The 57,671-nt window shown below is 54.7% G+C and carries 52 protein-coding genes (1 of these 52 only partly in view); 46 read left to right on the top strand and 6 right to left on the bottom strand.

The features are described from left to right. Nucleotides 1–116: 116 nt before the first annotated feature. Complete coding sequence (locus tag BQ5462_RS02735) at nucleotides 117–1,163, bottom strand: sigma-54 interaction domain-containing protein (RefSeq protein ID WP_083378045.1); 1,047 nt, start codon at nucleotides 1,161–1,163, stop codon at nucleotides 117–119. Here BQ5462_RS02735 and BQ5462_RS11415 point away from each other — a divergent pair. Further along, nucleotides 1,154–2,482, top strand: coding sequence for an aromatic amino acid lyase (locus BQ5462_RS11415; protein ID WP_071141911.1), 1,329 nt, complete (start codon nucleotides 1,154–1,156; stop codon nucleotides 2,480–2,482). The genes BQ5462_RS02735 and BQ5462_RS11415 overlap by 10 nt on opposite strands. A gap of 375 nt (nucleotides 2,483–2,857) precedes the next feature. Here the strand turns inward: BQ5462_RS11415 and BQ5462_RS11610 are convergent, their stop codons facing one another. Next, nucleotides 2,858–3,730 (bottom strand): IS3 family transposase, encoded by an 873-nt coding sequence (locus BQ5462_RS11610; protein ID WP_407923321.1) that lies wholly within the window; start codon nucleotides 3,728–3,730, stop codon nucleotides 2,858–2,860. Then, nucleotides 3,700–4,278, bottom strand: coding sequence for a helix-turn-helix domain-containing protein (locus BQ5462_RS11605; RefSeq protein WP_071141679.1), 579 nt, complete (start codon nucleotides 4,276–4,278; stop codon nucleotides 3,700–3,702). Before BQ5462_RS11605 ends, BQ5462_RS11610 begins: the two co-directional genes overlap by 31 nt. Nucleotides 4,279–4,334: 56 nt before the next feature. Here BQ5462_RS11605 and BQ5462_RS02710 point away from each other — a divergent pair, with 56 nt between their 5' ends. From BQ5462_RS02710 to hgdB, 33 genes are all read left to right on the top strand, one after another. Next, nucleotides 4,335–5,633, top strand: a complete 1,299-nt coding sequence (locus BQ5462_RS02710) for a Na+/H+ antiporter family protein (RefSeq protein WP_071142126.1) — start codon at nucleotides 4,335–4,337, stop codon at nucleotides 5,631–5,633. Between the two features lie 84 nt (nucleotides 5,634–5,717). Beyond that, nucleotides 5,718–7,280, top strand: coding sequence for a histidine ammonia-lyase (hutH, locus tag BQ5462_RS02705; RefSeq protein ID WP_071141909.1), 1,563 nt, complete (start codon nucleotides 5,718–5,720; stop codon nucleotides 7,278–7,280). Nucleotides 7,281–7,554: 274 nt separating this feature from the next. Continuing rightward, nucleotides 7,555–9,603 (top strand): urocanate hydratase, encoded by a 2,049-nt coding sequence (locus BQ5462_RS02700; RefSeq protein ID WP_071141908.1) that lies wholly within the window; start codon nucleotides 7,555–7,557, stop codon nucleotides 9,601–9,603. 64 nt (nucleotides 9,604–9,667) lie between these two features. After that, nucleotides 9,668–10,909, top strand: coding sequence for an imidazolonepropionase (gene hutI / locus BQ5462_RS02695; protein WP_071141907.1), 1,242 nt, complete (start codon nucleotides 9,668–9,670; stop codon nucleotides 10,907–10,909). A 160-nt stretch (nucleotides 10,910–11,069) separates the two neighbouring features. After that, nucleotides 11,070–14,102 (top strand): ATP-binding protein, encoded by a 3,033-nt coding sequence (locus tag BQ5462_RS02690; protein WP_071141906.1) that lies wholly within the window; start codon nucleotides 11,070–11,072, stop codon nucleotides 14,100–14,102. Nucleotides 14,103–14,120: 18 nt separating this feature from the next. Next, entirely contained in the window at nucleotides 14,121–14,483 is a 363-nt protein-coding gene (locus BQ5462_RS02685; RefSeq protein WP_071141905.1) for a DRTGG domain-containing protein, read from the top strand. 3 nt (nucleotides 14,484–14,486) lie between these two features. Then, a complete protein-coding gene (locus tag BQ5462_RS02680) occupies nucleotides 14,487–14,903 on the top strand; it encodes an ATP-binding protein (RefSeq protein ID WP_071141904.1) in 417 nt (138 codons plus the stop codon). Nucleotides 14,904–14,932: 29 nt separating this feature from the next. Beyond that, nucleotides 14,933–16,228: a [Fe-Fe] hydrogenase large subunit C-terminal domain-containing protein gene (locus tag BQ5462_RS02675; protein ID WP_071141903.1), complete on the top strand. Its 1,296-nt coding sequence runs from the start codon at nucleotides 14,933–14,935 to the stop codon at nucleotides 16,226–16,228. A 182-nt stretch (nucleotides 16,229–16,410) separates the two neighbouring features. Next, entirely contained in the window at nucleotides 16,411–17,934 is a 1,524-nt protein-coding gene (locus tag BQ5462_RS02670; protein ID WP_071141902.1) for a succinate CoA transferase, read from the top strand. Between the two features lie 139 nt (nucleotides 17,935–18,073). Next, the gene (mmdA, locus tag BQ5462_RS02665) at nucleotides 18,074–19,573 is read left to right on the top strand and encodes a methylmalonyl-CoA decarboxylase subunit alpha (protein ID WP_071142125.1); all 1,500 of its coding nucleotides are present in this window, start codon (nucleotides 18,074–18,076) and stop codon (nucleotides 19,571–19,573) included. A 56-nt stretch (nucleotides 19,574–19,629) separates the two neighbouring features. Further along, nucleotides 19,630–19,956, top strand: coding sequence for a sodium ion-translocating glutaconyl-CoA decarboxylase subunit delta (gene gcdD, locus BQ5462_RS02660; protein ID WP_071141901.1), 327 nt, complete (start codon nucleotides 19,630–19,632; stop codon nucleotides 19,954–19,956). 73 nt (nucleotides 19,957–20,029) lie between these two features. Beyond that, complete coding sequence (gene gcdC, locus BQ5462_RS02655) at nucleotides 20,030–20,470, top strand: sodium ion-translocating glutaconyl-CoA decarboxylase subunit gamma (RefSeq protein ID WP_071141900.1); 441 nt, start codon at nucleotides 20,030–20,032, stop codon at nucleotides 20,468–20,470. A 33-nt stretch (nucleotides 20,471–20,503) separates the two neighbouring features. After that, nucleotides 20,504–21,631: a sodium ion-translocating glutaconyl-CoA decarboxylase subunit beta gene (gene gcdB / locus BQ5462_RS02650; protein WP_071141899.1), complete on the top strand. Its 1,128-nt coding sequence runs from the start codon at nucleotides 20,504–20,506 to the stop codon at nucleotides 21,629–21,631. A gap of 144 nt (nucleotides 21,632–21,775) precedes the next feature. After that, entirely contained in the window at nucleotides 21,776–22,273 is a 498-nt protein-coding gene (locus BQ5462_RS02645) for a hypothetical protein (protein ID WP_071141898.1), read from the top strand. A gap of 12 nt (nucleotides 22,274–22,285) precedes the next feature. Next, a complete protein-coding gene (locus tag BQ5462_RS02640) occupies nucleotides 22,286–22,723 on the top strand; it encodes a SoxR reducing system RseC family protein (protein WP_071141897.1) in 438 nt (145 codons plus the stop codon). 3 nt (nucleotides 22,724–22,726) lie between these two features. Next, on the top strand, nucleotides 22,727–22,990 hold the full coding sequence (locus BQ5462_RS02635; RefSeq protein ID WP_071141896.1) for a DUF4321 domain-containing protein: 264 nt from the start codon (nucleotides 22,727–22,729) through the stop codon (nucleotides 22,988–22,990). A 9-nt stretch (nucleotides 22,991–22,999) separates the two neighbouring features. Next, a complete protein-coding gene (locus tag BQ5462_RS02630; protein ID WP_071141895.1) occupies nucleotides 23,000–23,611 on the top strand; it encodes a Maf family protein in 612 nt (203 codons plus the stop codon). Next, nucleotides 23,586–24,248 (top strand): RadC family protein, encoded by a 663-nt coding sequence (gene radC / locus BQ5462_RS02625; RefSeq protein WP_076978283.1) that lies wholly within the window; start codon nucleotides 23,586–23,588, stop codon nucleotides 24,246–24,248. Before BQ5462_RS02630 ends, radC begins: the two co-directional genes overlap by 26 nt. Nucleotides 24,249–24,268: 20 nt before the next feature. Next, the gene (gene mreB / locus BQ5462_RS02620) at nucleotides 24,269–25,300 is read left to right on the top strand and encodes a rod shape-determining protein (RefSeq protein ID WP_071141893.1); all 1,032 of its coding nucleotides are present in this window, start codon (nucleotides 24,269–24,271) and stop codon (nucleotides 25,298–25,300) included. 18 nt (nucleotides 25,301–25,318) lie between these two features. After that, a complete protein-coding gene (mreC, locus tag BQ5462_RS02615) occupies nucleotides 25,319–26,206 on the top strand; it encodes a rod shape-determining protein MreC (protein WP_071141892.1) in 888 nt (295 codons plus the stop codon). Then, nucleotides 26,203–26,715 carry a rod shape-determining protein MreD gene (gene mreD / locus BQ5462_RS02610; RefSeq protein ID WP_071141891.1) on the top strand — a complete coding sequence of 171 codons (513 nt, stop codon included), beginning with the start codon at nucleotides 26,203–26,205 and terminating at the stop codon, nucleotides 26,713–26,715. The genes mreC and mreD overlap by 4 nt, the downstream gene beginning before the upstream one ends. Before the next feature lie 9 nt (nucleotides 26,716–26,724). Continuing rightward, on the top strand, nucleotides 26,725–28,518 hold the full coding sequence (mrdA, locus tag BQ5462_RS02605) for a penicillin-binding protein 2 (RefSeq protein ID WP_071141890.1): 1,794 nt from the start codon (nucleotides 26,725–26,727) through the stop codon (nucleotides 28,516–28,518). A 9-nt stretch (nucleotides 28,519–28,527) separates the two neighbouring features. Further along, a complete protein-coding gene (rodA, locus tag BQ5462_RS02600; RefSeq protein ID WP_071141889.1) occupies nucleotides 28,528–29,655 on the top strand; it encodes a rod shape-determining protein RodA in 1,128 nt (375 codons plus the stop codon). A 9-nt stretch (nucleotides 29,656–29,664) separates the two neighbouring features. Further along, a complete protein-coding gene (locus BQ5462_RS02595; RefSeq protein ID WP_071141888.1) occupies nucleotides 29,665–31,527 on the top strand; it encodes a TIGR03960 family B12-binding radical SAM protein in 1,863 nt (620 codons plus the stop codon). Further along, nucleotides 31,524–32,216 carry a TIGR03936 family radical SAM-associated protein gene (locus BQ5462_RS02590; RefSeq protein ID WP_071141887.1) on the top strand — a complete coding sequence of 231 codons (693 nt, stop codon included), beginning with the start codon at nucleotides 31,524–31,526 and terminating at the stop codon, nucleotides 32,214–32,216. The genes BQ5462_RS02595 and BQ5462_RS02590 overlap by 4 nt, the downstream gene beginning before the upstream one ends. Before the next feature lie 9 nt (nucleotides 32,217–32,225). Further along, a complete protein-coding gene (locus BQ5462_RS02585; protein ID WP_071141886.1) occupies nucleotides 32,226–33,626 on the top strand; it encodes an Rne/Rng family ribonuclease in 1,401 nt (466 codons plus the stop codon). A gap of 24 nt (nucleotides 33,627–33,650) precedes the next feature. Beyond that, nucleotides 33,651–35,096 carry a CCA tRNA nucleotidyltransferase gene (locus BQ5462_RS02580; protein ID WP_071141885.1) on the top strand — a complete coding sequence of 482 codons (1,446 nt, stop codon included), beginning with the start codon at nucleotides 33,651–33,653 and terminating at the stop codon, nucleotides 35,094–35,096. 326 nt (nucleotides 35,097–35,422) lie between these two features. After that, nucleotides 35,423–36,385 (top strand): glutaconate CoA-transferase subunit A, encoded by a 963-nt coding sequence (gctA, locus tag BQ5462_RS02575; RefSeq protein ID WP_071141884.1) that lies wholly within the window; start codon nucleotides 35,423–35,425, stop codon nucleotides 36,383–36,385. 2 nt (nucleotides 36,386–36,387) lie between these two features. Continuing rightward, complete coding sequence (gene gctB / locus BQ5462_RS02570; RefSeq protein WP_071141883.1) at nucleotides 36,388–37,191, top strand: glutaconate CoA-transferase subunit B; 804 nt, start codon at nucleotides 36,388–36,390, stop codon at nucleotides 37,189–37,191. A 23-nt stretch (nucleotides 37,192–37,214) separates the two neighbouring features. After that, nucleotides 37,215–38,978, top strand: coding sequence for a sodium ion-translocating glutaconyl-CoA decarboxylase subunit alpha (gene gcdA, locus BQ5462_RS02565; RefSeq protein ID WP_071141882.1), 1,764 nt, complete (start codon nucleotides 37,215–37,217; stop codon nucleotides 38,976–38,978). Nucleotides 38,979–39,000: 22 nt separating this feature from the next. Further along, nucleotides 39,001–39,798: a (R)-2-hydroxyglutaryl-CoA dehydratase activase HgdC gene (gene hgdC / locus BQ5462_RS02560; RefSeq protein ID WP_071141881.1), complete on the top strand. Its 798-nt coding sequence runs from the start codon at nucleotides 39,001–39,003 to the stop codon at nucleotides 39,796–39,798. Between the two features lie 28 nt (nucleotides 39,799–39,826). Next, nucleotides 39,827–41,260: a (R)-2-hydroxyglutaryl-CoA dehydratase subunit alpha gene (gene hgdA / locus BQ5462_RS02555; protein WP_071141880.1), complete on the top strand. Its 1,434-nt coding sequence runs from the start codon at nucleotides 39,827–39,829 to the stop codon at nucleotides 41,258–41,260. Between the two features lie 2 nt (nucleotides 41,261–41,262). Then, nucleotides 41,263–42,402 (top strand): (R)-2-hydroxyglutaryl-CoA dehydratase subunit beta, encoded by a 1,140-nt coding sequence (gene hgdB, locus BQ5462_RS02550; RefSeq protein ID WP_071141879.1) that lies wholly within the window; start codon nucleotides 41,263–41,265, stop codon nucleotides 42,400–42,402. 126 nt (nucleotides 42,403–42,528) lie between these two features. Here the strand turns inward: hgdB and BQ5462_RS02545 are convergent, their stop codons facing one another. Both BQ5462_RS02545 and BQ5462_RS02540 read right to left on the bottom strand, forming a co-directional pair. Next, nucleotides 42,529–43,863, bottom strand: coding sequence for an acetyl-CoA hydrolase/transferase family protein (locus BQ5462_RS02545; protein ID WP_083378043.1), 1,335 nt, complete (start codon nucleotides 43,861–43,863; stop codon nucleotides 42,529–42,531). Between the two features lie 12 nt (nucleotides 43,864–43,875). Next, nucleotides 43,876–44,799 (bottom strand): LysR family transcriptional regulator, encoded by a 924-nt coding sequence (locus BQ5462_RS02540; RefSeq protein ID WP_071141877.1) that lies wholly within the window; start codon nucleotides 44,797–44,799, stop codon nucleotides 43,876–43,878. A gap of 182 nt (nucleotides 44,800–44,981) precedes the next feature. Here BQ5462_RS02540 and BQ5462_RS02535 point away from each other — a divergent pair, with 182 nt between their 5' ends. From BQ5462_RS02535 to BQ5462_RS02480, 12 genes are all read left to right on the top strand, one after another. Then, a complete protein-coding gene (locus BQ5462_RS02535) occupies nucleotides 44,982–46,400 on the top strand; it encodes a YfcC family protein (protein WP_071141876.1) in 1,419 nt (472 codons plus the stop codon). A 41-nt stretch (nucleotides 46,401–46,441) separates the two neighbouring features. After that, nucleotides 46,442–47,632, top strand: coding sequence for a M20 family metallopeptidase (locus tag BQ5462_RS02530; protein WP_071141875.1), 1,191 nt, complete (start codon nucleotides 46,442–46,444; stop codon nucleotides 47,630–47,632). A 324-nt stretch (nucleotides 47,633–47,956) separates the two neighbouring features. Continuing rightward, the gene (gene nrdD, locus BQ5462_RS02525) at nucleotides 47,957–50,083 is read left to right on the top strand and encodes an anaerobic ribonucleoside-triphosphate reductase (RefSeq protein ID WP_071141874.1); all 2,127 of its coding nucleotides are present in this window, start codon (nucleotides 47,957–47,959) and stop codon (nucleotides 50,081–50,083) included. A 12-nt stretch (nucleotides 50,084–50,095) separates the two neighbouring features. After that, a complete protein-coding gene (gene nrdG / locus BQ5462_RS02520; RefSeq protein ID WP_071141873.1) occupies nucleotides 50,096–50,629 on the top strand; it encodes an anaerobic ribonucleoside-triphosphate reductase activating protein in 534 nt (177 codons plus the stop codon). A 208-nt stretch (nucleotides 50,630–50,837) separates the two neighbouring features. After that, complete coding sequence (locus tag BQ5462_RS02515) at nucleotides 50,838–52,046, top strand: M20 metallopeptidase family protein (protein WP_071141872.1); 1,209 nt, start codon at nucleotides 50,838–50,840, stop codon at nucleotides 52,044–52,046. A 13-nt stretch (nucleotides 52,047–52,059) separates the two neighbouring features. Next, nucleotides 52,060–52,653 (top strand): GDSL-type esterase/lipase family protein, encoded by a 594-nt coding sequence (locus BQ5462_RS02510; RefSeq protein ID WP_071141871.1) that lies wholly within the window; start codon nucleotides 52,060–52,062, stop codon nucleotides 52,651–52,653. Further along, nucleotides 52,650–53,036: an acyl-CoA thioesterase gene (locus BQ5462_RS02505; protein WP_071141870.1), complete on the top strand. Its 387-nt coding sequence runs from the start codon at nucleotides 52,650–52,652 to the stop codon at nucleotides 53,034–53,036. The genes BQ5462_RS02510 and BQ5462_RS02505 overlap by 4 nt, the downstream gene beginning before the upstream one ends. Before the next feature lie 156 nt (nucleotides 53,037–53,192). Further along, a complete protein-coding gene (locus tag BQ5462_RS02500) occupies nucleotides 53,193–53,810 on the top strand; it encodes a flavodoxin family protein (RefSeq protein WP_071141869.1) in 618 nt (205 codons plus the stop codon). A 14-nt stretch (nucleotides 53,811–53,824) separates the two neighbouring features. Further along, on the top strand, nucleotides 53,825–54,820 hold the full coding sequence (locus BQ5462_RS02495) for an aldo/keto reductase (protein ID WP_071141868.1): 996 nt from the start codon (nucleotides 53,825–53,827) through the stop codon (nucleotides 54,818–54,820). Between the two features lie 139 nt (nucleotides 54,821–54,959). Then, nucleotides 54,960–55,409, top strand: coding sequence for a flavodoxin family protein (locus BQ5462_RS02490; RefSeq protein WP_071141867.1), 450 nt, complete (start codon nucleotides 54,960–54,962; stop codon nucleotides 55,407–55,409). Between the two features lie 11 nt (nucleotides 55,410–55,420). Further along, entirely contained in the window at nucleotides 55,421–56,272 is an 852-nt protein-coding gene (locus tag BQ5462_RS02485) for an aldo/keto reductase (RefSeq protein WP_071141866.1), read from the top strand. A gap of 221 nt (nucleotides 56,273–56,493) precedes the next feature. Then, complete coding sequence (locus BQ5462_RS02480; RefSeq protein WP_235819556.1) at nucleotides 56,494–57,423, top strand: LysR family transcriptional regulator; 930 nt, start codon at nucleotides 56,494–56,496, stop codon at nucleotides 57,421–57,423. A gap of 74 nt (nucleotides 57,424–57,497) precedes the next feature. Here the strand turns inward: BQ5462_RS02480 and BQ5462_RS11600 are convergent, their stop codons facing one another. Continuing rightward, nucleotides 57,498–57,671, bottom strand: the final stretch of a protein-coding gene (locus tag BQ5462_RS11600) for an IS3 family transposase (protein ID WP_407923320.1). Its footprint extends 699 nt past the window's final position; 174 of the gene's 873 nt are visible here — the last part of the coding sequence; its start codon lies beyond the right edge, outside the window — the gene reads right to left on this strand; it ends in the stop codon at nucleotides 57,498–57,500.

Genomic DNA, 57,671 nt, shown 5'->3' with positions numbered 1-57,671 from the left:
TCGTGGTGGTTGAGGTGAAATGTAGCTTAGATATGTCTTTATTTTATCGTAAGACAAGGGGTCTTGTGAACAGGAGTGTCCACAAGACCCCAACATTTATTATAGAACCGATTTTTTTATGGGACAATATGATATTTGCGCAGGCGATACTGCAGATTCTGCCGCTGGAGGCCCAATTCTCTGGCACTTTGGGTGATATTGCCCTGGTTCCGCTGAAGAGTTTCCTCCAGGATACCGATTTCGTAAGAGGCCATCCGTTCGGCCAGGGTCTGTTTTTTTACGGGAGTCGTGGGTGCCGGAGCAGGGACAGGGGAACGGAAGGCTTCCGGCAAAAGGTCATCTGTCAGTTCATCCCCTTCAGAAAGATTCATGGCATAATCCAATACATGGTACAGCTCCCGCACATTGCCCGGCCAGTTGTATTGCTGCAGCTTCCAGAGCGCCCGGGGAGAGATCCGGGTCAGGGGATAGGCATGAAGACGGGCCGCCCGGTCCAGGTAGGTGGAACACAGCAGCCCCAGATCATCGATCCGTTCCCGCAAAGGCGGAATTCGCAGGACGATGGTGGCCAGCCGGTAGAACAGGTCTTCCCGCAAAGTCTTCTCCTGCAGCAGCTGGAAAGGTTCCTGGTTGCAGGTGGAAATTACCCGGATGTCGACTTCCCGTTCCCGGGTTTCCCCGACCCGGCGGAAGACCCCTTCCTGAAGCACACGAAGCAGTTTGGCCTGCATGGGCAGCGCCATGGAGTTCAGCTCATCCAGGAACAGGGTGCCTCCGTTGGCGGCTTCCAGAAGACCTTTGTGGTTGGTGGCACCTGTGTAGGCACCGGCTACGGTTCCGAAGAGGATGCTTTCCACCAGGCTTTCCGGCATGGCGGCACAGTTCAGGACGACCAGTGGTTTGTGCCGGCGCCGGCTGAGACCGTGGATGCTCTGGGCCAGGATTTCCTTGCCCGTCCCGGTTTCTCCATAAATCAGGATGTTGCTTTCCTGGGGTGCCAGTTTCTGGATATTTTTCTTCAACTCCAGGATGGCTGAATCAGCTCCGATAAAGTCATCCAGGGTATAAAGCCGTTTCTTATGGCACTGTTTTTGCTGAATATAAGGACAAAAGCACAACAATTGCGCAAAGACGCAAATGGGAGGGATTTTCGATGCAAGCAAAGACAGAAACCCAAAAGGGCATCCGGTGGGATGTGTTCATCCCCTGTTTTCTGGTCATCGGCGGAGCGGCCATCCTGGGGGTGGTGAACAATGCCTGGCTGACAAAGGTGACCCAGGCGATTTTCGGCTGGTCCCTGGAAACTTTCGGCTGGCTGTATCAGTGGGCAGCTCTGGGCACCCTGATCCTGATCACCCTGCTGGCCTTTTCTCCAGTGGGGAAGATCCGGTTCGGTGGTCCGCAGGCAAAGGCAAAATTTTCTTTTGGCGCCTGGTTCGCCATGACCCTCACCGGTGGTATCGCGACCGGACTGATTACCTACGGGGTCAATGAACCGCTGATCTATTACGGTAGCATCTACGGAGAACTGAAAGAGACCGGCGTGGCTCCCTTCAGCGTGGAGGCTTCGTTCTTTGCTATGGCCCGGTGCTTCTATAACTGGACTTTCATTCCCTATGCCATGTACGCCCTCAGCGGGGTCATCATCGCTTATATGTACTACAACCGGAAAAAGGAGCTGTCCGTGGCAGCTTCCCTGACGCCGCTGTTCGGGGAACGGGTGACCAAGGGGTTCTGGCGTTCCGCCATTGATACCCTGTCCGTCCTGGCCATTGCCCTGTCCCTGCGCTGCATCCCCCAGCTTCACGGAGCGGCCCGGAAGACACTGGAAGATGCCCGCCGGACCCTGGAAATCGAAATGAACTCCTGCTGCGACAACCCCATCCTCTGGCCGGAACCGGGCAACGAGGCGGAAATCTCCGCCTGCAATGCGGATTCCGCCTATGTGGGAATCGCCATGGACAGTGCCTGTCTGGCGGCCACCATGCTGGCCAAGATTTCGGAACGGCGGAACAACCGGCTCATAGACGAGAATCTGTCAGGGTATCCCTGGTTCCTGATCCAGAATCCGGGTCTGAATTCCGGGGTGATGATCCCTCAATATACCCAGGCAGGCCTGCTGAACCAGATGAGAATCCTGTGTACCTCATCGGTGATCGATAACACGCCCACCTGTGGAAATCAGGAAGATTATGTAGCCATGGGATACAATGCGGCCCTGAAGAGCCTTTCTGTTGTAGAAAAGCTGGAATACATCCTGGCCATCGAGCTGCTGTCCGTATACGAAGCCCAGCCCTTTGTGGATGCGTCCCTCCAGAGGAGCCCGGCCAGCCGGAAGGTGCTGGAGGCTGTGGGCCGGGAAGTCCCGAAACTGGAAGAAGATTTCTATCTGTATCCCCACATCGAATACCTGCGCCAGTGCATCCATGATGGGAAGATCATGGCCTGGGCGGAACAGGGAATGGACAGGAAACTGGTTTAAAATGATATGTTGCTTTCGGCTGGTTCCGGGTTTTTACCCTGCCGGACAACTGATGGAAGGGTGCTGCGCAGGCGGCACCCTTTTTTCAGTCCATAAAACGTCCCCTGCTTTAGCCAAATACTTCAATAAAAAACATCAAAGTATACTGTATATAATAGAGAGAAAATTCAAAATCAAATTAAAACATCATAGTTTTTGACTCTTTTCTGACATCTTTCAGATAGAATAAGGGCGTAAAAAGGCTGAGAGCGGTGCAGGCGCCTTCGGCCACGGAAAAGTGAATAAAGAAAAGGAGTGATCAACGTATGGAAATTGATGTGACCCCAAAAAGTTAGACCTTAGTAACGAGATGGTTTTTACTGTCTCGTTACTTTTTTATGCTGCCTGCAAGGAAAGCCTATATTGAACAGGACTTTTCCAGCATAGTTTTTCCTTGATCCTTTGCTCGTTATAGTATTTAATGTATCGTTCGATAGCGTTTTTTAGTTCTTCGTAGCTGTAGTAGATTACTCCATAATACATTTCCTGCTTCATTAAGCCGAAGAAATTCTCCATTACAGCGTTATCATGACAGTTGCCCTTTCGAGACATGCTTTGAAAAATTCGTCCTTTTTTTAGATTCCTGGCATAGGCCTTCATTTGGTATGCCCAACCCTGATCGGAGTGAAACGTTCTTCGATACGGACAATCAGCAGTAATTTCGATTGCTTCAGCTTGAGCTTCCAGTATGCTTTCAGCCGAAGGACGTTTTGCTATTCCATAGCTGATGATTTCATCATTGAACATGTCCAGGAAAGGATCCAGATAAAGCTTGTGCAGGGTCAGATGTCCCTGTGGATCTACTTCATAGTATTTGAATTCTGAAGTGTCGGTTGTAATCTTCTGATGTGGGATATTCGTCTCAAAACGACGATGTATTCTATTGGGAGCAATGGTTCCTACCTTACCCTTATAGGAGCTGTATTTACGGCTTTTCCGGGTAAAGGATGTTACCTGAAGGCTCAGTTCCTGCATGATACGTTGAACTTTCTTCTTGTTCACGCAAAGCCCTTGATTCTTCAGCTCACCGGTCATGCGCCGATATCCATAATCTTTATGCTGGCTGCGGATTTCCTGTATTTTGTCCTCTACTTCCTGGTCTGGATTCACGCGGTCAAACCGTTTCTGCCAGTACATATAGGTCGCTTTAGGCATTTGAGTATAGGAGAGAAGGTCTTTCAATTTGAATGATCTTCGGAGACTGGAGATGATTTTCGCAACTCTCTCATTTTTGCTTCGTCCTCTAAACGCAGTCTCCTCAGTTCTTTTAAAAAAGCATTCTCTATACGGAGTTTAAGGAGTTCATCCTCTAACTCCTGGACATGTTCCACACTGATGTCGACCATCGGCTGCTGAACCTGGGGATCTGTTTTTTTGGTTTGAGATTTGTTCAAAGTTCTCTTCCTGCCTTTTTTATGTGGCCGTAACGCTTCCGGCCCCGCAATTTTAAATTCATTGACCCATCTGGAAATCATGGATGGATTATTGATTCCTACTTGAATTGCCAATTCCTGATACGAGATTTCGTTTGTTAAGTAAGACTCTACCACAGAAAGTTTTTCTTTGAAAGAGTATATTTTTTGAGAGCGGGATCTCTTCAGTCCATTATCACCAAATGCCTTGTAAGCAGCAACCCACTTTAGCAGCTGGCTGCTACTTGCCATCCCATATTTACGTGAAATAGAAATACACCCTTCGTCACTGTTCAAGTATTCCAGTACTATTTTTTTCTTAAATTCATAGTTGTGTTTTGCCATAAAAAACTGACCCCCAATTGTTAGATTTTTGGTCTAACAATTGGGGGTCAGCTCAAATCTTAACCAACCCCATTGTCGTCTCGGTCATCGTCATGTCCGTGCTCTGCCTGCTGAAAATGAATGTGCTGTTTGCCATTCTGGCTGCGGCTATCGTAGCAGGTGTCACCGGTGGATTGGCCATCGATAAGACCGTCAGCGTCCTGATCGGCGGGATGGGTGGGAACTCGGAAACCGCACTGAGCTACATCCTGCTGGGGACCCTGGCCGTAGCCATCGGACAGTCCGGGCTGGCAGACATCGTCGCACGGAAAATCACCAAAGTGGTGGGAACGAAAAAAATTGCCTTTGTCTTTCTGATTGCCTTCGTTTCCTGCTTCTCCCAGAATCTGATCCCTGTCCACATCGCTTTCATCCCCATCCTGATTCCCCCGCTGCTGCTGGTGATGAACCACATGAAACTGGACCGGAGAGCCGTGGCCTGCGCACTGACCTTCGGATTGAAAGCTCCGTATGTTTCCCTGCCGGTAGGCTTCGGGCTGCTGTTCATGACCATTATCAAGGACCAGATGGTGGCCAACAACGTACAGGTTGCCATCAGTGACATCTCTTCTGTCATGTGGATCGGTGGTGCCTCCATGCTGGTGGGCCTGATCCTGGCCGTCATGTTCTACAGCCGGCCTCGTGAATATCAGGATCTGCCCATTATGGGCCAGGATGAACATGCTGACCAGACGGAAATGAATTCCGACTGCTGGAAGGCTCTGGCCGGTGCGGCTGTGGCCTTTGTGGCCCAGCTGTACTTCAAATCCCTGCCCATCGGGGCCATGTGCGGCCTGGCGGTCCTGCTGCTCACCGGCAGCATCAAATGGAACAAGATGGACAACGTGGTCAATGATGGCGTCAAGATGATGGGCTTCATCGCCTTCGTCATGCTGGTGGCTGCCGGCTATGCCAATGTGCTCCGGGAAACCCACTCTGTGGAATCCCTGGTCATGGCAACCACTTCTGTCATCAACACCAAGTTCGGCGGTGCCTTCCTGATGCTGGCCGTTGGCCTGCTGATCACCATGGGCATCGGGACTTCCTTCGGGACCATCCCTGTGGTGGCATCCATCTACATCCCCATGGGCCTGAAACTGGGCTTCGGGATCCCTGCCATCATCCTGCTGATCGGTGTGGCAGCGGCTCTGGGCGACGCCGGTTCTCCGGCCTCCGACTCCACGCTGGGACCCACTTCCGGGCTCAATGCGGACGGGCAGCATAACCACATCTGGGATACCTGCGTACCCACCTTCATCTTCTTCGATATCCCGCTGTTCATCGGCGGCCTGATCGGTGCCCTGATCCTGGGCTAACAGAATAACCAAAAAAAGGGGCTGCCAGGCGGCCCCTTTCCATGAACGATCAAAATGCAAGTTCAATATAAGGAGGATGCCATTATGTTACTGAAAGATGTCAAAGCCATTAAAGAAGTTGTCCTGACCGGGAATGACCTGACTCTGGAACAATTGATCGCTGTCAGCCGGTATGGTGCCAAATTGTCCTTTGATCCGGATGCAGTGGCCCGCATCAAAGCCTCCCGTGCCCTGATCGATGATATCGTCAACAGTGACCGGGTGGTCTACGGTGTGACCACCGGATTCGGCTCCCTGTGCCGGGTACATATTTCCAAAGAAGACTGCGCCCAACTCCAGGAAAACCTGATCCGGACCCATTCCTGTGGCTATGGCAAACCTCTCAGCAAAGAAGTGACACGGGCGGCCATGACCATCCGGGCCAACGCACTGGTCAAGGGGTATTCCGGAATCCGTCTTTCTACCCTGCAGACCCTGGTGGATATGATCAACAAAGGCGTCCATCCCTACATCCCTGAAAAAGGGTCCCTGGGGGCTTCCGGCGACCTGGCTCCGCTGGCCCATATGGTCCTGCCCATGCTGGGGCTGGGTGATGCCGAATACCAGGGGACGGTGATGCCTGGGAAGGAAGCCATGGAAAAGGCGGGTATCCCCATCATCCATCTGGAAGCCAAGGAAGGGCTGGCCCTGATCAACGGCACACCGATCCTGACGGCCATGGGCGTGTTCGCTTTGTGGGAAGGCATGAGCCTGCTGAAACAGAGCGATATCGCCGCCGCTCTCTCCATTGAAGCCCAGCGGGGGATCATTGATGCCTTCGATGAACGGCTCCACGTGATCCGTCCCCACAGAGGCCAGCTGGATACGGCCTACAACCTGCGCAGCCTGCTGAAGGGCAGTACCTATGTAACCCATCAGGGCCAGCTGAAGGTACAGGATGCCTATTGCCTGCGCTGCGTGCCCCAGATCCACGGCGCCAGCAAGGATGCCCTGGGCTTCGTGAAAGACAAAGTGGACATCGAAATCAACGCAGCTACGGATAACCCCATCGTGCTGCCGGATGGCGACGTGATCTCCGGTGGGAACTTCCACGGCGAACCCATGGCCCTGCCTTTCGACTTCCTGGGCATCGGGATCTCGGAAATCGCCAATGTATCCGAACGGCGCCTGGAACGGCTGATCAACAATTCCCTCAGCGGATTCCCGTCCTTCCTGGTGAAACATTCCGGCCTGAACTCCGGTTTCATGATCACCCAATACGCGGCTGCCGCACTGGTCAGCGAAAACAAAGTCCTGGCCCATCCTGCTTCTGTTGACTCCATTCCTTCCTGCGAAAACCAGGAAGATCTGGTCAGCATGGGCGCCCATGCTGCACGGAAAGCCGGAGAAATCGCTTTCAACGCCCGCCGGGTGGTGGCAACGGAAATCCTGGCCGCCTGCCAGGCCATCGATCTGCGGGAAGGCGAAGGCTTCAAACTGGGTGCCGGTACCCAGGCTGCCTATGACGCCGTACGGAAGACCAATGATTTCATCGCCTATGATAAAGACATCGAGATGTTCAAAGAACTGGAAAAGATCACCGATCTGGTCCAGAGCGGCGGCATCCTGGATGCTGTAGAAGACAAAGTCGACCTGAAATTCTTCTAAAACAGCAACCCCTTATCACCATCCCTTTACTCCGGAGCTGTGGACTATGCGTCCACAGCTCTTTCCTTTTGGCCAGTCTGCCGGAGGCTGTTTTGATTCTCTTTTGACGGAATCAGCTGAAAACGTCCAGAGAATGGACGGAAAATGACAGAATTTTTTCTGAGAAAAGAGATCCATTTGGACGTTTTTCCGATGAGGTTTCCGTACAATAAAGGCGTAATCAGAAAGGAAAACACGTTTCCTCTAGAAACTTGCTGAAAAGGAGTGGTTCAACATGAAAAATGAAGATATCGGAAAAGCCATGACCATCAAACTGGAGTTCCCCAACGGACTGCCGAAACCGAAACCGTTTCAGGAAGGCATTCGCCGGGCTCCGGATCGTGGCTTCCGTCTGACGCCTGCCCAGACTGAAATCGCTCTGAAGAACGCTCTGCGGTACATCCCTGAAGAATACCACGAAGAACTGATCCCGGAATTCCTGGAAGAGCTGACCACCCGGGGCCGGATCTATGGCTATCGGTTCCGTCCGGAAGGCCGGATCTACGGGAAACCCATTGACGAATACAAAGGGAAATGCACCGAAGGTAAGGCCTTCCAGGTGATGATCGACAACAACCTGGACTTCGAAGTGGCCCTGTATCCATACGAACTGGTCACCTACGGTGAAACCGGCAGTGTATGCCACGACTGGATGCAATACCTGCTGATCAAGAAATACCTGGAAAACATCACACCGGATCAGACTCTGGTCATGGAATCCGGTCATCCCCTGGGTCTGTTCCATTCCAAACCGGAGGCACCCCGGGTCATCATCACCAACGGCTTGATGATCGGTGAATATGACAACCAGAAAGACTGGGAAATCGCCGAAGAAATGGGCGTCGCCAACTATGGGCAGATGACCGCAGGCGGCTGGATGTACATCGGACCCCAGGGAATCGTCCATGGGACTTTCAACACCATCCTGAATGCCGGACGGATGAAACTGGGCATTCCGGAAGATGGGGATCTGGGCGGCAAACTGTTCATCACCTCCGGTCTGGGCGGTATGAGCGGTGCTCAGGGCAAGGCTGCTGAAATCGCCAACTGCACGGCCATCATTGCAGAAGTGGATGCTTCCCGGATCAAGACCCGTCTGGATCAGGGCTGGATTTCCGGCGTGTCTGACTCCCTGCCGGAAGTCTTCGACCTGGCGCATAAATCCATGGCCGAAAAGAAGGGCATGGCCTATGCCTACCATGGAAACATTGTGGATCTGCTGGAATACATTGTGGACCACGACATCCATGTGGACCTGGTTTCCGACCAGACTTCCTGCCACAACGCCTATAACGGTGGGTACTGCCCGCAGGGCCTGACTTTTGAACAGCGGACCCAGATGCTGGCTGACGATCCCAAGCATTTCCGTGAACTGGTGGACAAGACCCTCCATGCTCACTTCGCAGCTTTGAAGAAGATCACCGCCCGGGGCGTATACTTCTTCGACTATGGCAACTCCTTCATGAAGGCTGTGTTTGATTCCGGTGTGAAGGAAATCTCCAGGAACGGCGTGGACGACAAAGACGGATTCATCTGGCCGTCCTATGTAGAAGATATCATGGGACCCCAGCTGTTCGACTACGGCTATGGCCCGTTCCGGTGGGTATGCCTGTCCGGCAAACCGGAAGACCTGCATAAGACCGATATGGCAGCCATGAGCTGCATCGACGTGAACCGCCGGTACCAGGATCGGGACAACTACATCTGGATCCGGGATGCTGAAAAGAACAAACTGGTGGTGGGTACCCAGGCTCGTATCCTGTACCAGGATGAAGTGGGCCGTGTAAAGATTGCCCTGAAGTTCAATGAACTGGTCCGCAAGGGCGAAATCGGGCCTGTAATGATGGGCCGTGACCATCACGATGTATCCGGTACGGATTCTCCGTTCCGTGAAACCAGTAACATCAAAGACGGCTCCAATGTCATGGCGGATATGGCCGTACAGTGCTTTGCCGGGAACGCAGCCAGAGGCATGAGTCTGTGTGCCCTGCACAATGGCGGCGGTGTAGGCATTGGCAAGGCCATCAACGGTGGTTTCGGGCTGGTACTGGATGGCAGCCATCGGGTGGATGAAATCATTCGCAGCTCCCTGAGCTGGGATGTGATCAGCGGTGTGGCACGCCGGTCCTGGGCCCGTAACGAACACGCCATGGAAACGGCTGTGGAATTCAACAAGACCCGCCTGGGCGTTGGGCAGATCACCCTGCCGTACCTGACGGACGAAGCCAAAATCAAAGATGCAGTGGCCAAGGTATATCCCAAAGCCCATGTCATCAAAGACTGATACCATCTGCATAACCAATCAGATTGCCGCCTTTCGGGCGGCAATCTTTGTAAGGAGGAAACTTATGAACGATCGCCTGCTCATCAAGAATGCATCCCAAATCGTCACTCCCGAAGGAAAGACTGCCCGCCGGGGACGGGAAATGAAACAACTGAAGATTTACGAGAACCAGTCCATCCTGATCGAAAACGGCAAGATCCGCAGCATCGGCAATCAGCCGGACTGGGAAAAGCTGGTACCGGCGGACAAACAAATCGATGCCAGAGGCAAGGCCGTACTGCCCGGGTTCGTGGATTCCCATACCCATCTGGTATTTGGAGGCTACCGTCCGGATGAATTCCTGTGGCGTATGGAAGGCATGAGCTACATGGAAATTATGGAACGGGGCGGCGGTATCCTGAATACCATGAAGGCCACCCGGGAAGCCAGTGAGGAAGAGCTGGTGGACCACAGTATGGACTTTTTGCAGAAGATGCTGGCCATGGGGGTTACCACCGTGGAGGCCAAGAGCGGCTACGGCCAGGACCATGATACGGAAATCAAACAGATGAAGGTGGTGCAGGAATTGAACAGGCGCCAGCCTATCGAACTGGTCTCCACCTTCCTGGGGGCCCATGCAGTACCGCCGGAATTCAAGGACCGGGGCGACGATTTCATAGAGTTCCTGCTGAAAGAGGTGATGCCGGAAGTGGCCCGGGACCATCTGGCGGAATTCTGCGACGTGTTCTGCGAAAAAGGAGTATTCTCCATCCAGCAGAGCCGGCATCTGCTTCAGGAAGCCCGGAAAATGGGCTTTAAACTGAAAATCCATGCAGATGAGATCGTCAGCCTGGGGGGTGCTGAACTGGCGGCCGAACTCCATGCCACCAGTGCTGACCATCTGCTCCATGCCAGTGATGCAGGGATCAAAGCCATGGCCGAAAGCGGTGTGGTGTCCACCTTATTGCCTACCACGGCCTTCTGCCTGAAGGAACCCTTTGCCCGGGCCCGGGAAATGATCGATGCAGGGTGTGCAGTGGCCCTGGCCACGGATTTCAACCCCGGCAGCGGGTTCACCTTCTCGATCCCCCTGATGATCGGACTGGCTGTGATCTACATGAAGATGACCGCCGAAGAAGCCATTACGGCCCTGACCCTGAACGGGGCGGCGGCTGTAGACCGGGCCGATCGGATCGGTTCTCTGGAACCGGGCAAACAGGCCGATCTGGTCATCCTCCAGTATCCATCCTATAAATTCCTGCCCTATCACACGGGCATCAATATTGTGGAAACTGTGGTCAAAAACGGCAAAGTGGTGGTACGCTGAGCCGGACTGGACCCCGAGAGCGGGCGTGCGGAAACGCACGTCCCGCTTTTTTTTGCAGGGGTTTTATATTATAATGATAATAAAACTGAATTCTTATAATGTTTGAGGGGATTTCGCTGATCAACTGATTTCAGCTACTTTTCTTTATGAGGTGTAGGCCATGTCAAGTTTGATTGAAGCACGATTTCTGGGGGCTCCGGTCATCCGGAAAGATGGAAGGGAGATTTTCTTTCCTTATAATAAAGTCAATGCACTGGTTTACTATATCCTGGTCAAGGGGACGGTCCTGAGGGATGAGCTCAGTGGGATCCTGTGGGCGGATAAGTCCGATGCCATGGCCCGGAAAAATCTGCGGAATGCCCTGTATGAAACCAAAAAAATCTTGGGTACGGAAGTGTTCATTTCACCCCGGAAGGCCATCATCAAGGTCAATCCTGAAATCCAGGTGAAGGTGGATGTGAAAGAATTCGAGGCAGCTCCGGGGCGGCACCTGGAGCTGTACCAGGGATCTTTTCTCCAGGGCTTTTTCATCAAGGATGCAGAGGAATACGAAAACTGGTACCTGACAGAGCGGGACCGGCTGGAAAGCCTGTATATGGAGGCCCTGTTCCAGAAACTGAAGGATGCGGTGGCGGTGCGGAACCTGCCCCAGGTGACCCGGTATGGGCGGATGCTGCTGAAACACGATCCCTATGATGAATCCATCTATACCCTGCTGCTCCAGACGTATTGCGAGCAGGGGAATATGAAACAGGCCACCGAATTGTATGAAGAGATGAAGGCCCTGTTCCAGGAAGAACTCCAGACCAGTGTCCCTCCGGAAATCGAGAAGATGATGCGGGAGTATCTCCACCATGAGAAAGACAGGGAGACCACCGTCCCGCGAAAAATCCCGGGGACGGTACCGGGACGGGAAACGGAGCTGACCCAGCTCAGCGGACTGCTGGAGCAATTCCTGGCAGGCAGGCCCTGTAAGACCCTGCTGATCCAGGGGGATGCAGGAAGCGGCAAGACCGGGCTGAAAGATGCCCTGGTCCGGGAGCTGCCGCCGGATGTGGCAGTCATCCAGAGCAACTGCTTCAAACCGGAGCAGAACATCCCTCTGCGGCCCTGGACTGGGATCGTGGAAGGACTGGACAACCTGGTGCGCCGGGAGAAGATCAAGATCCCCAATGTGGAGCCGGGGAAGCTCAGTGATCTGTTTCCCCAGATGGATATGAGCGGCGATCGGGAAGCGGGCCTGGCCGAAATCAAGGATCTGCTGAAGTTCGATGCGGTGTTCCACACGTTGTATACGGTCCTGGAAAATGCAGCCCAGATGAAACGGATCCTGCTGGTCTTCGAAGATATCCACTGGATGGATTCTTTGAGCCTTTCCCTGCTCAGCAGCTTGATCCTCCACAAACGGTCTGACCGGTTCCTGTTCCTCCTGACGGCCCAACCGTCCCGGGAAAAGCCCTACCAGCAGTTCGAGACCTCCGTGACCATGTACCACAAACTGCAGATCTTGAAGTTGAAGGCGCTGGACAGGGAGGGCATCCGTCGCTATGCCACCCAGGCCGGACTCTCTGTCCCTGTGGATGACAAACTGGTCCAGCAGCTCTGGGAAGAGTCGGAAGGGAATCTGTTCCTGCTGCGGGAATGCCTCATGGCCCTGAAGACCACTGGCAGGCTGGACAATCTGACGGAAAACATGCGGAACATCTTTAAGGCCCGGTGTTTTGCCCTGACGGACAACCAGCAGAAAATCCTGGATTTTATTTCTCTGTTCTATGATGGAGCTCCGCTGGCCATGATCTCCGAATATATGCATATGAACAACCTGCAGACCTTGGAGAACATGGAGAGCCTGCGCAAAGCCAATTTCATCCGTCCGGTTCCCCAGCAGCCGGAGGTCATCTACAAGCTGGTCCATCAGAAGCTGAAAGATTACATCCAACAGCAGATTTCGGTGGACAAGCAGCGGATCCTCCACAGCTACATCGCCAGCCTGTGGGAGAAACGGCTGACCCATTCCTCCCAGGATATCCGGCTGTACCATCATCTGGAATACCATTACCAGGAGGCCGGCGATCTGGTGAATATGGGGCGGTACAAGCTGAAGATCCTCATGTATTATCTGAATTTCAGCAATGAACTGTTCCCGGTGCTCAACAGTACGGAAATGATGCCCGATGACAGGGAAAGCCGGTTCATCGAGACCAATCTGGATCAGTTCCTGGCCGAAGTGGATGAAATGATGCACACCATCAAGCGGACCTGCGGCGAAACGCCGGATGTGAAGGCCCTGGAGATGACCTATCTCCATCTTATGGGCCGCCATTACATCCGGGTGGGCGAATATGAAAAAGGGGTCCGGAATATCCTGAACCTGATTGAACAGGCAGCGGAAGTCCATAACCGGGACTATATGCTCATGGGCTATAAACAGATGATTTACTACGATATCCAGATCGGCAATACGGAAGAAATGAAAAATTATCTGGAAGTAGCCCTGAATCTGGCAGATGAATGCAACTACCATAAGGAAATGGGCATCCTGCTGCGACTGAAGGGCCTGAACATGATCATGCAGGGAAATTTCCCGGAGGCAGAGCGGCTGCTGAAAGAGTCAATCTCCACCTTTACTGTGACCCAGAATGTGCAGCACCGGTATGCCTTGAACATCGCTGGGGCGTATAATTATCTGGGGGAGATCCGCCGGGGCCAGGGAAAGTTCCAGGAGGCGCTGGACCAGTACAAAAAGGCCCTGGAATATGCCAGAGGACAGGAAGCCTACAGCAGCTGGGTGGTGTTCTCCTGTAACGCAGGAGTGGCCTGCTACAATATGGGCCGTTATCCGGAAGCCAGGAAGTATTTCCTGCAGGCTTATGAACTGTTTCCCCGGTATGTGTTCTACTGGCGCCATCCCATTGTGGAATCGTATCTGGCACTGCTCTCCATGCAGGACAATCAGGAAAAAGAAGCCATCAGCTACCTGGATGATGCCCTTCACAAACTGGGCAATATGAATAACCCACGGGAAGCTGGGTATGTATATATGGCCATTGCGCTGCTGAAACAGAAACATCCGGATGGCCGGCTTGCCGGTCATTATGAAGGAACGGTGGCCTCCTATGCCACTCGGGCCCTCCAGGTACTGGACCCTTATCGGGATTCCTGGGAACGGCAGCAATTGGAAGCATTGTTTTAAAAGAGGGAGGAAGAAGAAATGGTTACGTTGAAAAAAGTGGCAGAAGTTTTGGAAGCTCGGGTTATTTCCGGGCAGGAACTCCTGAACCGGACGGTCAGCTCTGCCTGTGGCAGCGATATGATGAGTGATGTGCTGGCCTATGCCAAAGATGATGCAGTACTGCTTACGGGCCTTCTGAATGTGCAGGTGGTGCGCACGGCAGATGTGAGCGACGCAGCGGCTCTGATCTTCGTCCGTGACAAACATCCGGAAAACGATGTGCTGCTGGCAGCCCGGGACAAGAACATCCCTGTGCTGTATACCCGCTGCACCATGTTCGAAGCCTGCGGCCGGCTGTATGGACTGGGCCTGCGGGGCTGCACCGCCAAGGACAGGAAGTAAGGGATGGAGGAGACCTATACCGTCATCCCCAATGACTTCGAACGGGCCGGGGCGGCGTCCACCTCCCTGAAGGGCACCCTGAAACAGCTGGGGCTGCCTCCGGAACTGATCCGCCGGATTGCCATCGGTACCTACGAAGGTGAGATGAATTGCCTGATCCACGGCGGTGGGGGTACTATCCGGGTGCAGCTGGCTCCCCAGGCCATCCAGGTCATCATCGAAGATCATGGACCCGGCATCCCCGATGTACAGAAAGCCATGCAGGAAGGCTGGTCCACCGCTTCGGAAAAAATCCGGGCCATGGGCTTTGGCGCAGGCATGGGGTTGCCCAACATGAAGAAGGTATCGGATGAGATGAAGATCGACACCCAGGTGGGGAAGGGGACGAAAGTCACCCTGACCTTCCATCTGACCCATTGAAGACCCTGTCAGGAAGGAGGTGATCCAGGGTGGTGGAACCCTATCTGAATTCGGTGCGGGTGAATCGGGAGCGCTGTACCGGGTGCCTGATCTGTGTGAAGGAGTGTCTGGTCCAGGCCATCCGTGTGCGCGGTGGCAAGGCAGAGATCCTGTCGGATCGATGCATCGACTGCGGGGAATGCATCCGCTGCTGTCCGGTGCGGGCCATGGAAGGATGGGCTGATTCCCTGGATGAACTGAAAAAGTACAAAGTGAACATCGCTCTGGCCACCCCTTCCTTCTACGCCCAGTTCGACGGCAACATCGCTGCTTCGGTGATCTGGGAAGGCCTGCGTGAGCTGGGATTTGATACGGTGTTCGACGTGGCCCTGGCCGGCGATTATGTGAGCCGGGAGATGGAAGGGTACATCGCCCATTACAAGGGGCCGTTCCCGCTGATTTCCTCGGCCTGCCCGGCTGTATTGCGGCTGATCCAGACCAAATACCCGGAACTGGTGAAGCAGGTACTGCCCATCCTGGCCCCGGCCGAGGCGGCGGCCATTTATACCCGGCGGGAAACCACCCGGCGGCTCAAGGTGGCGCCGGAGCAGGTGGGAATCTGGTTCATCTCTCCCTGCCCGGCTAAGGGGACCAATATCCACCAGTCCGTGGACGTGGCCCATACGGCTGTCACCGGTTCCTTCACCATTGCTTCCATCTACGGGCCGCTCACCAAGGCCATCAAGCATGTGCAGGAGACCCGGTACGAAGTGCCGGAGGCCATCCTGGGGTCCTCCTACAGTCTCAGCTGGGGCAGCTGGCAGGGAGAACTGGAATCCACCGGTGTGACCAATGCCGTGTGTGCCCAGGGTCCGGAGGAAGTGGATGAGCTGCTGGAGCAGATCAGCATGGCCAAACTGAATGATGTGCGGTATGCCTGCTGCTACAGCTGTGCCGGCGGCTGCGTGGGTGGTCCCTGCGTAGCCATCAATAAGTTTGTGGCCGAAAAGAACCTGCGGGTACGGGTGGAGCGGCGGCGCAGCCGGGAGGATCCCCACCGGCTGGAAGCCATGCAGAATTGCCGGATCCTGGAGGATTTTCCTGCATCCTGGCGCTATATCAAGCCCCTGGAACCCCACCCCCATCCGCCGCTGGCCGAAGATTTCGGTGAGGCTCTGGAAAAGATGCAGCAGCTGAAAGCCTTGGAACAGGAGTTCCCCCAGCTGGACTGCGGAGCCTGTGGGGCTCCCACCTGCAGGGCCTTTGCTGAAGATGTGGTCCGGGGGCTGGGGCAGAAGGAAGACTGTATCTTCCTGAAGAAAAAACAGCAAAAAAGAGAAAAATAGGGAGAAGGTGGGAGAAAAGACAGGAAAAATGCTGCTATTTCGACAACTTATGGCTGCGAAAAAGGGCTTTTTCCTTGCAAGTTTCCTAAAATATTGCTATTATTTATGACGAAGATTCCAAATTTAAATATTCAGACAGAAGAAAAAAACGCCTGGCAAACAGGCAACAGGAGGAAAAGCAAATGATCGATATTACGGATCGAGTCCATTGTGCGGCTGCGCTGAGCAAGATCATGCCGGCAGAAAAAGCAGCCGAATTCATTCAAGATGGTATGAACCTGGGCATGAGCGGCTTCACCCCGTCCGGCTATCCCAAGGCTGTACCTCTGGCACTGGCCGCAAGAGGGAAGGAACATCCTTTCAAAGTGAATGTATGGACAGTGCTTCCTGGACCTGAAGTAGATACGGAAATGGTCAAAGCCGGTATCGTAGGGAACCGGATGCCTTACCAGACGGATAGAAACTGCCGGAACGCCATCAACAATGGTCAGATCCGGTATCTGGACACTCATATCAGCACCTTTAACCAGATGGCCCGGTTCGGTTTCCTGCCGGATCATCGGGATGTGGATGTAGCCATCATCGAAGCCTGTGCCATCAAGGATCTGGGCAAGGGCAAGATCGGCATCATCCCTACCACCAGCCTGGGCGGAAGCTGCGGTTATGTGCAGAGTGCCAAAAAAGTGATCGTGGAAGTGAACACCACCCAGCCGGTAGGCCTGGAAGGTATGCACGACTGCTATGTACCGCTGGATCCTCCCAACCGGAAGATCATCCCCATTGAGCGGCCGGAAGACCGGATCGGTACCACCTACATTCCCTGTGACCTGGAAAAACTGGTGGCCATCGTTCCCTGCGACATCCCCGATACCCCCAGCAAACTGGCTCCCATCAGCGATATTGCCCGGGCCATGGGTGCCAACCTGGTGGACTTCCTGAAAAATGAAGTGAAACAGGGCCGTCTGCCCAAGAACCTGCTGCCTCTGCAGTCCGGGGTGGGCTCTGTAGCCAATGCTGTGATCAACGGGCTGGTCCATTCTGATTTCGAAGACCTGACGGTCTATACCGAAGTCATCCAGGACGGGATGTTCGATCTGATCGATGCCGGTAAGCTGCGGGTGGCTTCCGGTGCTTCCCTGACTATGTCCGCCGAAGTCCAGAAACGGTTCTACAGCAACCTGGACAAATACAAATCCCACCTGATCCTGCGTCCTCAGGAAATCTCCAATAACCCTGAAGTGGTACGGCGTCTGGGTGTCATCGGCATGAATACCGCCATCGAAGTGGACCTGTACGGCAATGTGAACTCTTCCCACATCAACGGGACCAACCTGATGAACGGCATCGGCGGCAGCGGTGACTTTGCCCGGAACGGCTATCTGTCCATCTTCTTTGCCGAATCCGAACGGAAGGACGGCAAGATCAGTTCCGTAGTTCCCTTCTGCTCCCATATCGACAACAACGAACACGATGTGGATGTGATCGTTTCCGAACGGGGCGTTGCTGACCTGCGTGGCCTGTCTCCCAAAGAAAGAGCTCCGATCATCATTGACAAGATTGCCAGCCCGCGGTACCAGCCCATCCTGAAAGATTACTTCGAACGGGCCTGCGTTGCCTGCCATAACAGCCAGACACCGCATATCCTCAAAGAAGCCTTCTCTTTCCACGAAAGAATGCTGGAAACCGGCACCATGGAGAAAAAATAATTCACAGTGCCACGAAATTTTCGGAAAACAGGTGGTAACAGGCTCGTATTTATGTTACAATTACCGTGTTTTCATTTCGTTGGAACCATGAAGTCCCAGGAGGTGCATATTTTTGACAACAAGAGAAAAAATCGATGATATGTTTGCACGCTACGAGAAGATCGAAGCGGGCGGCGGTGCCAAAAGAGTAGGGAAACAACACGATGCGGGTAAAATGACAGCCCGTGAACGTATAAACTCGTTCTTAGATGAGGGAAGTTTTGTAGAACTGGATAAATTTGTGGAACATCGGTGCTCCAACTTCGGCCAGGAAAAGAAGTATCTGGCCGGGGATGGGGTCGTCACCGGCTATGGTACAGTGAACGGCCGCACGGTGTTCGTATTTGCACAGGATTTCACGGTTGAAGGCGGTTCTCTGGGTGAAATGCATGCCAACAAGATCGCCAAGGTCCAGGCCATGGCACTGAAAACCGGTGCACCCATTGTGGGCATGGCCGATTCCGGCGGTGCCCGGATCCAGGAAGCCACCGATGCCCTGGCCGGCTTTGGCAAGATGTTCAAACAGAACACCCTGGCTTCCGGTGTGATCCCCCAGATTTCTGCCATCATGGGACCCTGCGCCGGCGGTGCTGTATACAGCCCGGCGCTGACCGATTTCATTTACATGGTAAAGCGGAATTCCAAGATGTTCATCACCGGGCCGGAAGTGGTCAAGACCGTGACCGGCGAAGAAGTGGGCCAGGAAGACCTGGGCGGCACCTTTACCCATTGTACCCGCAGCGGTGTGGCAGACTTTCCTGCTGAAAACGATGCGGACTGCCTGGAACAGATCCGGTACCTGCTGAGCTTCCTGCCCAGCAACAACCGGGAAAATCCTCCGGTCTATGACACGGGTGACAGCGCCTACCGGATGGATGAAGAACTGAATACCATCGTCCCCGACGATTCCCAGATGCCCTATGACATGTACAAAGTCATCCGCAGCATCGTGGATAACGGGGAATATGTTGAACCCCACCGGATGTACGCCCGGAACATCATCACCTGCCTGGCCCGTATGGATGGCTCCACGGTAGGGATCATTGCCAACCAGCCCCGGATCATGGCCGGCTGCCTGGACATCAATGCGTCCGACAAGGCTGCCCGGTTCATCCGTTTCTGTGATGCCTTCAAGATTCCCCTGATCAACATCGTGGATGTCCCGGGATTTTTGCCGGGCACGGACCAGGAATACGGCGGGATCATCCGTCACGGTGCCAAAATGCTGTACGCCTACTGCGAAGCCACGGTGCCCAAAATCACCCTGGTGACCCGGAAAGCCTACGGCGGTGCCTATCTGGCCATGTGCGCCCAGGATCTGGGGGCAGACCACGTCATTGCCTGGCCCACAGCGGAAATCGCTGTCATGGGACCCCAGGGGGCTGCCAAGATCATCTTCCGCCATGACCCGGATGTGGAACAGAAAACCCAGGAGTACATCACCAACTTCGCCACTCCGTATTATGCGGCGAAACACGGGATGGTGGAAATGGTCATCGAACCCAAGACCACCCGTCCCACGTTGATCAAAGCATTGCGTATGTTAAAATCAAAGCAGGAAGACCGGCCAACGAAAAAACACGGTAACATTCCTCTGTGATTTTGATATAAACCATTTTCAACCATTCAGGTACAGGAAAGAGAGGTGAAACGTTCATGACCAACAATCCTTGGCTGATTATGCTGATCAACATGACCATCGTATTCGGCGTGCTGATTGTTCTGGGTCTGCTGATGGTCCTGATCCATGCGGTCGACCCCACAAAGAACAAGGCAAAAGGGAAAAAAAAGCCTGTTGTAGCTAAACCGGCAGCTTCGGCTGCAGCCAGCAAACGGCAGGACGAGGAAAAGGTGGCAGCCATGGCTGCTGTCCTGGCAATGATCCAGGATGAGGACGACATGGTGGCCGCTGCTCTGACGGCAGCCATTGCCGAACACCAGAGGAAGATGGAGCCCATGGCTCTGCCTCATCATTTCTTCTAACCACACAGATTGTTGAGGGACGATCTGCCAATCAAAACGCTTGCGTTTTACACAATTTAAGGAGGGTATTCTCATGAGAAAATTCAATGTTAACGTTAACGGTACTGTTTACACTGTAGAAGTTGAAGAAGTCGGCGGCGCTGTAACCGCAGCTCCTGCAGCTCCTGCTGCTCCTGCCGCTGCTCCTGCTGCTGCTCCTGTAGCCGCTCCTGCTCCTGCCGCTGCTCCTGCTGCCGCTCCCGCTGCTGCTCCTGCTGCTGCTCCTGCTCCTGCTGCCAAACCGGCTGCTGCTGCCCCTGCCGGCGCTGTGACCGTGGCTGCTCCTATGCCTGGCAAGATCCTGTCCGTTAACGTAAAACCTGGCGACAAAGTTGAAGCTGGCGATGTACTGCTGATCCTGGAAGCTATGAAGATGCAGAACGAAATCATGGCTCCTGAAGATGGTACGGTTTCCGAAGTCCGCGTTAACGCTGGCGATACCGTAAGCACCGGCGACGTAATGGTAATTCTCTAATACGTCTCCGTATCTAAAGGAGGATTTTAGAACATGGATGCTTTTGTGGTAGCCCTGACTTCTGTCATCACTGACAGTGGTTTCGTGGCTTTTACCTGGGGCAATGCCGTCATGATGCTGGTAGGTTGCATCCTGCTGTATCTGGCTATTGCCAAGGGGTTCGAACCCCTGCTGCTGAGCCCGATTGCCTTTGGGTGCATTCTGGCCAACGTGCCCCGTACCGGTTTCGAAACCGATCCCGGTGTCATGCAGCTGATCCTGGGCGGGATCAAATACGAAATCTTCCCTCCGCTGATTTTCATGGGCGTAGGGGCCATGACCGACTTCGGACCGCTGCTTGCCAACCCGAAGACCCTGCTGCTGGGTGCTGCTGCTCAGGTCGGCGTGTTCGTCGCTCTGCTGGGCGCTATGTTGCTGGGGTTCAACGTACAGGAAGCTTCCGCTATCGGCATCATCGGTGGTGCTGACGGCCCGACTTCCATCTATCTGGCTTCCAAGATGGCTCCCCATCTGCTGGGCGCCATCGCTGTGGCTGCTTACTCCTACATGTCTCTGGTGCCTCTGATCCAGCCGCCTGTGATGAAGCTGTTCACCTCTCAAAAAGAACGGCGCATCAGAATGGCCCAGCTGCGTACGGTAACCCACTTCGAAAAAGTGGTGTTCCCGATTGTGACCACCATTTTCATCTCCCTGCTGCTGCCCTCCGTATGCTCTCTGATCGGGATGCTGATGCTGGGCAACCTGTTCACCGAATCCGGCTGTATGGATCGTCTGTCTGACACGGCACAAAATGCCCTGATGAACAGCGTGACCATCATGCTGGCTACCGGTACCGGCCTGACCATGAAGGCCGAAAGCTTCCTGACCCTGCAGACCATCGAAATCATCTGCCTGGGGCTGGTTGCCTTCATCGGTGGCACGGCCGGCGGTGTGCTGTTCGGCAAGCTGATGAGTCACCTGGATGGCGGCAAGACCAACCCGCTGATTGGTTCTGCCGGTGTATCCGCTGTGCCTATGGCTGCCCGTGTGTCCCAGGTTGTGGGGCAGCAGGCTGACCCGGGCAACTTCCTGCTGATGCACGCCATGGGCCCCAACGTGGCCGGCGTTATCGGTACGGCTGTTGCTGCTGGTACCATGCTGGCAATGGTTGGCCCGAAATAATGAACCTGTACTGAATGGTTAAGAGAGCTGTTGCTTCGGCAACAGCTCTTTTTTTATGGAAAAACGCCTTTCTATTGGGGGAAATTTTGTTATAATAAAAGGGATATTGCTTTTCATGATGGAAATGGAACAAAGGAGTCGAATTTGGAAGAGTACAAAGAATATTCAACGGTGAGCACCAGCCGGAAGCTGTTGCAATGGACCACCCTGGGCCTCATTGCTCTGTCTTGGATCTATGAGGCCTACCATACTTTTGCCCTGGGACAGTTCAGCCTGATGGGCTGGGGATACAATGTGCTTTTTGTGATCCTCTGGGGCTGGCGCTGCCTGTTCCGGTACAGCTACGAACTGACGGACCGGGAACTGGTCATCGAAATGCTGGGACTGGGGTTGCATCGCACCCTGTGCATCCCTCTGGACCAGATGGAAAGCTTCACCAACCATTACAAGCGGAGCTTTTTCCGCAAAACCGCCATCAAAAAGTATGTCCGCCGGTATTCCTCTCTCGATCCCCAGCCGGATCGTCTGCTGGTGTATCAGGATCAGGGAACGTTGTGCGGGCTTCTGTTCAAATGCAGTGACCGGATGATCGATCTTTTGGCCCGGCGGTATCCCAATCAGTTTTTAGATTTTCCAGAATAAAGGAGTAGAACCATGAGCAACAACAGTGTGTATGTAGGGAAAGTCATCGCTGTCAATAAACAGCGTGCCAAAGTCAAGATCGAACAGCGTCCGGGGGAACAGCGTCCCAAGATGCTGGACTGCTGGAATGCCTGTGAAGCCAAGCGGGGCACCCGGGTCATCGTGGGGAAACAGTCCCTGGATGAAAAACGGGCCAGGATGATCGTTTATGGGATCCCTGTGCTGACCACCCTGGCCGGGCTGGCCTTCGGCAAGGCCATCGCCCATTTCTTTGCCGCCGACAGCTGGCTGGTGATCCTGAGCAGCGTGATCGTATGGCTGGCCCTGGGTCTGTACTATGCCCGGAACTTCAAGAAGAGCGTCAAGACGAAAGTGGAACAGTGGACCATCACCGGATATTTCAGTGATGGAGAAATCTATGATGCCAAGGGGAAAAAAGTGGAGGTCTGATCCATGCTGGGGAAAAACAACCTGACCCTTTTCCTGGTCCTGGCAGCGGGAGCCATCATGGGTGGACTGGCCGGGGATAGTCTCCAGGCGGCTCAGCCCTTCGGCTCGGCTACGGACTTCCTGGTGCGGAAATACCAGGTGCTGCAGATTCCGCCCACGGAGCTGGATCTGTATGTGTTCAAACTGACCCTGGGACTGGTGTTTTCTCCTAATCTGGTGGCCATCCTGGGCATGCTCCTGGCTGGCTTCCTGTTCCATAAACTGTAAGGAGGGACCATGGAGCTGATTTTGGCTTCCGGTTCGCCCCGCCGTCTGGAACTGCTCCGGCAGATCGGAGTGGAACCGAAGGTGGTGGTGAGCCACAGCGAAGAAGAGAAAACGGCTGTATCACCGGCTGCGCTGGTACAGGACAATGCATTGGCGAAGGGACGGGATGTGGTCCAAAAGGTGGGCGACAGGGTGCCGGTTCTGGCTGCCGATACGGTGGTGGCCCTGGAAGGGCATATCCTGGGCAAACCGGGAACGCCGGAAAAAGCCCGGGCCATGCTGCATCAGCTCAGTGGGAGGACCCATCAGGTGCTTACCGGACTGGCTCTGTTTTATCGGGGAAAGGTCTGGCAGCATGTGGAAGTCACGGAGGTGACTTTTGCTCGGCTTACGGATCGGGAAATCGAACAGTATACAGCCACCGGAGAACCCCTGGACAAGGCAGGCGCCTATGGGATCCAGGGGCGGGCGGCTCTTTTCATTCCCTCCATCAGAGGGTCTTACAGCAATGTGGTGGGTCTTCCGCTGGCCCCGTTACGCACAATATTCGCAGAATTGGATGTGACACCCAATGACACACTACCTGATACGAGAAATGATACCGGAGGAACGGCCTCGTGAACGGCTGTTGAGCCGGGGACCGGCAGCCCTCAGCATCACGGAGCTGCTGGCCATTTTGATCGGCACCGGACGGAGGGACCATTCGGCCCTGGACATTGCCCGGGAACTGACAGGGGATTTCCTGAAGGACGCCAGGCTGGCCCGGACCCAGGATCCCCGGGAACTGACCCGGATCCCGGGAATCGGACCGGCCAAGGCCACCGTGATCATGGCGGCTCTGGAGCTGGGGCGCCGTCTGGCCGGGGCGGAGGGACAGCCCCGGAAGACCATCCACTGTCCCGAAGATGGGGCCATGCTGGTGATGCCCCGGCTGCGCTATGAGACCCACGAGCATTTCTGGGTGATCCTGCTGAACAGCAAGGGGAAGGTGACCGGCATCGAGCCCATTTCCGAAGGTTCGCTGAACGCTTCGGTGGTCCATCCCCGGGAAGCATTTGCTCCGGCACTGCTGCACCATGCAGCAGCCATCCTGGCGGTGCACAACCATCCCTCTGGAGATCCTGCGCCCAGCCGGGAGGATCGGGAACTGACCCGGACCCTGTGGGATACGGGAAAAGTCATGGGGATTCCCCTGGTGGATCATCTGATCATCGGCGATGGCGTCTATTACAGTTTTAAAGAACATGGGTTGTTATAACGAAAGAGAGGAAAATCGGGATGTTTGAGCTTTTTGGATCTTTCAGTACGGACCTGGGAGTGGATCTGGGAACGGACCATACCCGGATCCTGCTGAAGGAGGAAGGCATCGTCCTGGATGAACCCTCCGTGGTGGCCGTGGAAGAGCGGCGTGGCAGGATCCTGGCTGTGGGAAAGGAAGCACGGCAGATGCTGGGCCGGACTCCGGAGGGGATCCGGGTGGTCCGGCCCCTGCAAGACGGCGTCATTGCCGACTTCGACCTGACTCGGGACATGCTGAAACGGTTCCTGCGCCAGGCCCTGGGCAAACGACCGCTGCTGCGACCCCGGCTGGTCCTCAGTGTACCCTGCGGGGTGAACAGCGTGGAACGGCGTGCCGTGCTGGATGCAGCCATGGAAGCAGGGGCTGGGGAGGCCTATCTGCTGGAGGGTCCTCTGGCGGCAGCCCTGGGTGCAGGACTGGACGTGAAGGAGGCCCGGGGACAGCTGATCGTGGACCTGGGAGCAGGTTGTACGGAAGCAGCTGTGCTGACCCAGGGAAAAATCACCCTGTCCCGGATCCTGCGTTGCGGCGGTCGGGATCTGGACCAGGCCCTTGTCCAGTACTGTAAGAAAAAGTATAATCTTCTTATCGGGCTGCTCCAGGCGGAGCAGGCCAAAATCGAAATCGGTACGGTGCGGGAGACGGCACCTCCGGCTTATATGGACATCCGGGGCCGGGATCTTGTGACCGGGCTGCCCCGCAGCTTGACCGTGGATCAGAACCAGATGCGGGAAGCGTTCTGGGAACCGGTCCACCGCATGGTGGAATGTGTCCGTGGACTGCTGGAAGCCCTGCCGGACCTGCTGGCCCGGGATGTGATCGAGGGCGGCATCGTCCTCACCGGTGGCAGTTCCCTGCTGCGGAATTTCGACTGGCTCCTGGCCCGGGAAACGGGCCTGCGGGTCCGGGTGGCGGAAAATACCCTGTCCTGTGTAGTGAAGGGGACGGGAGTGGCCGCTGAGCATATGAATTTATTCCGGAAAGGGCCTCGGCCCCGGCGGAATGGGTAACGGAGAGATCGAAGAAATATGAGAAAGGAACAGAAAGCGAGACTGGGAGCACTCCTGGTGGTACTCCTCCTGATCGGGGGTGTGCTGTGGGATGCGTTCCACCGGTTCCCGGCCGTGAATACGGTATTATCCACTTTGACCCGGCCCATCAGCTTCGTGGTGGGCGGCATTGGCGGCGGTTTCAAGGGAACAGGGAATTATTTTGCCTCCAAGTCGGCGCTGGAAAAAGAGAATGCGGCCCTGAAAGCTGAAAATGAGGAGCTGCGCCAGAGCAATGTGGAACTGATCGGGATGAAGGCCGAGAACCAGCGGCTGGCCAAGCTGCTGAAATTCAGCAATCTCCATCCCCAGTGGAAAATGGTGTCCACCAAAGTCATCAGCCGGGATCTGGGGGATTTCCGGGACGTGATCCTCATCGATAAGGGCAGGGACGACGGGCTGGAAGTGAATATGCCCGTGGTCAATGCCTCCGGACTGATCGGCATTGTGGACGGGGTGTATCCCCACATGGCCAAAGTGCTGCTGATCTCCAGTCCCCGCAGCCGGATCGGTGGCCTGAACCTGCGCGGGGATTCCCGGGCAGCAGGCATCGTGAACGGTGTGGCCGGTCCGGATCAGCTGCTGGAAATGCGCAACCTGAGCCGGAATGCAGACATCCTGCCCGGTGATACCATCGTGACCAGTGGGTACAGCGGGTACCATCCGGAAGGCCTGGTCATCGGGACCATCGAGGATGTGCAGATGGACGCCGGCGGTCTGACCAAGACAGCGACCATTGCGCCTTCTGTGGATTACGGACATCTGGAAGAGGCCCGGGTCATCACCAATTATCAGGGCTTTGCGGATTTCCTGCGCCGGGAAGGCAAGGATCCGGATACCCAGTCGGGTAAAGGAGGCAAAGGATGATCCTTCTTGCATTGGCCTGGCTGCTTTTTACCCTGTTCCTTTTTACCCTGGAAAATCATTGGTTCCTATTCTTCAACACCACCCAGTCTCCTGACCTGCTGCTGTTGTTCCTCCTGCTCTATGCTCTGGATCAGGGGGAACGCAGAGGCGCATGGTACGGACTGGGTATTGGTGCTTTATTGGATATTGTCACGTTCAGTTATTTTGGCTGGCATATGGTGAGCCGGGCTGCCCTGGGTTACCTGGTGGGACGCAACCGGATGAACATGTTCGCTGACCGGCTGCCCACCTATTTGATCCTGACCGGGCTGGTGACCCTGCTGCTGCAGGTGGCCCGGGGACTGTTCCTGTGTGTGGCGTTGGGACGCTGGCTGCCCCTGCTGCCCTTTGTGTTCCTGACCTTGAAGAGTCTGGCCTGGAACCTGGTGGCGGCTCCGGTGATGTGGTTTCTGTACCACAAGCTGAAGAAACGGGTCCGCAGCCGCATGGATTATTACTATCATCTGTAGGAGTCTGCCGTGCTGAATAAGAAATATGCATACCGTCTGGAGTTCATGATGGTGACCGGGTTCCTGGTCATCCTGATCCTGATTGGACGGATGTTCTATCTGCAAATCATCAAAGGGAGCACCTATCGCCGTCAGGCGGAAGGGAACCGGACCCGCTATACCCGGATCCTGGCCCCCCGGGGCATTATCTATGACTGCAACGGGGAGGAACTGGCCAACAACAAGCCCGGGGTCATGGTGTCCCTGGTGCGCCAGACCGGGGCCTACAAGGAAGAGACGCTGGAACGGCTGAGCCAGCTGCTGAATATTCCGGTGGCGGAGATCAAGGAAACCATCCGGCTGTCCGGAGGCAGTTCGGAACCCATCCGGCTGGTGCGCAATGCGTCCCCGGAAGTGGTGGACAAGGTAGAGGAGAATCTGCGCTATCTGCCCGGTGTCATGCTGGAAGTGCAGCCGGTGCGGAATTATCCCAACAAACAGCTGGCTGTCCACGCTCTGGGCTATGTGGGGGAAATCAGCGACTATGAAATCGAACAGGGTGCCTACAGCGACCTGAAGGCCGGAGATATCATCGGCAAATTCGGCCTGGAGAACTACTATGATTCCTATCTGCGGGGCGAGGATGGCAGCTACCGGGAAGAAGTGGATGTGGCCGGACGGGTGGTCCAGATCATGGACAAAGTGGAACCGAAACCGGGGCAGGGCCTGGTGCTGACCATCGATGCCAAGCTGCAGCGGGTGGCAGAGGAAGCCGTGGACCGGCAACTGCGGGCCATCGGGGCCCGGGGCGCAGCGGTAGTGGCCATCGATCCCAACAACGGAGAAGTGAAGGCGCTGGTCTCCCGGCCCGGATTCGACCCCAACTGGTTCGTGAACGGAATCAGCGAGAAGAACTGGAAATACCTGAATACGGACCCGTTCCACCCCATGACGGACAAGGTCATTGCCGGGGAATATCCGCCCGGCTCCACTTTCAAGATCGTCACCGGTTCTGCGGCTCTGGAAGAAAAGAAAGTGACGCCGGATGAACTGATCTACGACTCCGGCCGCCACTGGCTGATCGATATGCGGAACGCCGGCGGCGAAGCCCTTGGGTACATCAACTTCAAGCGGGCCCTGGCGGCTTCCGATAACGTGTACTTCTATGAAATGGGCAACCGGGTGGGCATCGAGGCCCTGGATAAATATGCCAGAGAGTTCGGCTTCGGCCAGACCACCGGCATCGACCTCCATGGAGAGGCCCAGGGCCTGATTGCCACGCCGGAATACAAAAAGAAGGTCTTCGATGATGAATGGTATCTGGGGGACACCTTCAACACGGCCATCGGTCAGGGCTTTACCCTGGCCACGCCCATCCAGGTGGCGGAGATGCTCAGTGCAGTGGCTACCGATGGAAAGCGGTACAAGCCCCATCTGGTCAGCAAGATCCTGAATGATGACGGCAGTGTGGCCAAGACCTTCGACCCGGAGGAAGAGGGCCGCCTGCCCATTTCCGAATCCACCCTGAAACTGATCCAGGAAGGACTGGAAGCCGTCACGGAAAGTGGCGGTACTGCTTCCTTCCTGAAGAGCCTGCCGGTGCCTGTGGCCGGCAAGACCGGTACGGCAGAAAACCCCCATGGCCTGGAACATGGCTGGTTTATCGCCTATGCCCCTACCACCAGACCCCAGCTGGTGGTGGTCTGCATCGTGGAACAGGGCAGCTTCGGGACCATTTCCGCAGCCCCCATCGTCAAGAGCATCCTGGAATACGTATTCACCGATCCCCGGGTACGGCGGCAGGGAAAGGCCACGCCCAAGTAAGGAGAAACCATGCGTCTGCATTTCCAATTTTCGCTAAAAAAATATTTTCGGAACATCGATAAGCCCCTGCTGATCAGCGTCCTGCTGCTGATCACCATCGGCATCCTGCTCATCGGCAGCGCCACCCATGCCAATATCCCTGGGCCCAAACGCTACAGCTTCGTGCTGCGGCAGTTGAGTTTCGCAGCCATCAATCTGGTGCTGGGGGCCTTCCTCATGCGCTTTGATTACCGGGTGCTGAAAAGCCTGGCACGGCCGCTCTACCTCTTCAACATCCTGATGCTGCTGGCCGTCATGCTGGTGGGGAAGAGTGCCCTGGGTGCCCAGCGCTGGCTGCAGCTGGGACCCATCAGCATCCAGCCCAGTGAATTCGCCAAGGCCATCATGATCATCAGCCTGTCCTCTTTCGTGGATGACCGGCTGCCCCTGCTGACGGATTTTCGGAGCTGGCTGCCGGTATTCGGGTATGTGCTGATTCCCTTTCTGTTTGTTATGAAACAGCCTGATTTGGGGACTTCCCTGGTATTCCTGGCCATTTTGCTGGGAATCATGATCTGCTGCGGATTCCGCATCCGATACTTTCTGGTCATGGGAGGGCTGGGGCTGGCTTCGGCCCCCCTGGTGTGGAAATTCCTCCACGAATACCAGCGGAACCGGATCCGTGTGTTCCTGAACCCGGGCCTGGAACCCTACGGCAGCGGGTACCACGTGATCCAGTCCATGATCGCCATCGGCTCCGGGATGTTCACGGGCAAGGGGCTGTTTGCCGGGACCCAGAGCCAGTTGAACTTCCTGCCGGAAAACCATACGGATTTCATTTTTGCCGTTGCCGGAGAAGAATTCGGCTTTATCGGAACCGTTGTAATCCTGCTGTTGTACGGCATCGTGATCTACCGGGGCCTTTCCATCGCCCTTCATGCAGCAGATGATTTTGGCACCCTGCTTTCCGTGGGCATCGTTTCCATGTTCCTGTTCCATATCCTGGTCAATGTGGGAATGACCAGCGGCATCATGCCGGTGACCGGTGTGCCGCTGCCCTTCATGAGCTACGGGGTCAGTTCCCTGACCACCAACATGCTCATGGTGGCTCTGCTGCTCAACATCAACGCCCATCATCAGACCCTGCGTTTTCATTAAGGAGAGACTATGCATAAAGATTTTCCCATCGACATCCTCAGTGCTGTGGAGAAACCGGCCCGGTATACGGGTATGGAATTCGGCAGCATTGTGAAGCCCGAGGCGGAGACGGAAGTGTCCTTCTGCCTGGCATTCCCTGACACCTACGAAATCGGGATGAGCTATCTGGGCTATAAGATCCTGTACGAAATCCTGAATAAATTGCCGAAAGTGGCGGCGGAGCGGGCGTTTGCTCCCTGGGTGGATATGGAGAAGAAAATGCGTGAGCGGAAGCTTCCCCTGGCCAGCCTGGAAAATTCCAGGAAACTGGACGATTTCGACCTTCTGGGTTTCACCCTGCTGTACGAAATGTCCTATTCCAACATCCTGAACATGCTGGATATGGGCGGCGTACCCGTCCTGGCGAAAGACCGGACCCTGGATGATCCCTTTGTGTGTGCAGGGGGCTGCTGTGTGTTTAACAGCGAACCGCTGGCGGATTTCCTGGATTTCTGCATGCTGGGCGACGGTGAACGGATCATCCAGGAAGTGACCCTGCTGTACCGGGACTGGAAGCGGGAAGGCAAGCCCGGCGGCCGGCTGGAATTCCTGCGCCGGGTGTCAAAGATCCAGGGGGTGTACGTTCCCAGCTTCTATGAAGTGACCTATGGGCCGGAGGGTACCATCATCGGCAGGAAACCGCTGGAACCCACGGCTCCTCCTGTAGTGTACAAGCGGGCGGAACCGGATCTGGAGACACTGGATTTCCCCACCCATCCCATCGTGCCCTACAGCGATACGGTCCATGACCGGATCATGCTGGAATTGTTCCGGGGCTGCAGCCGGGGATGCCGGTTCTGCAATGCCGGCATCATCTATCGACCGGTGCGGGAGCGGAAACCCCGGACGGTGCTGGAACTGGCACGGAAGCTGGTGCCGGCCACCGGATACAACGAAATCTCCCTGTTCTCTCTGAGCACAGCGGATTACTCCCATCTGGAACCCCTGATCCGGGAGCTGCTGAAGGAATTCAGGGACGAAAAGGTTAGCGTATCCCTTCCTTCCCTGCGGATTGACAGCTTTTCGGTGAAACTGGCCCAGGAAGTGCAGCAGGTGCGCAAGAGCGGCCTGACCTTCGCTCCGGAGGCGGGCAGCCAGCGCATGCGGGACGTGATCAACAAGGGTGTGACGGAAGAGAACCTGATGAATGCAGTGGGAGCTGCCTTCGAGAACGGCTGGACCAAGGTGAAGCTGTACTTCATGATCGGCCTGCCCACGGAAACGGATGAGGATGTGCTGGCCATTGCCAGGCTGGCCCAGAAGGTCCAGTGGAAATACAAAGAGATCACCGGTCACATGGGGGCCCAGGTCACGGTCAGTGTGTCCAACTTCGTGCCCAAACCCTATACGCCTTTTCAGTGGGTGGGGCAGAATACCAAAGAGGAATTCGACCGGAAACACATGCTGCTGAAACATGCTTTCGCCAGTCTGAAGAACATCCACTATCAGTACCACGATTCCCGTACCAGCCTGATGGAAGGAGTGCTGGCCCGGGGCGACCGGCGGCTGGGGAAAGCCATCTACCTGGCCTGGCAGCGGGGCGCCAAGTTCGACAGCTGGGGCGAATTCTTCGATTATGACCGGTGGAAACAGGCTATCGAGGACTGCGGGCTGACCACTGATTTCTACAACAGCCGGGCCCGGGGCAAGGATGAGATCTTCCCCTGGGAATATACCAGCTGCGGGGTGAGCCGGAAGTTCCTGTGGAGCGAATACGAAAAGGCCCAGCAGGCGGCCCTGACCCATGATTGCCGGCGGGATACCTGTACCGGCTGCGGCGTATGCCAGCAATTGGGCATCAAGATCATCGACTGGAAGGGGAAAAACGTATGAAATTGAGGCTGCAGATCACCAAGGAACCGGGGATCCGGTTCATTTCCCACCTGGAATACCAGCGGAGCATCGAAAAAGCCCTGCGTCGGGCCGGCACGCCCGTAGCCTATTCCGAGGGATTCAACCCCCATATGCGGTTTTCTCTGGCCTCCGCTCTTAGTGTGGGCGTGACCAGTTCCTGTGAATTCGTGGAAATCAGGCTCCAGGAGGAGCGGCCCCTGGAGGAGCTGGTGGAACCCATCCGCCGGGCCCTGCCCATGGGAATCCATATTGTGAAAGCGGACCTGGCAGACGACAAGGTGCCTAAGCTGATGGCTGTGGCCCAGGGGGCCCGCTACCAAGTCACCGTCCCCTGCAGCGAAGATCCTGCAGCCGGGCTGGCAGCCTTCGCGGATGCGGAAACAGTCCCGTATACCAAGACCCATAAAAAAGGGAAGGGGAAGCCCAAGACCATCGACGTGAAGGAATTCATCCCTGCTGTGGAGAGTGACTGGAGGGACGGAGAATTGAAACTGGCCTTCGACTGCAAGATCACCCCCACAGGAAGCATGAAGGCTTCTGAATTTCTTCAGGTGCTCCAGGACCAGTTCCAGGTGCCCCTGTCCTTTGAACAGGCAGATATCCGCCGGGTGGATCTGTACACCCGGGACGAGGCTGGCCGCAAAAGACCCCTGATCGGGGAAGTCTGAGGAGGCACCATGGATACCATCTATGTAAGCGTCCGGCCGGAAGAGACCCGTATGGGACTGGTAGAGGATGACCGGCTCCAGGAATATGCAGTGGAACGGCGCCATTCTGACAACCTGGTAGGCAATGTGTACCGGGGCCGGGTGTCTAACGTGGTTCCCGGTATCCAGGCCGCTTTTATCGATCTGAACGTGGGAAAGAACGGCTTTCTGACGCTGCGGAAGGGAGAAAAACTGGCAGAAGGCCAGATGCTCCTGGTGCAGGTGGTAAAGGACGCCCGGGGCAACAAGGGACCGGCCGTGACCCGGGACATCACCCTGCCGGGCCGTTATGTGGTGCTGGAACCCTATGGCAGCCGGATCAGTCTGTCCCGGAAGATCACCTGCAAGACCCAGCGGAAGGTGCTGCGGGAATGGGCGGAAAAGCTGCTGCCGGAGAATATGGGACTGGTGATCCGTACGGCGGCTTCCCATGCGGAGGAGGAGGAGATCCGGGCCGACCTGGAACAGATGCTCCACAGCTGGGACGTGCTGCTGCGCCGGAGCAGAGTGGGGCGGGGCCCCCAACTGCTGTACCGGGAACTGGACCTGGCCATCCGGCTGATCAGGGATTACGCGACTCCCAGGATCCAGCGTATCATCGTGGACGAGGAAAACACCTGTCGGCGGCTGGAGGAGATGCTGGGAGAAATGGGGCTTTCCCAAATCCAGGTGAAGTGGTACAGGGGGAAGGAAGACCTGTTTTCCTTCTATCACCTGGAGGAAGATATCGAGAGCCTTTCCGACCGGGTGGTATGGCTGCCGGGAGGCGGTTATCTGGTGTTCGACTACACGGAAGCCATGACCGTCATCGATGTGAACAGCGGCAAGTTCGCTTCGGCGGCGGACCGGGATTCCACCAGCATGGTAACGAACCGGGAAGCAGCCCGGGAAATCGCCCGGCAGCTTCGGCTGCGGGATATCGGCGGCATCATTGTGGCCGATTTCATCGATATGGATAACCGGGAGGAGCAGGAGGAGATCCTGCAAATATTGAAGCATGCCTTCGCCACTGATAAGATGAAACCCAAGGTCATCGATATCACCCACTTGAATCTGGTGGAAATGACCCGGATGAAGGCCCGGAAGAACCTGTCCAGCATTTTGTACAGCACCTGCCCCCTGTGCGGGGGCAGCGGCCGGGTGGAATCTCCGGAAAGCGTATATGTGGAAATCCGGCGTCGGCTGCGCAGCAGTTTCAGCGAGGGAAATATGAGCCATACCCTGCTGCTGACGGTCCATCCCACGGTATACAGCTGGCTGCGGGAACAGGGTGTGAAGGATATGGAACGGGAGTTCCACTGCACGCTGAAACTGGCCAGTGATCCGGCCCTGGAAGTGGGCGTCTTTATGCTGCTGGCAGTGGATCACTGAACGGGAGGAGAAAGGGGAACCATCATGGAACTGCGGATTCCTTCTTATGTGAATAGAGTACTGGGCGTGCTGCTGGACGCCGGCTATGAGGCCCATGTGGTGGGTGGTGCGGTCCGGGATCTTTTACTGGGACGGACGCCCGATGACTATGATGTGGTCACGAATGCACGCCCGGAGGAAATCAAACGTGTGGCGGCAGGAGCCGGCATCCCGGTGGTCAGCGAGCTGGGCCAGAATTTCGGCGTGGTCATCCTGCGGGTGGAGAGACACGGCGTGGAAGTGGCTGCGTATCGGAACGAAGCCTACGGGGTGGAGGATTCCCACCGGCCGGCAGCGGTCTGGTACTGTGAGACGCTGGAGGAAGACCTGGCCCGCCGGGATTTTACCATCAATGCCCTGGCCCTGGGGCAGGACGGCCGGATCATCGATTGTTTCCACGGGCTGGAGGACCTTCACGGCCGGGTGCTGCGGACTGTGGGGGATGCGGACCAGCGGTTCCGGGAAGATGCCCTGCGCATGTTTCGGGCCTGTCGGTTCATCGGACAGCTGGGGTTTACGCCGGATGCCTCCATCCTGCCGGCCATCCGGAATAACCTGGAACGGGTCCGGGGGCTTTCTCTGGAGCGGGTACGCACGGAGCTGAACAAGCTGCTGATGGGGGCCTGGGCCGGAGAGGGCATGGATCTTATGGTGCGCAGCGGCCTGGCGGCGGAAAGCTGCCGGGTGAAGAAGCAGGGAACGTACGAAGCAGTTCCCATCCTGCCGGAATTGCAGCACCTGGTGGGGCTGCCACAGAATCCCCATTTCCACCGGTATGATGGCTGGCAGCATACGGCGGTGGCACTGGATAAAGGGGACCGGAGCCTGGAAGTGGGCTGGGCCCTGCTGCTCCATGATGTGGCCAAGGGCCTGGAAGGGGTCCGGGGTGTAAACAGAGAAGGCCTGCCCAGTGACCATGGTCACGAGGTGGTGGGCGCTGCTCTGGCCCGGCAGATCCTGACCCGGCTGCGGATGCCCCGGGAAATGGTGGATCGGGTGGCCTGGCTGGTGAAAAACCACATGCATTTCGGCTTCATCAGCGCCCAGGAGGACGATAAGACGTGGCACTGGCTGCGGAAAGAGGCCCGCAGCGGCCATTTTCGGGTGAACAAGGAGATGGCGGAGGCCTTTAAGCAGCTGACGGCAGTGTGTATTGCCGATGTGGCTGCCACCAATGCGGACAAGAATGATGTGATCCACGCACAGATGTATGGCAAGCGGCTGGTGAAGATGGCCTATCTGATGCCTGTCCATACATCGGATCTGGATCTTTCCGGCCGGGATGCTCTGGCCCTGGGGGCCCGTCCGCCCCAGCTGAAGGTGCTTATGCCCGTATTGCTCCAGAGGGTCCAGGACGGTACCCTGAAAAATGACCCGGTGGAACTGGGAGAGGCTGTGAAGCGATGGCTGAAACGGCAGGGACAGGCGTAATGACAATGGATTTGGAACCATAAATAAGGTGTTTCCCTGGAAACACCTTATTTTTTATGTACAATATTAGAGAAAAGAACTGAAAAAAAACGCAATTTTGCAAGAAGTTATTAGAATTCTTATATATTTACAAAAAAATCAACAAATGACGTCAAGAAAGATTTAAAAAAAAAATTATTTGTGTTATAATCAACTCGTACACTGAATACAGTCGGTCCAACCGGAATGCGAATGTAAAAAATACTCATAAAGGGGGATGGATTATTTCTTAGAGGAGGATTCCGGTTGTTACAGAAACTGGTTTGGATCTTAAGGAGGTTTTTGCTTTGAGTAAAGTAATGACGTTAAAAGACGCAATCGCAAAGTACGTGCACAGCGGTGATCACATTGCTCTGGGTGGCTTTACGACTGACCGCAAACCTTACGCAGCTGTATATGAAATCCTGAGACAGGGTATCACCGATCTGACAGGTCTGGGCGGCGCCGCCGGCGGCGACTGGGATATGCTGATCGGCAATGGCCGGGTCAAGGCCTACATCAACTGCTATACCGCCAATTCCGGTGTAACCAACGTTTCCAGACGGTTCAGAAAATGGTTTGAAGCTGGCAAGCTGACCATGGAAGATTACTCCCAGGATGTCATCTACATGATGTGGCATGCAGCTGCTCTGGGTCTGCCGTTCCTGCCTGTAACCCTGATGCAGGGCTCCGGCCTGACCGATGAATGGGGCATCAGCAAGGAAGTCCGCAAGACTCTGGACAAAGTGCCTGATGACAAATTCAAATACATCGACAACCCCTTCAAACCGGGTGAAAAAGTCGTGGCTGTACCGGTTCCGCAGATCGATGTGGCCATCATCCATGCGCAGCAGGCTTCTCCGGATGGCACCGTTCGCATCTGGGGCGGCAAATTCCAGGATGTGGATATTGCCGAAGCTGCTAAATACACCATTGTTACCTGCGAAGAAATCGTCAGCAATGAAGAAATCCGCAGAGATCCCACGAAAAACGATATTCCCGGCATGTGCGTAGATGCTGTGGTACTGGCTCCTTACGGTGCTCATCCTTCTCAGTGCTATGGCCTGTATGACTACGATAACCCGTTCCTGAAAGTCTATGACGTAGTCAGCAAGACCCAGGAAGACTTCGATGCATTCTGCAAAGAATGGGTGTTTGACCTGAAAGATCATGACGAATACCTGAACAAACTGGGTGCTACCCGTCTGATCAACCTGAAGGTTGTTCCTGGTCTGGGCTATCATATCGACATGACGAAGGAGGACAAATAACAATGGCTGATTACACGAATTATACCAATAAAGAAATGCAGGCTGTGACCATTGCCAAGCAGATCAAAAATGGTCAGGTCGTAACTGTTGGTACCGGCCTGCCTCTGATCGGCGCCAGCGTGGCAAAGAGAGTCTATGCCCCTGACTGCCACATCATCGTGGAAAGTGGTCTGATGGACTGCTCCCCTGTAGAAGTGCCCCGTTCCGTAGGTGATCTGCGGTTCATGGCTCACTGCGGCTGCATCTGGCCGAACGTCCGGTTCGTTGGCTTTGAAATCAACGAATACCTGCACAAGGCCAACCGCCTGATCGCTTTCATCGGCGGTGCTCAGATCGACCCGTACGGCAACGTGAACTCCACGTCCATCGGTGACTACCATCATCCGAAAACCCGTTTCACCGGTTCCGGCGGTGCCAACGGAATTGCCACCTATTCCAACACCATCATCATGATGCAGCATGAAAAACGCAGATTCATGAATAAGATCGACTATGTGACCAGCCCGGGCTGGATCGACGGCCCTGGCGGACGTGAAAGACTGGGTCTGCCCGGCGATGTAGGTCCGCAACTGGTCGTAACCGATAAAGGCATCCTGAAATTCGATGCCAAGACCAAACGGATGTACCTGGCTGCCTACTATCCTTCTTCTTCTCCGGAAGATGTACTGGAAAACACGGGCTTCGATCTGGACGTTTCCCAGGCTGTGGAACTGGAACCGCCTGATCCCGCCGTCATCAAACTGATCCGTGAAGAAATCGACCCGGGCCAGGCTTTCATCAAAGTCCCGGCTCCGGAAGCAAAATAAACCATTCGGGAGGAAGAATTTAAATGGGTTTCTACTCTATGCCTAGATATTTCCAACACCTGCCTCAAGTAGGCAAACCGCTGAAAAAAGCAGATGCTGACAATACCGAGAAGCTGAAAAAAATCGAAGACGAGATCCATGCGCTGATCAAACAAGCGCAGGATGCCGGCAAGGCTGACGCTGACGTCAACAAGAGAGGCGAACTGACCGCCCGCCAGAGACTGGAAAAACTGGTGGAACCGGGTACCTGGAGACCGCTGAACAGCCTGTACAATCCCCAGGGCAACAAGAACGGTTCCGTGGGCGTGCTGAAAGGCCTGGGCCGTGTCAACGGCAAATGGTGCGTGGTCATTGCTTCCGATAACAAGAAGCTGGCCGGTGCCTGGGTCCCCGGCCAGGCTGAATGCCTGCTGCGGGCTTCTGATACCGCCAAGACCCTGCACATTCCTCTGGTGTATGTGCTGAACTGCTCCGGTGTGAAGTTCGATGAACAGGAAAAGGTATATCCCAACCGTCGTGGCGGCGGTACTCCTTTCTTCCGCAACGCTGAACTGAACCAGCTGGGTGTTCCCGTCATCGTAGGGATCTACGGGACGAACCCTGCAGGCGGCGGCTACCATTCCATCAGCCCCACTGTGATCATTGCCCATGAAAAAGCCAACATGGCTGTCGGCGGTGCCGGTATCATGGGTGGTATGAACCCCAAAGGCCATGTGGATCTGGAATATGCCAACGAAATCGCCGATATGGTAGATCGTACCGGCAAAACGGAACCTCCGGGAGCTGTCGACATCCATTACACCGAGACCGGCTTCATCCGCGAAGTGTACGCTTCTGAAGAAGGCGTCCTGGAAGGCATCAAGAAGTATGTAGGCATGCTGCCGAAATACGATCCTGAATTCTTCCGTGTGGACGATCCGAAAGAACCGGCCTTCCCGGCTGACGATCTGTACAGCATGGTTCCGCTGAACGACAAACGGGCCTATGATATCTACAATGTCATCGGTCGTCTGTTCGATAACAGCGAATTCAAAGAATATAAGAAAGGCTATGGCCCTGAAATGGTTACGGGCCTGGCCAAAGTCAACGGCCTGCTGGTCGGCGTCGTAGCTAACGTCCAGGGCCTGCTGATGAACTACCCTGAATACAAGGCTGCCGGCTCCGTAGGGATCGGTGGCAAGCTGTACCGTCAGGGCCTGGTGAAGATGAACGAATTCGTCGCTCTGTGCACCAGAGATCGTCTGCCCATCGTCTGGATCCAGGACACCACCGGTATCGACGTAGGCAACGATGCAGAAAAAGCGGAACTGCTGGGTCTGGGCCAATCCCTGATTTACTCCATCCAGAGCTCCAGGATCCCGCAATTCGAAATCACCCTGAGAAAAGGTACTGCTGCTGCCCATTATGTACTGGGTGGTCCGCAGGGCAACGACACCAACGCCTTCTCCATCGGTACGGCTGCTACGGAAATCGCCGTTATGAACGGTGAAACCGCTGCTACGGCCATGTACTCCCGGAGACTGGCCAAAGACCGGAAAGCCGGTAAGGATCTGCAGCCGACCATCGATAAGATGAACGCCCTGATCCAGGCTTTCTACACCAAATCTCGTCCGAAAGTTTGCGCCGAACTGGGTCTGGTGGACGAAATCGTGGATATGAACAAACTGCGTGACTATGTAGTTGCCTTCACGGAAGCTGCTTATCAGAATCCGGAAAGCATCTGCCCGTTCCATCAAATGCTGTTGCCGCGTGCCATCAGAGAGTTCGACACTTTCGTAAAGAAATAATCCTTACGGAGGCAATTCATTTATGAGTATCTATACCTTGGGAATCGATGTTGGATCTACGGCGTCCAAGTGCGTTATCCTGAAAGACGGAAAAGACATCGTGGCAAAATCCCTGGTAGACGTGGGGACCGGTACATCCGGTCCCGCACGTTCTATTAAGGAAGTCCTGGACAATGCCCACATGACGCGGGAAGATATGGCGTTTACCCTGGCTACCGGCTACGGACGCAATTCGCTGGAAGGCATTGCCGACAAACAGATGAGCGAACTGAGCTGTCATGCCATGGGTGCCAGTTTCCTGTGGCCCAACGTCCATACGGTCATCGATATCGGTGGCCAGGATGTGAAGGTCATCCATGTGGAAAACGGAGCCATGACCAATTTCCAGATGAACGATAAATGCGCTGCCGGGACAGGCCGCTTTTTGGATGTGATGGCGAATATTCTGGAAGTGAAAGTTTCTCAACTGGCTGAGCTGGGTGCCCAGTCCAAGAAACGGATCTCCATCAGCTCCACTTGCACGGTTTTTGCCGAAAGTGAAGTCATCAGCCAGCTGTCCAAGGGCGCGAATAAGGTCGACATCATTGCCGGGATCCATCGTTCCGTAGCCAGCCGTGTCATCGGCCTTGCCAACCGGGTGGGGGTTGTGAAGGACGTAGTGATGACAGGCGGTGTGGCCCAGAACTATGGCGTGAGACAGGCCTTGGAAGAAGGTCTTGGTGTGGAAATCAAGACGTCTCCGCTGGCACAGTACAATGGTGCCCTGGGTGCTGCCCTGTATGCGTATAAAAAAGCGTTAAAAAATCAAGCGCAAGCATGATTTCATTTCGAGAGAAGGAAGGATCATTATGCCAAAGAAAGTAAGCCCTGGCGTTCAGGCATTGAGAGATGTAGTTGAAAAGGTTTACAGAGAACTGCGGGAAGCCAAAGAAAGAGGAGAAAAAGTAGGCTGGTCCTCTTCCAAGTTCCCCTGCGAATTGGCTGAATCTTTCGGTCTGCACGTAGGTTATCCTGAAAACCAGGCTGCTGGTATCGCTGCCAACCGTGACGGCGAAGTGATGTGCCAGGCTGCTGAAGACATGGGATACGACAACGATATCTGCGGGTATGCCCGGATTTCCCTGGCTTATTCCGCCGGCTATCGGGGTGCCAACAAGATGGATAAAGATGGCAATTATGTCATCAATCCCAACAGCGGCAAACAGATGAAAGATGAAAACGGCAAGAAGGTCTTCGATGAAAACGGCAAACCCGTAATCGACCCCAAGACCCTGAAACCGTATCCGACCGTTGATAACATCTACGAAATCGCAGCCCTGCCCGAAGGGGAAGAAAAGACCCGCCGGCAGAATGCCCTGCATAAATATCGTCAGATGACCATGCCTCAGCCGGACTTCCTGCTGTGCTGCAACAACATCTGCAACTGCATGACCAAATGGTATGAAGACATTGCCCGTCGTCATAACATTCCCCTGATCATGATCGATGTTCCCTACAACGAATTCGACCATGTAAACGAATCCAACGTGAAATACATCCGTGCCCAGCTGGATACGGCCATCCATCAAATGGAAGAAATCTCCGGCAAGAAGTTCGATGAAGACAAATTCGAACAATGCTGCCAGAACGCCAACCGTACGGCCAAGGCATGGTTGAAGGTCTGCGATTACCTGCAATACAAACCGGCTCCGTTCAACGGATTCGATCTGTTCAACCATATGGCCGATGTAGTAACCGCTCGTGGCCGTGTAGAAGCTGCTGAAGCTTTCGAACTGCTGGCCAGCGAACTGGAACAGCACGTCAAAGAAGGCACCACCACGGCTCCGTTCAAAGAACAGCATCGTATCATGTTCGAAGGTATCCCCTGCTGGCCGAAACTGCCGAACCTGTTCAAACCGCTGAAAGCCAACGGCCTGAACATTACCGGTGTTGTGTATGCGCCTGCTTTCGGATTTGTATACGACAACCTGGATGGTCTGGTGAAAGCATACTGCAAAGCGCCTAACTCCGTCAGCATCGAACAGGGTGTTGCATGGCGTGAAGGCCTGATCCGCGATAACAAGGTAGATGGCGTACTGGTCCACTACAACCGGTCCTGCAAACCCTGGAGCGGATATATGCCTGAAATGCAGCGTCGGTTCACCAAAGACATGGGTATCCCCACTGCCGGGTTCGATGGTGACCAGGCTGACCCGAGAAACTTCAACGCGGCTCAGTATGAGACCCGTGTTCAGGGCTTGGTCGAAGCCATGGAAGCAAATGATGAAAAGAAGGGGAAATAACAATGGCTATCAGTGCACTGCTTGATGAATTCAAACAAATCTCTGCCAGCCCGAAAACCATGCTGGCAAAATACAAAGCCCAGGGTAAAAAAGCCATCGGCTGCCTGCCTTACTATAGCCCGGAAGAACTGGTCTATGCTGCAGGTATGGTTCCCATGGGTGTATGGGGCTGCAACGGCAAACAGGAAGTCCGTTCCAAAGAATACTGTGCTTCCTTCTATTGCACCGTTGCCCAGCAATCCCTGGAAATGCTGCTGGACGGTACCCTGGATGGCCTGGACGGGATCATCACGACCGTACTGTGCGATACCCTGCGTCCTATGAGCCAGAACTTCAAAGTCGCCATGGCCGGCAAGATGCCGGTTATCTTCCTGGCCCATCCGCAGGTCCGTCAAACCGCTGCCGGCCGTCAATTCACCTATGACGCCTACAACGAAGTGAAAGGTCATCTGGAAGAAATCTGCGGTCACGAAATCACCAATGATGCCATCCTTGATGCCATCAAAGTGTACAACAAGAGCCGTCAGGCCCGTCGTGAATTCTGCAAACTGGCCAACGAACATCCGGATCTGATTCCGGCTTCTGCCCGTGCTGCCGTTCTGCGTGCTGCTTACTTCATGCTGAAGGATGAATACACGGCCAAACTGGAAGAACTGAACAAAGAACTGGCTGCTGCTCCTGCCGGCAAGTTCGATGGCCACAAAGTGGTTGTTTCCGGTATCATCTACAACATGCCCGGCCTGCTGAAAGCCATGGACGATAACAAGCTGGTAGTCGCTGCTGATGACTGCGCTTACGAAAGCCGCAGCTTCGCAGTAGATGCTCCGGAAGACCTGGATAACGGGCTGCAGGCACTGGCTGTACAGTTCTCCAAACAAAAGAACGACGTACTGCTGTATGACCCCTCCTATCTGCAGAACACCCGTTCTGAACATGTGTGCCAGCTGGTCAAAGACAGCGGCGCTGAAGGTGTTGTGGTCTTCATGATGCAGTTCTGCGATCCGGAAGAAATGGAATATCCTGACCTGAAGAAGGCTCTGGATGCCCATCACATTCCTCATGTGAAGATCGGTGTGGATCAACAGACCCGTGACTTCGGGCAAGCCCAGACCGCTCTGGAAGCTTTCGCAGAAAGCCTGTAAGCCGATACGAAGAAGGAGCTGTGCAAGCGCAGCTCCTTCTTTTTTTTGAGTCTCTAGTCACTAGTCTCGAGTCTCCAGCGAATGGAAAGGACCTGTCCTATAAGAGACAGGTCCTTTTTATGTGTATTAAAAAATCAGTCCATATTTTTTGGCGTCGGCTGTCAGCTGGTCCCGAAAGGACGGGTGGGCAATGGCAATCAGGGCTTTAGCCCGTTTGTCCAGGGGCTGTCCCCGGAGCCAGGCTGTGCCATATTCTGTAACAACGTAATCCACATCGTTCCGGGAGGTGGAGACGATGGTGCCCGGCCGGAAGGAAAGTACGATCTTGGAGCGAAGGACCTTTTCTCCGGTCCGGCTCCGGGCCGTATAGCAGGAGGGCAGGGCCAGGATGGATTTTCCGCCGGGAGACAGCTGGGCCCCTTCCACGGTTTCTGTCTGGGCTCCCGTAGCACTCCACTGGGTAAACCCCATGGATTCAGCGGCACACTGGCCGGTCAGATCGATTTCCAGGGCGGTGTTCAGGGAGACCATGTTGCGGTTTTGGGCAATGACAGCTGGAGCGTTGGTATAATATCCGCCTTTGATCAGGATGTCCCTGTTTTCGTGGAGGAATTGGTACAGTTCCTGACTGCCGGCAGCAAAGGCTGTGACTGTCTCTCCCGGATGAAAGCCTTTCCGGGAATTGTCCACAGCGCCACAGCGGATCAGTTCCATCAGGCTCTCACTGAACATGCCGGAATGGATGCCCAGGTGCCTGCGATCTTTCAGCCGGATGGCTACCGCATCGGGAATGTGCCCCACCCCCAGCTGAAGGGTGGAACCATCCGGGATCAGTTCGGCGATCCGGGTGCCGATGGCCTGGTCCACGGGCCGCAGGGTCGTTTTCGGCATTTCCGGTACCGGCCGGTCCGTTTCCACAAAAGCCGTCACGGCGGACAGGGGCAGGATGGTATCTCCATGGGTCCGGGGATACCGGGAACTGACTTCCAGCAGGACCAGGGCCCCGTTATCGATGATTTCCCTCTCGAACAGGGCGCTGATGGAAAGGGAAAAATTCCCCTCCGCATCCATGGGGGAAGCCGTAGCCAGCAGTACCGGCCGGCGGCCCTGGGAGCGGAGCTGTTGGAAAGTCTTTCGTACCAGGTTGGTGGAGTACCCGGGAAGGAAAGTGCAGAGCCCCTCCTGATGGGCTTTCCGGGCCGGAGGACTGAAAAACCAGCAGACATGTTCCAGGGTTTCCCGCATGGCCGGATCATGGTACCAGGCCAGATCCCGGGCAGGCATACAGGAATTGAACACCAGGTTTTTCCGCCCCCATTGGTGGAGCAGGGGGAACTGTTCCAAAAGGGTCACCGGTTCAGCCAGTGCCTGGGCGGACAGGATATAATCACCGTCCTGGAGCAGGGAAAGCAACTCCGGGACGGTCTTCTTTTTTTGATTATAGGCGGACAGTAGCGACAAAAGAATGCCTCCTTATAAGATGGTTTGGACGATTTCACGCAATAGATGGATCAGGGGCTCCAATACAGGATCTCCTTCCAGTTCATTCCGGTAATACAGAGTCAGCCAGGGGGCTTCCTGCAGGTTTCCGGTGGCAAAATAGCGGACCGGATGGACTGGGTGCAGGGCCTTCACGTAACAGCTCATGGTAAAGGAAATCCCCAGGCCTTCTGCGGCCAGTCCGAGGGCTGTTTCGATGCTGGCAATCTCTTTGCAGGCTGCGGGTTTCAGACCCTGTTCCAGGAGCCGGTCCTCCTGGTGGCGAATTTGCTGGATGGGACTTTGCAGAAACAGGGTCTCTCCAGAGAGTGCCGCAGGAGGCAAATAGGGCCAGGGCAGGCCTTCCAGAGGACGGGCCTGCTGGCAGCAGGGATTATCGGGCAGCAGGATGGCCAGCAGGGTCTCCTGTTTCAGGCGTACACAGGAAAATTCCGGATCTGGTTTGTCCTGGATGCACAGAATCAGGTCGAACTCACCCCGGCGCAGCGCATCCTTCAGTTCAAAACCGTGGCGATGGTGTAGTTTCAGGTCTACTGGCAGATGGGATTTATGGATGGCGGCCAGGAGAGGAGGCATCAGCAGGGTGGAAAACAGCAAATAGGTGCCGATATGCAGGTCTCTCTGGGAATTCTGCCGCAGGGCTTTCAGCTCTCTGGCCAGTTCTCTGTCCAACTGCAGCATTTTCCGGGCGTAGGATAGAGCCAGCCGCCCGGCTGGCGTCAGCTGGGCTTTGCGGCCCTGCTTCTGGAACAGGGGCTGGCCCATTTCCTGTTCCAGCTTTTTCATGGCGATGCTCAGAGTGGGCTGGGTGATGAACAGAGTCCTGGCGGCCTGATGGAAGCTGTTACAGTCGGCCAGCGTGACCAGGTAGTGGCATTGTTTCAGATTAAAGGGCATAATGGCTTGCCTCCTTAGACTCCTGGAGTTGATTGATTTATTATACCATGGATGCGGAGCCTGCCGGGTAAAATGATAAATAAACTTTATAATTTTGATGAAAAAGAACAATTTGAAAGGATGGATGATCTATCCTACAATAAAATCATCAATCGTGCGGGTATAAAAAAGGAGTGAATGAAATGGAGGCAACAGCCAAATTGAAAGCGGTAAAGAAAGTCAATTTCCCTCATACTTTCATCATCATCTTTGCATTGATCGTGGTGGCGGTCCTTCTGACCTGGATCATTCCGGCAGGGATGTATGATTTTGTCAAAGGACCAGGGGGGAAAAAAGTCCTGGATCCGGCAACCTTCCATTATGTGGCCCAAAGCGGCATCAATCCCCTGAAGATTCCCCTTTACATCATGAAGGCTATGAACAAGCGGATCGATCTGATGATGGTGATCCTGATGGCAGGGGCTGCCTTCCACATCGTGACAAAATCCGGTTCCCTGCAGGCCATCCTGGCCATAGGAGCCAGAAAATTCTCGGATCGGCTTGAAATCTTCCTGCCGGCGTTGACCCTGATCTTCGGCTTGATCTGCACCACCCAGGGTGCCAATACGTTCATACCCTTCGGACCGGTGATGGTGATGCTGGCCATGGCCATGGGACTGGATTCCATCACCGGGGCATCCATCCTGCTGTTGGGCGGGGCCATCGGCTTTGCCACCGGTACCCTGAATATGTATACCACGGTGGTAGCCCAGACTATAGCAGATCTGCCCCTGTATTCCGGACTGTGGTATCGGGCCATCTGTTTCGCAATATATTATGTGATCACCAATATCTACCTGATTCGGTATGCACGGAAAATCAAGGCTGATCCCAAACAGAGTCCCATGTATGATCTGGATCAGGAGACCCGGGCTACCACTGGAGGAATGGATCTGGAAGAAACGGGGAAAATGACCCGTCAGAAAGCGATTCCTCTTGCCTTGCTGGTCCTGACCTTTGGAGTGATCATCTACGGAGCCATTGCTTTGCGCTGGGGCATGGCAGAAATGTCTGCCGGTTTTCTGGTGTATGCGGTGGTAGCTGACTTATTGAGCGGTGCCAGTCCCAATGAAATGTGCAAGGATATCATTGCCGGCAGCAAACAGATGCTGGGAGCCGCCTACATCATCGGTATGGCCACGGCCATCAGCACCATCATGAACGACGGGAAAATCACCTATACCATCGTCCATGCTATGGCTGTCCTGCTGGACGGACTGCCGGCGGGAATCATCGCACCCGGTATGGTGTTGGCCAATACGCTGATCAATGTGTTCCTGACCAGCGGTAGCGGCCAGGCGGTGGCTGTGATGCCCATTATGATCCCTCTGTCCGATGTTTTAGGCGTGACCCGGCAGACAGCCGTACTGGCTTTTAATTTTGGCGATGGCTTCTGCAATTACGTACTGCCCACGTCCACGGCCCTTATGGGGACACTGGGGGTGACCAACATTCCCTATGACCGGTGGATGCGGTTTATGTGGAAACTGTTCCTGATCTGGCTGCTGATGGGGTGCGTCCTGGCTTCTGTGGCCCAACTGATCCATTTGGGGCCCCTGTGATGGAGCTGTACAGAGTCACAAGTGTAAAAGGAGAAGAGAACATGCTGGAACAGCAAATTGACCAGGCAAATGCCTGTGTGGATGAGCAGAAACCGGTCCTGACGAAAATGGCAGATACCATCTTCGATCATCCGGAAATCGGGCCCAATGAATTCTTTGCCGTCCGTCTGCTGACCGATTATCTGACAGCCCACGGATTTCAGGTGGAACAAGGAGTGGGTGGACTTCCTACTGCTTTCCGAGCCATCTGGAAGAACGGGGAGGGAGGACCCAATCTGGGTCTTCTGTGCGAATATGATGCTCTGCCAGGGATGGGTCATGGATGCGGTCACCACATGCAGGGACCGTGTATCCTGGGAGCGGCTGTAGCCATCCAGAAGGCTGCCGGGGCCAAACCTTTCACCCTGACCGTATATGGGACACCGGCTGAAGAAAATCTGAGCGGCAAATACCTGATGATTCAGAATGGCTGTACGTTCGAGGAACTGGATGCAGCGCTGATGATGCATGGGGGACCTGCTACCCAGACCGATATCAAATGCCTGGCCATTGCCAAGTACAATCTGGCCTATCACGGAATCGCAGCACACGCGGCTCTGCAACCGGAGTCCGGACGCAGCAGCCTGGATGCCATGTGCCTGGCCTTCCATGGTATGGAATGTCTGCGGGAACATGTGGCTGACGATGTGCGGCTGCACTATAATATCCTCGATACCGGCGGGACTCCGGCCAATGTAGTTCCCAGCCTGACCCGGGCAGAAATCCTGGTCCGGGCAGATAAAGTCAGTGCCGTACGGGCTCTGATGGTCCGGTTGGAAAAAATCTTTCAGGGCGCTGCTATGATGACGGAGACAAAAGCCGAAATTAAGGTAACGAAAGTGTTGGATAACAAGATTCCCAATCTCCATTTGAATGATCTGCTGATGAAATATGCCCGGATCCTGGGAGCCCCCAACTGCCAGCCCCCTCGCAAGAAGACCGGTTCCACGGACTTTGCCAATGTCATGCACCGGGTGCCGGGGTCCTGCATCCGGGTGGCATTCGTTGAGAAAGGAGCAACGGCCCATTCCCAGGAATTCCTTGATGCGGGGAAGACAACGGATGCCCATAAAGCCATTGTCTATGGGGCGAAAATCCTGGCATCCACGGTATTGGAACTGGTTCACCAGCCAGAAGAACTTCAGGCCATCCAACAGGAATTTAAGGAACGTCTGGCGGAAGAACAGAAATAATGTAAACAAGAAAAATTATCGATTAGACGGAAGAAGCCCTTTCTTCCGTCTTTTTTTCAGGATTGGATCCAGTAGGAAAAGTCTGGAAATGGATGGGAAACCGAAAACTGTAACAGATGTCTTATGAGAATACACATACTGTCTATTGTGTATTTGTCGTTTAAATTGAATGGAAAAACACAATATGTAGTAATTTCCCTTGCGGAAAACGGGAAAGTATTGTATGATAATAAAAGATTTTTCGAAGCCATTTTGAAAACGGCTTTAATAAAATAGTCATTATCGATTAGAGAAAACAAGGGATTGCAGGAAAGGGGAGCGGCTATGAAGGTTATCAAAAGAGACGGCTCTACGGTTTCTTTCGACCGGAGCAAAATCGTCAAAGCCATATCGAAAGCCAACAAGGCTGTGGAGGAAAAGGAACGGCTTCCGCAGGAAGATATCGAAGAGATTGCATCTTTCGTAGAGCATAAGAACAAGAAAAGACTCCTGGTGGAAGATATCCAGGATATGGTGGAAAAACAGATCATGATCCGGGGCCGGTATGAACTGGCCAAGGCCTATATCATCTACCGGTATAACCGGGCCCTGGTCCGCAAGGCCAATACCACGGATGATTCCATCCTGAGCCTGATCAGCAACAAGAACAAGGACGTGATGGAGGAAAACTCCAACAAGAACGCCGTCATGGTCTCCACCCAGCGGGACCTGATTGCCGGGGAAGTTTCCCGCGACCTGACCCGCCGGGTGGTACTGCCGGAAAAGATTTCCCGGGCCCATGACGAAGGGGTCATCCATTTTCACGATGCGGATTACTTCATCCAGCCCATGTTCAACTGCTGCCTGGTGAACCTGGGTGACATGCTGGATAACGGTACGGTGATGCACGGCAAACTGATCGAAAGCCCCAAGAGCTTCCAGGTGGCCTGTACCGTCATGACCCAGATCATTGCCTCCGTGGCATCCGCCCAGTACGGCGGCCAGTCCGTGGATGTGTCCCACCTGGGCAAATACCTGCGGCGCAGCCGGGAAAAATTCAAGAAACGCCTGATCGAGACCACCCATGGGGATCTGCCGGAAGACGAGATGGAAGCCATCCTGGACAGCCGGATGAAGGACGAGCTGGCCAGCGGTGTACAGACCATCCAATACCAGATCAACACCCTGATGACCACCAACGGACAGTCTCCTTTCGTAACCCTGTTCCTGCACCTGGATCCCAAGGATGAGTACATCGAGGAAAACGCCCAGATCATTGAAGAAATCCTGCGGCAGCGTCTGGAGGGCATCAAAAACGAAGTGGGTGTCTATGTGACCCCGGCCTTCCCGAAACTGGTGTACGTGCTGGATGAATTCAACTGCCTGAAGGGCGGCAAGTACGATTACCTGACCAAACTGGCTGTGAAGTGCTCCATCAAACGGATGTACCCGGACTATATTTCTGCCAAGAAGATGCGGGAAATCTACCAGGGCAATGTGTTCTCTCCCATGGGCTGCCGTTCCTTCCTGTCTCCCTGGAAGGACAAGGATGGCAACTACAAGTTCGAAGGCCGGTTCAACCAGGGCGTGGTTTCCCTGAACCTGCCCCAGATCGGCATCATTGCCAATGGCGACGAAGACAAGTTCTGGAAACTGCTGGATGAACGGCTGGATCTGTGCTACGATGCCCTGATGGTGCGCCATAATGCCCTGAAGGGGATCCGCAGCGATGTGAGCCCCATCCACTGGCAGAACGGTGCCATTGCCCGGCTGAAGAAGGGCGAGACCATCGACAAGCTGCTGGAAGGCGGCTATTCCACCCTGAGCCTGGGTTACATTGGCCTGTACGAATGCACAAAGGCCATGAAGGGCGTCAGCCACACCACTCCTGAGGGTGAAGAATTTGCCATGCGGGTGATGAAACGGCTGCGCAAGGCCTGTGATGACTGGAAAGCCAAGACCGGCCTGGGCTTCGCTCTGTATGGGACTCCGGCAGAATCTCTGTGCTATCGATTCGCCCGGATCGACAAGGAACGGTTCGGTACCATCAAAGACATCACCGACAAGGGCTACTATACCAATTCCTATCATGTGGATGTACGGGAACCCATCGATGCATTCAGCAAGTTCAAGTTTGAATCCCAGTTCCAGCCCATTTCCTCCGGCGGCTGCATCTCCTATGTGGAAATCCCCAACATGAAGAAGAACCCCACTGCCATCGAAGACGTGGTCCGGTTCATCTACGACAACATCCAGTACGCCGAATTCAATACGAAATCCGACTACTGCCAGGTATGTGGTTTCGACGGGGAAATCCAGATCAACGACAATCTGGAATGGGAATGCCCGCAATGCCACAACAAGGATCAGTCCAAGATGAACGTGACCCGGCGGACCTGCGGCTACCTGGGTGAAAACTTCTGGAACGTGGGCAAGACCAAAGAAATCAAATCAAGGGTTCTGCATCTGTAAGGAGGCTTTTTCGTGAATTACGCGACCATCAAGAAAGTGGATGTGGCCAATGGCCCAGGCGTACGGGTTTCCCTGTACGTCAGCGGCTGTACCCACCATTGCAAAGGATGTTTCAACCAGGAAACCTGGGACTTCGCATATGGCAAGCCCTTTACCCAGGACCAGTTGAAAGAGATCCTGGAAGACCTGGAACCGGACTACATCCGGGGCTTCTCCCTGCTGGGAGGGGAACCTTTCGAACCGGCCAACCAGGAGGTACTGGTGGGCGTGCTCCGTCATATCCGGGAGCGCTATCCGAAAAAGACCATCTGGTGTTACAGCGGCTATCTGTTCGACCATGACATGCTGGCCGGGAAACTGGGCGATCCAGCCATTACCCGGGAGATGCTGGGGTACTTGGATGTGCTGGTGGACGGGGAATTCGTGGAAAGCAAAAAGAACCTGAACCTGCGGTTCAAGGGCAGCGAAAACCAGCGGATCATCAACGTACCCAGGTCTCTGGAAACGGGCAGCATCGTTTTGTGGGACGGAGAGGAATACGCATGAATGCCAGGGGGTGTGAAAAAATCACACCCCCTTGTTTTGTCCATGATCAGGGGGAAGTGTTGACGGAAGAATTTCCTGTCTGCCAATTTTCAACCAAGTGTAAACAATCCTTCTTTTTTGTTTTCAAATGTTGGGGAAAATGGTACAATGGGCTTGTTGATTTTGGATCATTTTTTCTGATGTTGTATCAATATAGGAGGGGATTTGGATGGACGTATTGGCTATGACGGAAGATGAACTGGAAGCGCAATGTGTGGAGTGGCGCCGGTGGTTCCATGAACATCCGGAAGTGAGCACGAAAGAACAGCATACTTCGGAGAAAATCTTTTCGATCCTGGAGGAACTGGGCCTGGATCCGGTCCGGGGACAGGGCCATTATGGAGTGGCTGCCACCCTCAAAGGCGGAAAACCGGGTCCTATGGTGGCGCTGCGGGCGGATATGGATGCTCTTTCCGTCAAGGAAGATACCGGGTTGCCCTATGCATCCCAGAATCCTGGTGTGATGCATGCCTGCGGCCATGATATCCATATGACCACCCTGCTGGAAACCATCCTGCGGCTGCTGCGCCGGAGGGACGAGATCCAGGGCAGTGTGCGGATCCTGTTCCAGCCTTCGGAAGAACTGGCTCCCACCGGCGGTGCTCGATATATGATTAAGGATGGGTTCCTGAAGGATGTGAAGGCCGTGTTCGGTCTCCATGTTTGGCCCAACTACGTGTGCGGCCAGATCGGCGTGAAACCCGGTGCCATGATGGCTGGTTCCGACCGGATCAAAGTGGTGATCAAAGGGAAGACCTCCCATGCTGGTCATCCCCAGGAAGGCATCGATGCCATTATGGCAGCGGCTGATTTCCTGGAACAGGTAAGCCATATCGTCAGCCGGCGGGTGAGCCCCCTGGCCACGGCCACCATCAACATCGGCACCATCCACGGGGGGTCCCGGTACAATGTGGTGCCCGATGAAGTGACCCTGGAAGGCACCATCCGCACCCTGGACGAAACCAACCGGAAGAACATCCCTGAGTTCATCCAGGGCATCCTGGATGGACTGAAGAAATCTGCCGGGGTGGAGTATGAATTCAATTATTATTATGGCTATCCGGTGCTGGACAACTGGCCGGTACCGGCGAAACTGGTGGCGGATACGGCCCGGCAGGTCCTGGGCGAAAACGGGCTGGCAGCCCATGTGGTACCGGACCTGACGGCCGAAGATTTCGGCTTCTATCTGCAGGATATCCCCGGTTCCTTCCTGTGGCTGGGGTGCGGCACGGAAGGCCAGCCCGTCCACGGCCTGCACAACGCCAAGATGTGCCCCAATGAAAATGCCCTGGTGGTGGGCTCCAAGCTCATGAGCCAGGTGGTGATCAATGCCCTGGATGCGTTGCAGAAGGGCGTGGATTTTACCCAAAAGGACTAAAAGGAGAATTTCAATGAAACTGGCATTTATCGGTGACAGCCTGGTGAGCTGTACCAACGTGACACTGTCCGATACCTGGTATGACATCGCTTCCAGGAAGCGAGGCTTCGAGGTGGTGAATAACGCTGCCGGGGGCAAGCTGACCCTGGTCATGTGGGGGATGTTCAACATGGACGTGGTGGATGAAAAGGCGGACGGCGTATTCATCTGCTGTGGCATGAACGATATCCTGCTGGATGATCCCCTGAGCAAGGTGAAGGAAAACATGGCAGGTACCTTCGACAAGGCGGAAAAGGCGGGACTGGATCCGATCTTCATCGGGCTGCCGCCCCTTACCCGCATCGAGAGCACGGAAAAGGGCTGGCAGCTGCCCAGCGAATTCGAAAAGCACAACGCCGTGCTGAAGGAATACCGGCAGTGGCTGAAGGAAGAAGCAGCCCGCCGGAACCTGCCCACCCTGGATTATGAACAGGTGCTCAGCGACGCGGAAAAGGCCGCTGGCCACTCTGTGTTCGAAGACGGGCTCCATCCCACACCGGAAGGGTACCGGGCCATTGCCGATGCCTTTGTGGCTCTGCTGGATGAGACCCAAAAGGACAAGGCATGACCCGGGATCCCAAGGCACCGGTGATCATGACCCGGTCGGTGATGCTGAAAATGGCCAACTCTGCCGGGAATCTCTTCGGAGGCACCTTGATGGGCTGGATGGATGAAGTGAGCGGCATTGCAGCCCACCGGTTTACCTGGACAAGGGTGACTACGGCTGCGGTGAAGGCCATGAATTTTTACGTGCCCATCCCCTATGGCACGGTCCTTCAGCTGGAGGGACGTGTGGTCCGGGTGGGGCATACCTCTCTGGATGTGGCAGTGACAGCCTGGCTGGAGCCGGAACAGGAAGACCAGGAACTCATTCGGGCAGCGGATGCCCTGTTTGTGTATGTCTCTCTGGATGAAAAAGGAAAACCGAAAAAAATAGAGCGGACGCTGTAAACAAGGAGCTGTGATCAATCACAGCTCCTTGTTTCTATTAACCTCCAGGTTTCATCCCTCTAGGCAATGGAAACTTCTGGTTCCGACCATTTTCCGGTATAGTGTAAAAGCAAAGCAAAATCTTATCTATACTGGAATAAAGGAGATCGGTACTACATGAAAATTTTATTGATCAACGGTTCTCCTCATAATAAAGGGAATACGTTCCTTGCTTTGGATGAGATGCGGAAAATCTTCGATCAGGAAAATATCCAGGTGGAATGGCTCCAGGTGGGGAATCAGCCCATCCGAGGCTGTCTGGGCTGCCGGGTCTGCTATCGGACCGGGAAATGTATCATTGACGATCTGGTGAATCGGGCGGCCGGCCTTCTGGAAGAAGCTGATGGTGTAGTGGTAGGAAGCCCAGTCTATTTTGCCCAGGCCAATGCCACGCTAGTAGCGTTCCTGACCCGGCTGTTCTACAGCACCCATTTTGACAAGACCATGAAGGTGGGAGCCAGTGTGGTGGTAGCCCGTCGCGGCGGTTTGTCAGCCACCTTTGATGAGCTCAATAAGTTCTTTACCTTATGCGGCATGCCACTGGCTTCCAGTCAGTACTGGAACAGTGTCCATGGGCAGATGCCCGGAGAGGCCCTGCAGGATCCGGAAGGACTCCAGACCATGCGGACGCTGGCCCGGAATATGAGTTTCCTGATGAAGAGCATTGCCCTGGGGAAGGAAAAATATGGTCTGCCGAAAAAAGAAGTCCCCCATTTTACCAATTTTGTTCGCTAGAAGAGGTGTCCAATATGCAAAAAAGAATGATAGGAAAAAGCGGTATCTGGGTGAATCCGGTGGGGCTGGGCTGTATGGGTTTCAGCCATGCCTACGGTTATGCCATGGATGAACAGGAAACCATCACGGTTTTGCGCCAGGCCCAGGAAATGGGATACGACTTCTTTGATACGGCTGAAGTCTATAAAGGGACGTTGGCTGACGGGCGACTATCCTGGAACGAAGAAGTGGTGGGCAAGGCCCTGGCGCCGGTACGCCAGCAGGTGGTCATCGCCACCAAGATGGGGATCCGGATCAATCCGGATCAATCTCTGAGCACCGATGCCCGGCCGGAAGCCATCCGGAAAAGCTTGGAAGGCAGCCTGAAACGGCTGGGCACGGATTATGTGGATGTGTATTACCAGCACCGGATCGACCCTGTTGTGGAACCGGAAGTGGTGGCGGATACCATGGCCCGGCTGATAAAAGAAGGCAAGATCCGGGCCTGGGGAATTTCAGAAGCCAATGAGGACTATCTGCGTCGGGCCAATGCGGTCTGTCCGGTGGCAGCCATCCAGAACCGGTACTCCATGATGGCTCGCTGGCATGAAAACCTGTTCTCGGTATGTGAAGAACTGGGAGCTTCTTTTGTGGCCTTTTCTCCCATGGCCAACGGCTTCCTGACAGGAAAATACACGAAGGCCGGTCAGTTTACGGATAAGAAGGATTACCGTTCCAAGATGCCGCAGTTTACGGCAGAAGGAGAGGAAAAAGGAAAACAGCTCCTGGAGCTGCTCCAAGAACTGGCAAACCAGAAAAAGGTTTCCATGGGGCAATTGTCCCTGGCCTGGATGCTCTGCAAGAAACCGTATATCATTCCCATCCCCGGCTCCCGGAAAGTTTCCCGCCTGAAAGAGAACTTCGAAGCGGCCCGGGTGGTCCTTTCTCCGGAGGAAATCAGCCGGATCGACCGGGCACTGAACCGGATGGAACTGCCGGTGTTCGGAGGCAGCAAGCTCGTTTCCAAATGAACAGGAAGTATCGACAGCGTACTAGACACTGATAACCTGTACGTTACAGGCTGTTGCCGGAGAGAAACTTCTGCAGCAGCCTGTTTTCTTTTATAATCGAAGCAACACAGAAAAACAAGCAAGAAAGGTTGGAGTAGATATGAACATCTTATTTATCAATGGAAGTCCGGAAGCCAATGGAAACACGGCAGCCCTGGCACAGACGCTACTGAAAGAATATGAGTACAAGACCCTGAATCTGGTGGAGTATCGGATCAATGTGTTTGGGCAGAAACTGCCGGGAGATCAGTTCGAAGAAGTCCTGGACCGGATCCGGGAAGCAGATGTGCTGGTCATTGGTTCTCCGGTATACTGGCATAATATCTGCGGATCCGTCCGTACGCTGCTGGATCGGTTTTATGGCCCTGTGGAAGAAGGCAGCCTGAAAGGGAAACTGTTCTTCCTGTTCCAGGGAGCTGCACCGGAAAAATGGATGCTGGAAGCGGGAGATTATACCATGGATCGTTTTGCCCGGTTGTATGGTTTGACCTACGAAGGGATGGCCACCAATCAGAAAGAGGCAAAGGCACTGGCGGCCAAAATCCGGTAAGGAGACACAGTATGGAAGAAGTAACCTTGAACAATGGAATCACCATGCCGCTGGAAGGCTTCGGTGTTTTCCAGATTACGGATCCACAGGAATGTGAAGAAGCCACCTGGGGGGCACTGAAGGCCGGCTATCGGATGATCGATACGGCAGCGGCCTACGGCAATGAAGAAGCTGTGGGCCGGGCCATCCGGAAAAGCGGGATTCCCCGGGAGGAAATCTTTCTCATTTCCAAATTGTGGCTGCAGGATTATGGGTATGAGAATGCCCAGAAAGGCCTTGAGACATCTCTGGAAAAATTGGACCAGGAATATGTGGATCTGTATCTGCTGCACCAGCCTCTGGGAGATACCATGGGTGCCTGGAGAGCCCTGGAGGATGCCTATCAGGAAGGGAAAGTCCGGGCCATCGGTGTAGCTAATTTTTCGCCGGCCCAGCTAACCGATTTCTGTGAAAGCGTCACGCTGCGTCCGGCTGTGGACCAGGTGGAAATCCATCCGTTCCTTACCCAGGAAATGGCTCTGACCACCATGAATGAATATGGGGTCCAGCCCCAGGCCTGGGCACCCCTGGCAGAAGGAAATTTCGGCATTTTCTCCCATCCGCTGCTGGCGGAAATCGGGAGACGGTATGGCAAGTCACCGGCACAGGTGGCTCTGCGCTGGAATGTGCAGCGGGGGATTTCCGTTATCCCGAAAACCACCCATTGCCAATATATGAAACAGAATTTGGATATCTGGAATTTCCAGCTGACGGAAGAGGAAATGGCCCAGGTAGGCTCTCTGGATCTTGGACACAGTGAAATCGTGGATGTCAGCAATCCCACTTTCATCCGGAACCTGCATTACTGGAAAATCCACGCGTAAAAAAGCTGCCTAGCAGGCAGCCTTTTTCATAACAGAAAGGAGAAAATCATGTGCTTTATGAATCGCTTCCGAATGGAAGTGCAGGGATATACCTTCAAGGTCATATTCGGGATGATTCTGATTCTGACCGTTTCCACCGGAAAATTCTGCTGAAAAAGAAGGAAGTAGTTACTACCGGAGAGAATAAGGAGTATAGAGGATCTTAGAAAGGATGAAACAATATGGCAAACCCCTTGTACAATCCCCAGCTCCTGACGTTTCTCAAAGTAGCAGAAGCGGGAAGTTTCAATAAAGCGGCCGAGGAGCTGTTCATCTCTCCTCCGGCGGTCATCAAGCAGATCAACCTGCTGGAAAATACCCTGGATCTGCGGTTGTTTAACCGGTCTCACAGAGGCCTTTCCCTGACTACGGCCGGGGAATCTCTGCTCCAGGATGCCAAATATCTGGTACAGTACTGCGATGATTCCATTCAGCGGGCTCAGGCAGCCCGGGAAAAGGAACATCAGGTGATCCGCCTGGGGGCCAGTCCCATGACACCTGTGGATTTCCTGCTGGACCTGTGGCCCAGTCTCCAGGAAGTGAGTCCGGATATCCAGTTCCATCTGGTGCCCTATGACAATACACCGGCCAATGCCCGGGAAATCCTGAAAAATCTGGGGCAGAACATCGATGTTGTGGCAGGGGTATATGATGAAGGCATGTTCCATGTACACAGTTATTGCACCGGCTTTCCCCTGCAGGATCAGCCCATGGAAATCTATATGTCGGTGATGCACCCGCTGACGAAGAAATCCCTGCTCCACTGGGAGGATCTGGAGGGACAGACCCTGTGTATGATCCAGCCCGGCTGGAGCAGCCAGATGGACAAACTGCGGGGGGATATCACGGTGAACCATCCGGGAATCAAAGTGCGGAATTTCCCCTTTTACAGCCTGGAAATCTTTAATAACTGCGTGAACCAGGGAGAACTGCTGGTGGGCTTTCCCATGTGGGAAAACACGCATCCCCTGCTGACCAGCCGCACTGTGGACTGGGAGTATAAAATGCCCTATGGCATCCTGTATAACCCCCAGCCGTCGGAAGCGGTCAAGCATTTCCTGAAAGCCCTGCGTACGGTGCTGGGCATCGGACAGAAAAAGGATAAAAAATAAGGAGCTGTGGAATGATGTGACCCCAAAAAGTTAGACCTTAGTAACGAGATGGTTTTTACTGTCTCGTTACTTTTTTATGCTGCCAGCAAAGAAAGCCTGTATTGAACAGGACTTTTCCAGCCCAGTTTTTCCTTGATCCTTTGCTCGTTATAGTATTTGATGTATCGTTCGATAGCGGCTTTTAGTTCTTCGTAGCTGTAGTAGATCACTCCATAATACATTTCCTGTTTCATTAAGCCGAAAAAGTT

Source organism: Acidaminococcus timonensis, assembly GCF_900106585.1.
Taxonomy (GTDB): Bacteria; Bacillota; Negativicutes; order Acidaminococcales; family Acidaminococcaceae; genus Acidaminococcus; species Acidaminococcus timonensis.
This window is presented reverse-complemented; position numbering and strand designations above follow the sequence as displayed.

Coding starts and splice junctions, on each gene's coding strand:
- BQ5462_RS11415 (WP_071141911.1), top strand. CDS start 1,154: ATGCAAGCAAAGACAGAAACCCAAAAGGGCATCCGGTGGGATGTGTTC.
- BQ5462_RS11605 (WP_071141679.1), bottom strand. CDS start 4,278: ATGGCAAAACACAACTATGAATTTAAGAAAAAAATAGTACTGGAATAC.
- hutH (WP_071141909.1), top strand. CDS start 5,718: ATGTTACTGAAAGATGTCAAAGCCATTAAAGAAGTTGTCCTGACCGGG.
- BQ5462_RS02700 (WP_071141908.1), top strand. CDS start 7,555: ATGAAAAATGAAGATATCGGAAAAGCCATGACCATCAAACTGGAGTTC.
- hutI (WP_071141907.1), top strand. CDS start 9,668: ATGAACGATCGCCTGCTCATCAAGAATGCATCCCAAATCGTCACTCCC.
- BQ5462_RS02690 (WP_071141906.1), top strand. CDS start 11,070: ATGTCAAGTTTGATTGAAGCACGATTTCTGGGGGCTCCGGTCATCCGG.
- BQ5462_RS02685 (WP_071141905.1), top strand. CDS start 14,121: ATGGTTACGTTGAAAAAAGTGGCAGAAGTTTTGGAAGCTCGGGTTATT.
- BQ5462_RS02680 (WP_071141904.1), top strand. CDS start 14,487: ATGGAGGAGACCTATACCGTCATCCCCAATGACTTCGAACGGGCCGGG.
- BQ5462_RS02670 (WP_071141902.1), top strand. CDS start 16,411: ATGATCGATATTACGGATCGAGTCCATTGTGCGGCTGCGCTGAGCAAG.
- mmdA (WP_071142125.1), top strand. CDS start 18,074: ATGTTTGCACGCTACGAGAAGATCGAAGCGGGCGGCGGTGCCAAAAGA.
- gcdD (WP_071141901.1), top strand. CDS start 19,630: ATGACCAACAATCCTTGGCTGATTATGCTGATCAACATGACCATCGTA.
- gcdC (WP_071141900.1), top strand. CDS start 20,030: ATGAGAAAATTCAATGTTAACGTTAACGGTACTGTTTACACTGTAGAA.
- gcdB (WP_071141899.1), top strand. CDS start 20,504: ATGGATGCTTTTGTGGTAGCCCTGACTTCTGTCATCACTGACAGTGGT.
- BQ5462_RS02640 (WP_071141897.1), top strand. CDS start 22,286: ATGAGCAACAACAGTGTGTATGTAGGGAAAGTCATCGCTGTCAATAAA.
- BQ5462_RS02635 (WP_071141896.1), top strand. CDS start 22,727: ATGCTGGGGAAAAACAACCTGACCCTTTTCCTGGTCCTGGCAGCGGGA.
- BQ5462_RS02630 (WP_071141895.1), top strand. CDS start 23,000: ATGGAGCTGATTTTGGCTTCCGGTTCGCCCCGCCGTCTGGAACTGCTC.
- radC (WP_076978283.1), top strand. CDS start 23,586: ATGATACCGGAGGAACGGCCTCGTGAACGGCTGTTGAGCCGGGGACCG.
- mreB (WP_071141893.1), top strand. CDS start 24,269: ATGTTTGAGCTTTTTGGATCTTTCAGTACGGACCTGGGAGTGGATCTG.
- mreC (WP_071141892.1), top strand. CDS start 25,319: ATGAGAAAGGAACAGAAAGCGAGACTGGGAGCACTCCTGGTGGTACTC.
- mreD (WP_071141891.1), top strand. CDS start 26,203: ATGATCCTTCTTGCATTGGCCTGGCTGCTTTTTACCCTGTTCCTTTTT.
- rodA (WP_071141889.1), top strand. CDS start 28,528: ATGCGTCTGCATTTCCAATTTTCGCTAAAAAAATATTTTCGGAACATC.
- BQ5462_RS02595 (WP_071141888.1), top strand. CDS start 29,665: ATGCATAAAGATTTTCCCATCGACATCCTCAGTGCTGTGGAGAAACCG.
- BQ5462_RS02590 (WP_071141887.1), top strand. CDS start 31,524: ATGAAATTGAGGCTGCAGATCACCAAGGAACCGGGGATCCGGTTCATT.
- BQ5462_RS02585 (WP_071141886.1), top strand. CDS start 32,226: ATGGATACCATCTATGTAAGCGTCCGGCCGGAAGAGACCCGTATGGGA.
- BQ5462_RS02580 (WP_071141885.1), top strand. CDS start 33,651: ATGGAACTGCGGATTCCTTCTTATGTGAATAGAGTACTGGGCGTGCTG.
- gctB (WP_071141883.1), top strand. CDS start 36,388: ATGGCTGATTACACGAATTATACCAATAAAGAAATGCAGGCTGTGACC.
- gcdA (WP_071141882.1), top strand. CDS start 37,215: ATGGGTTTCTACTCTATGCCTAGATATTTCCAACACCTGCCTCAAGTA.
- hgdC (WP_071141881.1), top strand. CDS start 39,001: ATGAGTATCTATACCTTGGGAATCGATGTTGGATCTACGGCGTCCAAG.
- hgdA (WP_071141880.1), top strand. CDS start 39,827: ATGCCAAAGAAAGTAAGCCCTGGCGTTCAGGCATTGAGAGATGTAGTT.
- hgdB (WP_071141879.1), top strand. CDS start 41,263: ATGGCTATCAGTGCACTGCTTGATGAATTCAAACAAATCTCTGCCAGC.
- BQ5462_RS02540 (WP_071141877.1), bottom strand. CDS start 44,799: ATGCCCTTTAATCTGAAACAATGCCACTACCTGGTCACGCTGGCCGAC.
- BQ5462_RS02535 (WP_071141876.1), top strand. CDS start 44,982: ATGGAGGCAACAGCCAAATTGAAAGCGGTAAAGAAAGTCAATTTCCCT.
- BQ5462_RS02530 (WP_071141875.1), top strand. CDS start 46,442: ATGCTGGAACAGCAAATTGACCAGGCAAATGCCTGTGTGGATGAGCAG.
- nrdD (WP_071141874.1), top strand. CDS start 47,957: ATGAAGGTTATCAAAAGAGACGGCTCTACGGTTTCTTTCGACCGGAGC.
- BQ5462_RS02515 (WP_071141872.1), top strand. CDS start 50,838: ATGGACGTATTGGCTATGACGGAAGATGAACTGGAAGCGCAATGTGTG.
- BQ5462_RS02510 (WP_071141871.1), top strand. CDS start 52,060: ATGAAACTGGCATTTATCGGTGACAGCCTGGTGAGCTGTACCAACGTG.
- BQ5462_RS02505 (WP_071141870.1), top strand. CDS start 52,650: ATGACCCGGGATCCCAAGGCACCGGTGATCATGACCCGGTCGGTGATG.
- BQ5462_RS02500 (WP_071141869.1), top strand. CDS start 53,193: ATGAAAATTTTATTGATCAACGGTTCTCCTCATAATAAAGGGAATACG.
- BQ5462_RS02495 (WP_071141868.1), top strand. CDS start 53,825: ATGCAAAAAAGAATGATAGGAAAAAGCGGTATCTGGGTGAATCCGGTG.
- BQ5462_RS02490 (WP_071141867.1), top strand. CDS start 54,960: ATGAACATCTTATTTATCAATGGAAGTCCGGAAGCCAATGGAAACACG.
- BQ5462_RS02485 (WP_071141866.1), top strand. CDS start 55,421: ATGGAAGAAGTAACCTTGAACAATGGAATCACCATGCCGCTGGAAGGC.
- BQ5462_RS02480 (WP_235819556.1), top strand. CDS start 56,494: ATGGCAAACCCCTTGTACAATCCCCAGCTCCTGACGTTTCTCAAAGTA.